General features: G+C 73.1%; 50 protein-coding genes (2 of these 50 running past the window's edge). 26 read left to right on the top strand and 24 right to left on the bottom strand.

Features of this window, described 5'->3' with window-relative positions:
- A protein-coding gene (locus FB388_RS04005) for a hypothetical protein (RefSeq protein ID WP_142097031.1) crosses the window boundary here: on the top strand, positions 1-65 show its 3' end. It extends 265 nt beyond the left edge of the window; 65 of the gene's 330 nt are visible here — the last part of the coding sequence; the start codon falls outside the window, past its left edge; it ends in the stop codon at positions 63-65.
- A 21-nt stretch (positions 66-86) separates the two neighbouring features.
- On the opposite strand, the gene FB388_RS04000 is transcribed toward FB388_RS04005, so the two are convergent.
- From FB388_RS04000 to FB388_RS03970, 7 genes are all read right to left on the bottom strand, one after another.
- Positions 87-590, bottom strand: coding sequence for a beta-class carbonic anhydrase (locus FB388_RS04000; protein WP_142097028.1), 504 nt, complete (start codon positions 588-590; stop codon positions 87-89).
- Positions 591-697: 107 nt separating this feature from the next.
- Positions 698-1,471 (bottom strand): helix-turn-helix transcriptional regulator, encoded by a 774-nt coding sequence (locus FB388_RS03995; RefSeq protein ID WP_211361754.1) that lies wholly within the window; start codon positions 1,469-1,471, stop codon positions 698-700.
- A 150-nt stretch (positions 1,472-1,621) separates the two neighbouring features.
- Complete coding sequence (locus FB388_RS03990; RefSeq protein WP_142097025.1) at positions 1,622-2,344, bottom strand: hypothetical protein; 723 nt, start codon at positions 2,342-2,344, stop codon at positions 1,622-1,624.
- A gap of 408 nt (positions 2,345-2,752) precedes the next feature.
- Entirely contained in the window at positions 2,753-4,276 is a 1,524-nt protein-coding gene (gene arfA, locus FB388_RS03985; RefSeq protein WP_142097022.1) for an arabinosylfuranosidase ArfA, read from the bottom strand.
- A 19-nt stretch (positions 4,277-4,295) separates the two neighbouring features.
- Entirely contained in the window at positions 4,296-5,213 is a 918-nt protein-coding gene (locus FB388_RS03980) for a carbohydrate ABC transporter permease (protein ID WP_142097019.1), read from the bottom strand.
- Positions 5,210-6,145 carry a carbohydrate ABC transporter permease gene (locus tag FB388_RS03975; RefSeq protein ID WP_211361753.1) on the bottom strand — a complete coding sequence of 312 codons (936 nt, stop codon included), beginning with the start codon at positions 6,143-6,145 and terminating at the stop codon, positions 5,210-5,212. The genes FB388_RS03980 and FB388_RS03975 overlap by 4 nt, the downstream gene beginning before the upstream one ends.
- Positions 6,142-7,446 (bottom strand): extracellular solute-binding protein, encoded by a 1,305-nt coding sequence (locus tag FB388_RS03970; RefSeq protein WP_142097016.1) that lies wholly within the window; start codon positions 7,444-7,446, stop codon positions 6,142-6,144. Before FB388_RS03970 ends, FB388_RS03975 begins: the two co-directional genes overlap by 4 nt.
- Before the next feature lie 90 nt (positions 7,447-7,536).
- Here FB388_RS03970 and FB388_RS03965 point away from each other — a divergent pair, with 90 nt between their 5' ends.
- Together FB388_RS03965 and FB388_RS03960 are read left to right on the top strand one after the other, a co-directional pair.
- Positions 7,537-8,544, top strand: a complete 1,008-nt coding sequence (locus tag FB388_RS03965) for a LacI family DNA-binding transcriptional regulator (RefSeq protein WP_142097013.1) — start codon at positions 7,537-7,539, stop codon at positions 8,542-8,544.
- A gap of 203 nt (positions 8,545-8,747) precedes the next feature.
- Entirely contained in the window at positions 8,748-9,164 is a 417-nt protein-coding gene (locus FB388_RS03960; protein ID WP_142097010.1) for a hypothetical protein, read from the top strand.
- A gap of 121 nt (positions 9,165-9,285) precedes the next feature.
- On the opposite strand, the gene FB388_RS03955 is transcribed toward FB388_RS03960, so the two are convergent.
- Positions 9,286-10,392, bottom strand: coding sequence for a sensor histidine kinase (locus tag FB388_RS03955; protein ID WP_142097007.1), 1,107 nt, complete (start codon positions 10,390-10,392; stop codon positions 9,286-9,288).
- Positions 10,393-10,406: 14 nt separating this feature from the next.
- Positions 10,407-11,084: a VanSc-type vancomycin resistance response regulator transcription factor VanR gene (gene vanR-Sc / locus FB388_RS03950; protein WP_142097004.1), complete on the bottom strand. Its 678-nt coding sequence runs from the start codon at positions 11,082-11,084 to the stop codon at positions 10,407-10,409.
- 89 nt (positions 11,085-11,173) lie between these two features.
- On the opposite strand from vanR-Sc, the gene FB388_RS03945 reads away from it, so the two are divergent.
- The 8 genes from FB388_RS03945 to FB388_RS03910 all read left to right on the top strand — a co-directional run bounded on the left by FB388_RS03945 (position 11,174) and on the right by FB388_RS03910 (position 20,458).
- Entirely contained in the window at positions 11,174-11,620 is a 447-nt protein-coding gene (locus FB388_RS03945) for a hypothetical protein (RefSeq protein WP_142097002.1), read from the top strand.
- Between the two features lie 287 nt (positions 11,621-11,907).
- Positions 11,908-12,546 carry a M15 family metallopeptidase gene (locus FB388_RS03940; RefSeq protein WP_246121583.1) on the top strand — a complete coding sequence of 213 codons (639 nt, stop codon included), beginning with the start codon at positions 11,908-11,910 and terminating at the stop codon, positions 12,544-12,546.
- A gap of 5 nt (positions 12,547-12,551) precedes the next feature.
- On the top strand, positions 12,552-13,256 hold the full coding sequence (locus tag FB388_RS03935) for an ABC transporter ATP-binding protein (RefSeq protein WP_142102536.1): 705 nt from the start codon (positions 12,552-12,554) through the stop codon (positions 13,254-13,256).
- Complete coding sequence (locus tag FB388_RS03930) at positions 13,256-15,676, top strand: ABC transporter permease (RefSeq protein ID WP_142096998.1); 2,421 nt, start codon at positions 13,256-13,258, stop codon at positions 15,674-15,676. The genes FB388_RS03935 and FB388_RS03930 overlap by 1 nt, the downstream gene beginning before the upstream one ends.
- An 85-nt stretch (positions 15,677-15,761) precedes the next feature.
- Positions 15,762-15,884, top strand: a complete 123-nt coding sequence (locus tag FB388_RS40810) for a hypothetical protein (protein ID WP_281290377.1) — start codon at positions 15,762-15,764, stop codon at positions 15,882-15,884.
- Positions 15,884-18,343, top strand: coding sequence for an ABC transporter permease (locus FB388_RS03920; protein ID WP_142096995.1), 2,460 nt, complete (start codon positions 15,884-15,886; stop codon positions 18,341-18,343). The genes FB388_RS40810 and FB388_RS03920 overlap by 1 nt, the downstream gene beginning before the upstream one ends.
- Positions 18,344-18,596: 253 nt before the next feature.
- Entirely contained in the window at positions 18,597-19,643 is a 1,047-nt protein-coding gene (locus FB388_RS03915) for an IS110 family RNA-guided transposase (protein ID WP_211361989.1), read from the top strand.
- 140 nt (positions 19,644-19,783) lie between these two features.
- Positions 19,784-20,458, top strand: a complete 675-nt coding sequence (locus FB388_RS03910) for a DedA family protein (RefSeq protein WP_142096990.1) — start codon at positions 19,784-19,786, stop codon at positions 20,456-20,458.
- Here the strand turns inward: FB388_RS03910 and FB388_RS03905 are convergent.
- Together FB388_RS03905 and FB388_RS03900 are read right to left on the bottom strand one after the other, a co-directional pair.
- Positions 20,433-21,173 (bottom strand): SDR family oxidoreductase, encoded by a 741-nt coding sequence (locus FB388_RS03905; RefSeq protein ID WP_142096987.1) that lies wholly within the window; start codon positions 21,171-21,173, stop codon positions 20,433-20,435. The genes FB388_RS03910 and FB388_RS03905 overlap by 26 nt on opposite strands.
- Positions 21,170-22,060, bottom strand: coding sequence for an alpha/beta fold hydrolase (locus tag FB388_RS03900; RefSeq protein WP_142096984.1), 891 nt, complete (start codon positions 22,058-22,060; stop codon positions 21,170-21,172). Before FB388_RS03900 ends, FB388_RS03905 begins: the two co-directional genes overlap by 4 nt.
- A gap of 52 nt (positions 22,061-22,112) precedes the next feature.
- Between FB388_RS03900 and FB388_RS03895 the strand changes: the two genes are divergently transcribed.
- Positions 22,113-22,883 carry an IclR family transcriptional regulator gene (locus tag FB388_RS03895; RefSeq protein WP_142096981.1) on the top strand — a complete coding sequence of 257 codons (771 nt, stop codon included), beginning with the start codon at positions 22,113-22,115 and terminating at the stop codon, positions 22,881-22,883.
- A 259-nt stretch (positions 22,884-23,142) separates the two neighbouring features.
- Here the strand turns inward: FB388_RS03895 and FB388_RS03890 are convergent, their stop codons facing one another.
- The gene (locus FB388_RS03890; protein WP_142096978.1) at positions 23,143-24,267 is read right to left on the bottom strand and encodes a M20/M25/M40 family metallo-hydrolase; all 1,125 of its coding nucleotides are present in this window, start codon (positions 24,265-24,267) and stop codon (positions 23,143-23,145) included.
- A 96-nt stretch (positions 24,268-24,363) separates the two neighbouring features.
- Between FB388_RS03890 and FB388_RS03885 the strand changes: the two genes are divergently transcribed.
- From FB388_RS03885 to FB388_RS03870, 4 genes are all read left to right on the top strand, one after another.
- Positions 24,364-25,119, top strand: a complete 756-nt coding sequence (locus FB388_RS03885) for a GNAT family N-acetyltransferase (RefSeq protein WP_142096975.1) — start codon at positions 24,364-24,366, stop codon at positions 25,117-25,119.
- On the top strand, positions 25,116-25,778 hold the full coding sequence (locus FB388_RS03880; protein ID WP_142096972.1) for a MurR/RpiR family transcriptional regulator: 663 nt from the start codon (positions 25,116-25,118) through the stop codon (positions 25,776-25,778). The genes FB388_RS03885 and FB388_RS03880 overlap by 4 nt, the downstream gene beginning before the upstream one ends.
- Positions 25,779-25,780: 2 nt before the next feature.
- Positions 25,781-26,899 (top strand): o-succinylbenzoate synthase, encoded by a 1,119-nt coding sequence (menC, locus tag FB388_RS03875; RefSeq protein ID WP_142096969.1) that lies wholly within the window; start codon positions 25,781-25,783, stop codon positions 26,897-26,899.
- Between the two features lie 69 nt (positions 26,900-26,968).
- Positions 26,969-27,748 (top strand): serine hydrolase, encoded by a 780-nt coding sequence (locus FB388_RS03870; RefSeq protein WP_142096966.1) that lies wholly within the window; start codon positions 26,969-26,971, stop codon positions 27,746-27,748.
- A 137-nt stretch (positions 27,749-27,885) separates the two neighbouring features.
- Here the strand turns inward: FB388_RS03870 and FB388_RS03865 are convergent, their stop codons facing one another.
- Positions 27,886-28,857: a hypothetical protein gene (locus FB388_RS03865; RefSeq protein WP_246121580.1), complete on the bottom strand. Its 972-nt coding sequence runs from the start codon at positions 28,855-28,857 to the stop codon at positions 27,886-27,888.
- Between the two features lie 90 nt (positions 28,858-28,947).
- Here FB388_RS03865 and FB388_RS03860 point away from each other — a divergent pair, with 90 nt between their 5' ends.
- Positions 28,948-29,424, top strand: coding sequence for a DUF2127 domain-containing protein (locus FB388_RS03860; RefSeq protein WP_142096963.1), 477 nt, complete (start codon positions 28,948-28,950; stop codon positions 29,422-29,424).
- Here FB388_RS03860 and FB388_RS03855 read toward each other — a convergent pair.
- Complete coding sequence (locus tag FB388_RS03855) at positions 29,408-30,085, bottom strand: hypothetical protein (RefSeq protein ID WP_211361752.1); 678 nt, start codon at positions 30,083-30,085, stop codon at positions 29,408-29,410. The genes FB388_RS03860 and FB388_RS03855 overlap by 17 nt on opposite strands.
- Before the next feature lie 69 nt (positions 30,086-30,154).
- On the opposite strand from FB388_RS03855, the gene FB388_RS03850 reads away from it, so the two are divergent.
- Positions 30,155-31,114, top strand: a complete 960-nt coding sequence (locus FB388_RS03850) for a GlxA family transcriptional regulator (RefSeq protein ID WP_142096960.1) — start codon at positions 30,155-30,157, stop codon at positions 31,112-31,114.
- Between the two features lie 9 nt (positions 31,115-31,123).
- On the opposite strand, the gene pgm is transcribed toward FB388_RS03850, so the two are convergent.
- Positions 31,124-32,749 carry a phosphoglucomutase (alpha-D-glucose-1,6-bisphosphate-dependent) gene (gene pgm, locus FB388_RS03845; RefSeq protein WP_142096957.1) on the bottom strand — a complete coding sequence of 542 codons (1,626 nt, stop codon included), beginning with the start codon at positions 32,747-32,749 and terminating at the stop codon, positions 31,124-31,126.
- A 327-nt stretch (positions 32,750-33,076) separates the two neighbouring features.
- Entirely contained in the window at positions 33,077-33,472 is a 396-nt protein-coding gene (locus FB388_RS03840; RefSeq protein ID WP_142096954.1) for a hypothetical protein, read from the bottom strand.
- Positions 33,473-33,760: 288 nt separating this feature from the next.
- On the opposite strand from FB388_RS03840, the gene recC reads away from it, so the two are divergent.
- Genes recC through recD form a run of 3 tightly spaced genes read left to right on the top strand, consistent with a single transcriptional unit; the run spans position 33,761 to position 42,188 of the window.
- Positions 33,761-37,036: an exodeoxyribonuclease V subunit gamma gene (recC, locus tag FB388_RS03835; protein ID WP_142096951.1), complete on the top strand. Its 3,276-nt coding sequence runs from the start codon at positions 33,761-33,763 to the stop codon at positions 37,034-37,036.
- Positions 37,033-40,368, top strand: coding sequence for a UvrD-helicase domain-containing protein (locus FB388_RS03830; protein ID WP_142096948.1), 3,336 nt, complete (start codon positions 37,033-37,035; stop codon positions 40,366-40,368). The genes recC and FB388_RS03830 overlap by 4 nt, the downstream gene beginning before the upstream one ends.
- Entirely contained in the window at positions 40,365-42,188 is a 1,824-nt protein-coding gene (gene recD, locus FB388_RS03825; RefSeq protein WP_142096945.1) for an exodeoxyribonuclease V subunit alpha, read from the top strand. Before FB388_RS03830 ends, recD begins: the two co-directional genes overlap by 4 nt.
- Before the next feature lie 15 nt (positions 42,189-42,203).
- Here the strand turns inward: recD and FB388_RS03820 are convergent, their stop codons facing one another.
- Complete coding sequence (locus tag FB388_RS03820; RefSeq protein WP_142096941.1) at positions 42,204-42,722, bottom strand: pyridoxamine 5'-phosphate oxidase family protein; 519 nt, start codon at positions 42,720-42,722, stop codon at positions 42,204-42,206.
- 111 nt (positions 42,723-42,833) lie between these two features.
- Here FB388_RS03820 and FB388_RS03815 point away from each other — a divergent pair, with 111 nt between their 5' ends.
- Positions 42,834-44,102, top strand: a complete 1,269-nt coding sequence (locus FB388_RS03815; RefSeq protein WP_142096939.1) for a glucarate dehydratase family protein — start codon at positions 42,834-42,836, stop codon at positions 44,100-44,102.
- Between the two features lie 3 nt (positions 44,103-44,105).
- Here the strand turns inward: FB388_RS03815 and FB388_RS03810 are convergent, their stop codons facing one another.
- Positions 44,106-45,071: a TauD/TfdA dioxygenase family protein gene (locus FB388_RS03810; RefSeq protein WP_142096936.1), complete on the bottom strand. Its 966-nt coding sequence runs from the start codon at positions 45,069-45,071 to the stop codon at positions 44,106-44,108.
- Positions 45,072-45,179: 108 nt separating this feature from the next.
- On the opposite strand from FB388_RS03810, the gene FB388_RS03805 reads away from it, so the two are divergent.
- On the top strand, positions 45,180-46,013 hold the full coding sequence (locus tag FB388_RS03805; protein WP_142096933.1) for a CPBP family intramembrane glutamic endopeptidase: 834 nt from the start codon (positions 45,180-45,182) through the stop codon (positions 46,011-46,013).
- Here FB388_RS03805 and FB388_RS03800 read toward each other — a convergent pair.
- Positions 45,955-47,007: a LacI family DNA-binding transcriptional regulator gene (locus tag FB388_RS03800; protein WP_142096929.1), complete on the bottom strand. Its 1,053-nt coding sequence runs from the start codon at positions 47,005-47,007 to the stop codon at positions 45,955-45,957. The genes FB388_RS03805 and FB388_RS03800 overlap by 59 nt on opposite strands.
- A gap of 106 nt (positions 47,008-47,113) precedes the next feature.
- Entirely contained in the window at positions 47,114-47,965 is an 852-nt protein-coding gene (locus tag FB388_RS03795; protein WP_246121578.1) for a helix-turn-helix transcriptional regulator, read from the bottom strand.
- A 101-nt stretch (positions 47,966-48,066) separates the two neighbouring features.
- On the opposite strand from FB388_RS03795, the gene FB388_RS03790 reads away from it, so the two are divergent.
- Positions 48,067-48,921 (top strand): oxidoreductase, encoded by an 855-nt coding sequence (locus FB388_RS03790; protein WP_142096926.1) that lies wholly within the window; start codon positions 48,067-48,069, stop codon positions 48,919-48,921.
- Here the strand turns inward: FB388_RS03790 and FB388_RS03785 are convergent.
- Complete coding sequence (locus tag FB388_RS03785; RefSeq protein ID WP_142096924.1) at positions 48,903-49,748, bottom strand: helix-turn-helix transcriptional regulator; 846 nt, start codon at positions 49,746-49,748, stop codon at positions 48,903-48,905. The two genes, FB388_RS03790 and FB388_RS03785, sit on opposite strands and share 19 nt — an antisense overlap.
- A 104-nt stretch (positions 49,749-49,852) precedes the next feature.
- Here FB388_RS03785 and FB388_RS03780 point away from each other — a divergent pair, with 104 nt between their 5' ends.
- Positions 49,853-51,334 carry an MFS transporter gene (locus FB388_RS03780; RefSeq protein ID WP_142096921.1) on the top strand — a complete coding sequence of 494 codons (1,482 nt, stop codon included), beginning with the start codon at positions 49,853-49,855 and terminating at the stop codon, positions 51,332-51,334.
- Positions 51,335-51,356: 22 nt separating this feature from the next.
- On the opposite strand, the gene FB388_RS03775 is transcribed toward FB388_RS03780, so the two are convergent.
- Both FB388_RS03775 and FB388_RS03770 read right to left on the bottom strand, forming a co-directional pair.
- On the bottom strand, positions 51,357-52,841 hold the full coding sequence (locus tag FB388_RS03775; protein ID WP_211361750.1) for a DUF5060 domain-containing protein: 1,485 nt from the start codon (positions 52,839-52,841) through the stop codon (positions 51,357-51,359).
- Positions 52,838-53,674: an NAD-dependent epimerase/dehydratase family protein gene (locus FB388_RS03770; protein WP_142096916.1), complete on the bottom strand. Its 837-nt coding sequence runs from the start codon at positions 53,672-53,674 to the stop codon at positions 52,838-52,840. The genes FB388_RS03775 and FB388_RS03770 overlap by 4 nt, the downstream gene beginning before the upstream one ends.
- Positions 53,675-53,768: 94 nt before the next feature.
- Between FB388_RS03770 and FB388_RS03765 the strand changes: the two genes are divergently transcribed.
- Positions 53,769-56,348 (top strand): alpha-L-rhamnosidase, encoded by a 2,580-nt coding sequence (locus tag FB388_RS03765; protein ID WP_142096913.1) that lies wholly within the window; start codon positions 53,769-53,771, stop codon positions 56,346-56,348.
- A gap of 16 nt (positions 56,349-56,364) precedes the next feature.
- On the opposite strand, the gene FB388_RS03760 is transcribed toward FB388_RS03765, so the two are convergent.
- A protein-coding gene (locus tag FB388_RS03760) for a serine hydrolase domain-containing protein (RefSeq protein ID WP_170225463.1) crosses the window boundary here: on the bottom strand, positions 56,365-57,201 show its 3' portion. 324 nt of this gene lie beyond the right edge of the window; 837 of the gene's 1,161 nt are visible here — the last part of the coding sequence; its start codon lies off the right edge, out of view; it ends in the stop codon at positions 56,365-56,367.

The raw sequence follows: 57,201 nt of genomic DNA, 5'->3' as shown, positions 1-57,201 counted from the left end.
TGCGGCCGGAGTTCACCGGGGAGACCGAGATCCTCGAGATCACGATCCGGTGCGAGAAGGCCTGATCGACCCGTCAGTCGACCCCGTCAGTCGACGATGACCTCTTCGAGGACCCCGGCGTGGATGTCGAGCACGAACCCGCGCACGCGGGTGTCCGGGTGCAGGAAGGGGTCGTGACGCAGCTGGGTGACGTCGCGCCGCACGCTCTGTGCAGGGTCCCGGAACGCGTGTGTGCGCCACGACGGCCGCATCCCGGTCTCCGCCGCCAGCTCCTCGCAGAACTCGTCGTCGGTGAACGTCGCGAGCCCGCAGCCGTTGTGCTGGACGAGCAGCACGTCGCGCGTCCCCAGCTTCCGCTGGCTGATCGTCAGGGAGCGGACCACATCGTCGGTGACCACTCCACCCGCGTTGCGCAGCACGTGCGTCTCGCCGATGTTCATCCCGAAGAGGGCGAACACGTCGATCCGCGAGTCCATGCAGGTCACGATGGCCGTGTGCAGCGAGGGCGGGACCGCCAGCCCTTCCGCGCTCGCCGCCGCGAGCCGCCCGCCGCCTGCCTCGTACCGCTTGATCAGTTCTTCGGCACTCACAGCGACAACTAACCACGCCGCGCCCCGGTCGGCCGGGTCGACGCGGCCGGATTGCGTGCGATCTCACGCACGCCGCTGCCGGGCGCCCACCGACGGCGCCACCGAACTCACGTCCGGGACAGGGCGGGCAGCAGACCGAGGTGCTGGGCGCGGAGCACGGCCGTGAGCCGGTCGGCCACACCGAGCTTGCCGTAGGCGTGCTCGAGGTGCTTCTGCACGGTCCGCTCAGCGATACCGAGTCGTCGGCCGATGGCCGCAGCGGTGAGGCCCTCCACGAGCAGCCCGAGCACCGCGACCTCGCGTGGCGTGAGCCGCAGGCCGGACACGACATCCACCTCGGGCGTCAGCCGGGCGTACTCCTGGACCTGCCGGTCGAGCGCCGTGAGCAGTTGCCACAGCAGCTGCCCGAGCCGGAGCTCGCCCGGCGTGAACACGTCGGAGCGGCCGAGGACGAACGCCCGGTGCCCGTCCGGGCCGAGCCGGAGCGGGAGCGCGAGCTGGTTCGGGCTACCGATCGCGCGTCCGACGGCCGACCAGTTCGCGCGGACCCGAGCGCCCGCTATCGCCTGCGGGACGTCGGCCACCTGCAGCGGCTCGCGGCGCCCGGTACGCAGGTAGTAGCGCAGCAACGGGTGTTCGCGGGGGGCGCGTTCGGCCGTCCACCGCTCCATCTCCCCGCGCAGGCCGCCGAGCTGCTCGTCGGCGGGCCAGAGCCGTACCCCTCCGACGCCGTCCGGCGCCGTCTCGTTGAAGGAACACGCCACGAGGCCGAACGATGCGCACATCTGCAGGGCGATCTGCTCGTCCGGCAGTTCGAGTAGCGGAGCGGCGAACAGCGTCGCCACGAGCTCCAGCCAGTCGTGCTCCTTCCGCGGCGCCATGAGTCCCCCTCCCGCGGATCGCTCTCGCGGACAGGAGGAGGCATGTGACCGAATAGCTACGAGGCGTTGCCAGAACCACTCGACTGGCCCTGCCTCGTGGCTCCGTGCCGCCGGCGGGACACGACCGACCGGCGGCACGGGGATCGTCGGCTACTCCGAGTAGACGAGGTAGCGGTTCGGGAGCAGGTGCCGGAACCCCGCCTGGGAGGAGGGCACGAAGAGGAACCCCGGGTCGTCGTCGACGTCGAAGAAGTTCGTCGCGAAGGCCGCGTATGGCTGGGCGAACCGGTCGACGTCCACGGTGATGTTCGCCTCGAACAACTTCGGGTTCGGACCCGGGTCGGGCGGGCGGATCCTGAACACGAAGGGGGTCAGCGAAGCCGCGGGCGTGCCGAACGTCGCCGGCTGCAGCGGGTTCACCACGTTGGTGCCCACCGTCGCTTCGGTGATGTTCAGCTCGTGCAGCGCCACGCGGAACCTGCGGCCGGCGAGCTGCACCGTGGGCGGTACCGCGAACCCGTCGATCACGCTGACGACCGGGTTGACCCACAGGAACGCGACGATGAAGGCCTCCTCACCGCCCGCGATGACCTTGCCCGGCCGGTACGGGGGCAGCCCCTCGAACTGGATCGGCGACGTGCACGCGACGTCGAACGCGACGTAGTCGTTGACGATGGGCTGGCCGAGGGCGACCGCTCCGTTCGTGGCGGCGCCGCGCGTGGCCCGGTCCGCGGTGAGGTCCATCAACCTCTGGTCGCTCCTGGCCTGCATCTTGACGACCTGGGACTCGGCCCACTGGTGGGCCTTCTCGGCGGCCGGCAGCTCCGTCGGTGTCAGTTCCCGTTCGGTGCTCGGCCTGTCGGTCACGGTCATGTCGGTTGTCCCTCCGACTCCGCGGCGCCCATGAGCGGCGCCGGCCCGCCCAGTAGAACGGCGCCCGCCCCGCCCGCCTATGGCGGAAAGTGCGTAGGAGCGGTGCGTATCAGAGCGGCAGAGCATCGCTCTGTCCTGTACGAACAGCACTCTCGTCTGATCGGCCCGAAATGGCGACGATCGCCCTGGCGAGGGCGCAAACCGTGATCTCGCGAGCGTTGCGAGAACGCGCTACGCGAGTCCCGGTGGTGAAGCTGTGAGGGCGAGCGGGGCCAGGGCGTGTGCAGCACCGAGCGATCAAGGCGGGGCGCGGTCGAGGATCGCGCCAATCCCACCGACTCGCGCGCATCGGTACGAACGGCGCTCTCGCCCGATGAAGCAGGACGAGAGTGCCGTTCGTCCGATCGCTCAGGCGCGGGCCAGCTGCACCACGGCCCACGACAGCGGCGGCAGGGTGACGGTGGCCTGCCCGTCCGCGACCTCGACGCCGTCGAGCGGGCGGAGGCCCACGCGGTCGGGGTGCTGCTCGTCGTTGTTGGTGTGGCGATCCTGCCCCTCCGCCGCGGCGAGCACCGCGGCGTGCTGCACGCGCAGCTCGCCGAAGCCGCGCACGCCGACCTCCACGGTGGCCGCCTCGGTCTGGTCGCGGTTGGCCAGGAACAGCGCGACGACGCCGTTCTCGGCGTCCCAGGTGCCGGAGGCGTCGACCAGGTCGACGTCGCCGAAGCGGGGCGTCTCGTAGCGGTCGCTGCGGACCCGGACGTCCAGGATCTCCCCCGCCGCCCGGCGCCGGACCTGCTCGAACGGGTGCGCGATCGTCTGCTTCCAGGCCGGGCCGCCCGGCTCGCTGCGCAGCAGGCCGATCACGTTCACCAGCTGCGCCTGGCAGGCCACCGTGACCCGGTCGCCGTGGCGGAGCAGCGAGTTGAGCAGGGTGCCGACGACCACGGCGTCGGTGATCGAGTACTCGTCCTCGATGACCCGCGGCGCGACCTCCCACTCGCTCTCGCCCTTGGCGATCGCCGACTCGCGGTGGCGCGTCTGGTACCAGACGTTCCACTCGTCGAAGGAGATGTCGATGTGCTTGCGGTGCTTGCCGCGGGCGCGCACGGCGTCGGCGGTGGCGACGACCGACTCGATGAACAGGTCCATGTCCCGGGCGCAGGCGAGGAAGTCGCCCGGGTGGTCGTGCTCCTGGTAGTAGGCGTGGGCGGAGATGTAGTCGACCTGGTCGTAGGTCTCCTCGAGCACCACCCGCTCCCACTCGCCGAACGTCGGCATGTGGCGGTTGGAGCTGCCGCAGGCCACGAGCTCGATGGTCGGGTCGACCAGCCGCATGGCCCGGGCCGTCTCGGCGGCCAGGCGCCCGTACTCGGCGGCGGTCTTGTGCCCGACCTGCCACGGGCCGTCCATCTCGTTGCCGAGGCACCACAGCTTGATGTCGAACGGGTCGGCGTTGCCGTGGGCGCGGCGCAGGTCGGAGTACTTCGTGCCGCCGGGGTGGTTGGCGTACTCCAGGATGTCGCAGGCCTCCTGGATGCCTCGGGTGCCGAGGTTGATCGCCATCATCGGTTCGGTGCCCGCGGCCTTCGCCCAGCGGGCGAACTCGCCGAGGCCGAACTCGTTGGTCTCGATCGACCGCCACGCCCGGTCGAGCCGCCGCGGCCGCTGCTCCTTCGGGCCGACGCCGTCCTCCCAGTAGTAGCCGGAGACGAAGTTGCCGCCCGGGTAGCGCACGACGGTGGGGCCGAGCTCCCGCACCAGGTCGAGCACGTCGGTGCGCAGTCCGTCGGCGTCGGCCTTGGGGTGGCCGGGCTCGTAGATGCCGGTGTAGACGCAGCGGCCCATGTGCTCGACGAACGAGCCGAACAGGCGCCGGGGAACCGGGGCGATCGTGAAGTCGGGGTCGATGGTCAGGCGTGCGCGGGGCAAGTGATTCCTTCCTCGGGTCCTACGTTCCGCCGAGGCCGGTGGTGGCGACCCCGCGGATGATCTGGCGCTGGAACAGCATGAACACGACGATCAGCGGCAGTCCAGCCAGGATCGCCGAGGCCATCACCTGGGCGTATCTCACCCCGAAGGCACTCTGCACCTGCACGAGCCCCACCGGGAGCGTCATCAGGCCGGGGTCGGAGGTGATGATGAACGGCCAGAGGAAGTTGTTCCACGCGTGGATGAACACGAAGATCGAGACGGCGGCGAGGATCGACCGCGACAGCGGGAGCACGATCTGCAGGAAGATCCGCAGCTGGCCGGCACCGTCCACGCGGGCGGCCTCCTCCAGCTCGTGCGGGATGCCGTCGAAGAACTTCTTGAGGATGAATACCATCGCCGGCAGCACCAGCTGGGGCAGGATGATCCCGGCGTAGGTGTCGGCGAGACCCATCGCGAGCATCTGCCGGTACAGCGGCACGATCAGGATCTGCGGCGGCACCATGATCCCGGCGATCGTCAGCGCGAACAGCACGTTGCGGCCGCGGAAGCGGGTGCGCGAGAACCCGTAGGCCGCGGCGGCGGACAGCGCGACGGTGAGCACCGTGATCACCACCGTGACCACCGTGCTGTTGACGAACCAGGTGACGAGGTTCCCGTTGGCGAGCACCGAAGCGTAGGCCTGGAGGGTGAACCCGCGGTCGGGCACGACCTCGAGGGGCACGACGGTGGTGTCGGCCTCCTGCTTGAGGGACGTGACCACTGCCCAGAAGAGCGGGGCCAGCCAGAGCACGGCCAGCACCGCGAGCGCGGTGATGATCCCCGCCCGTGCGAGCGGGGTGTAGCGCCGGATGTCCGTCGGCTCGGCGGCCCGCGACCGGGCTCGGGGCAGGACGGGGGCGGTGGCGGGATTCGCGGTGTCGGGCGCGGTGGTCACGCTTCACTCCTGCGGCTGAGCCGGGCCTGGACGAGGGCGATCAGGATGATCAGCACGAAGAACACGTAGGAGATGGCCGACGCGTACCCCAGGCGGTAGTCGGTGAACCCGGTGTCGTAGATGTACTGCAGGATCGGCGTCGCCGACCCGCCCGGCCCCCCGTTGGCCCTGAACAGGATGTAAGCCTGGTCGAACAGCTTGAGCGAGGCCAGCACCTGCAGCACGACCACCAGCCCGGTGGTGCGGTTCAGCAGCGGGAGCGTGATCCCGAACAGCCGGCGCCATCCGCCCGCGCCGTCGATCTCCGCGGCCTCGTACAGCTGCGCCGGGATGGCCTGCAGCGCGGCGAGGTAGAGCAGGAAGTTGAAGCCGATCGTCCACCAGACCGTGAGCAGGACGACCGACCACAGGCCCACGGCCGGATCGGTGAGCCACCCCACCTCGGGCAGTCCGATCCCCGTCAGCGCCGCGTTGAGCAGGCCGTAGTCGCCGGAGAACAGCCACTGCCAGATCAGCACGACCGTGGCCACCGGCAGCAGGAACGGTGCGAAGTACACGAAGCGCCAGAACCACTGCCCCCGCGCCCCGGTCTGCACGAGCAGCGCCATCACCAGCGCGATCACGACCAGCGGGATCGTGCTGCCGATCGTGAACAGGAGCGTGATGCCCAGCGTGCGCCAGACCTCGGCGTCGGCGAACAGGCGGACGTAGTTGTCGAACCCGACGAACCGCGACTCGGCCCGCACCAGGCTGGTGTCGAAGAAGCTCATGCCGAGGCCGTAGAGCAGCGGCCACAGCACGAACGCGGCGTAGACCGCCATGAACGGCAGGACGAACCAGATCCCGCCGCGCCCGCCCACGAGGCTCGGCCCTCGCCGCGGGGCGGTGGGCTGCTCGACGCGACCCGGCGCCGCGACCGTCCCGGCGCTCACAGCGGGTTCCCCAAGGTGAGCTGGTCGTCGAGCCAGCCGATCAGGTCGTCGGCCCCCTGCTCGGGCGTGAGCGACCGCCCCGTGACGCCCTGCAGGCTCTGCCCGGCCCGCGCCATCAACGTCGATCCGGATCCGGAGAAGTAGGCCTCCGGGTCGAACTCCACCACCTGCGCCGCCTCCCGATAGTTCGACACCGGTTTCTCGGCCAGGTACTCGGGGCTGTCGGCCACCGCGGACAGCGCCGGGATGTGGCCGCCGCCCGCCGCCCAGGCGAGGCTGTTGCGCAGCATCGACACCGCCATGTCGTAGGCGGCGCTGCGCGCCGCCGGATCGACCTGGGCCTGCGCCGGCAGCACGAAGCTGTGGCTGTCGGCCCGCACGTACGGGGTGTCGCCGAAGAGCGCGGGGAACTGCGTCATCGAGAACGGGATCCCGGCCGTGCGCGCCGAGGTCACCTCCCACGGGCCCACGAACAGGAACCCGGCCTGCTGGCTGGCGAACGCGGCGGGCGAGGACTGGCCGTCGAGGCTCGGTGAGCAGATGGTGCCGTCGCACAGGTCGCGCAAGAACGTCATCGCACCGACCATCGCGTCCCGGTCCACCTCGGCCGGGCCACCGTCCGGCAGCCGCATCTGCCCGCCGAGCTGGCGGTACGCCGACCAGAACGGCATCCAGATGTGCGCTTCGTGGAGCGAGCCGAGCGCGATGCCGATGGCACCGGTGACCTCGGCTGCCCGCCGCCCCGCGTCGAGCATCTGCTCCGCACCGTGGATCGGCGCCAGCGTGCCGTCCGGGGCGAGCAGCCCGGCCTTCTCGCAGATGTCGGTGTTGTAGTAGAGGACGAGCGGGTGGGTGTCGAGCGGCAGCGCCATCAGCCGGCCATCGACCAGCACCCGGTCCAGGACGGGCTGCGGGAACTCGTCCAGCGAGACGCCGCGCGCGGCGAGCTCGTCGAGGTCCCACTCGTCGAGCAGGTCACGGCCGAACGTCGACAGCCGGGACCCGTGCATCGTGGCGAGGTCGGGCGCCCGGCCGCCGGCACACGCCATCGCGAGCTTCGTGTAGTACGGCGGGCCCCACATGAGGGTCGTGTCGATGACCCGGACGTTCGGCGCCTCCGCCCGGAAGCGGTTGACGAGTTCCACCATGAGCTTGCCGTCGCTGCCTCCGAAGAAGTTCCAGTACGCCAGGTCGACGGCCTCCCCCGAGCCCCGCGCACACGAGGACAGGAGGGCGGCGCCGCCTGCGGCGGCCGTTGCGCGCAGCAGGGTGCGGCGCGAGAGGCGGTACGAGGTCGTCATCGACCACTCCCCCTTTACATCGTGGTAAAACCCTCGTCGGAAGGCGCTTGCCTGTCAAGGGGGAGGATTGGGGAGACTGCAGGTGTGGTGATGCAGCGACGACCGGTGACGATGCGGGACGTGGCGATCGCCGCCGGCGTGTCGCCGAAGACCGTGTCCAACGTCGTGAACGACTACGTGCACGTCCGGCCCGAGACCCGCGCCCTCGTACAGCGGTACGTCGAGGAGCTCGGCTACCGCCCGCAGGCGGTCGGCCGGCAGCTGCGCAGGGGACGCACCGGCGCGATCGCGCTCGCCGTCCCCCACATCGACGTGCCCTACTTCGCCGACCTGGCGGCCCTGCTCGTGCGCGCGGCCCGCGAGCGGGGGCTGACGGTCGTCGTCGAGCAGACCGACGGCGACATCGAACGCGAGCGCGAGGTGGCCGCAGGCTTCCCCGTGCGGTTCGCCGACGCGCTGATCTTCAGCCCGCTCTCGATGCCCCCGTCGGAGCTGGAGGCGCCGCGTCACGACACGCCGATGGTGCTGATCGGGGAGCACGGCGGTGGGGCCGCGGTCGACCACGTGACCATCGCCAGCGTCGAGATCGGCCGCTTGGCCACATCCCACCTCGCAGCCGCGGGCAGACGGCGCATCGCGATGATCGGGTACAAGAAGGCCCGGCCGTTGCCGGTGATGCAGCAGCGGATGCTCGGCTACACGCAGGCACTGCGCGCGGCCGGGCTGCCGGTCGACCGCGCGCTGATCCGAGACGTTCGCGAGTGGAACCGCGAACCCGGCGCGGATGCCGTCGACGCGCTGCTCGCCGAGCACCCGGACGTCGACGCCGTCTTCGCCGCGAACGACGTGCTCGCCATCGGCGCGCTCAGCGCGCTGCACCGCCACGGCCGCCGGGTGCCCGACGACGTGGCGGTCGTGGGCATCGACGACGTGCCGGAGGCCCGCTTCACGACCCCGGCGCTCACCACCGTCGCGATCGACAGGGCGTTCGTGGCGGAGTCGGCGCTGGAGATGGCCACGTCCCGGCTGGCCGACCCGGGCCTCCCACCCCGCCAGCTCACGGCCCCGCACCGGCTGGTGGTCCGGGAGAGCGCGTAATTCGCGTCGATCCGCATATTCCCCCGAAAGAGTGCGTAACCAAACGCAACGCAGTCGATTCATCAGATAGTGGTAAGGAATTTGTTCGGGCCGAGCGCGACGCATTAGGTTTCTCCGCAGTCGGTGCGGGCTCCCCGCTCATCGCCGCCGACTCTGAATTGGACCGGCTCCGGCCGAATCCGAACACTCACCAGGAGACAACTGTGCTGAAGAAGGCTGGAATCATCGTGGCCACCGCCGCGGCCGGTCTGCTCGCGGTCAGCCCCCTCGCCTTCGCGGGCGACGACCACGGCAGCAAGATCGACGGCGTCAGCTCCGTCGACCAGTCCAACGAGGGCCTGATCAACCTGGCCGGCAACAACGTCGCCGTTCCGGTCAACGTCTGCGACAACCAGGTTCCGATCAACGTCCTGGGTGTCCAGGTGCCGCTCAACGGCACGCACGTCCTGCTCGACCTGACCGGTGCGGCCGGCCTCGGCCTGCTCGGTAGCTCCGACACGGACGCCGACTCCGGCGACTCGGACGACGAGTCGGGCGACGAGTCGGACAACGACAACACGATCGACGACAGCTGCACCGCGGCCGCCGAGTCGGGTGACAGCGCCTCGATCGACGACTGATCTTCGGATCTGACTCCACAGCGGCGCCGGACCTTCGGGTCCGGCGCCGCTGTCGTGCGCGCGCCGCGAGCTTCCGCAGGTGCCGACTCCCTCCGCCGTGACGAAGCTCGGCCCCTGACCGTCATCCGCCGGTGTGCGGTGGTGCGGCCGGCAGCTTCACCGTGATGCGGAGCCCGCCGGCGGCCCGGGCAGCGAGGGTGAGGGTTCCCCCGTGCGCCTGCGTGATGCTCTTGACGATCGCCAGGCCGAGCCCGACGCCTGCGTGGTCGGTGCTGATGCGTTCGGCGCCGCGCTGGAAGGGTTCGGTGAGCGTCGAGACCAGCTCGTGCGTGAGCTTCTCGCCGGTGTTCTCGACGGTGAGCACCACGGTCCGGGTACGGACGCTGGTGGCGACCCACACATGACCGTTCGCCGGCAGGTTGTGGACGATCGCGTTGTGCACGAGGTTCGTGGCCAGCTGCAGCAGGAGCGGTTGCGATCCGATCATGGGAGTGAAGTCGCCGGAGGTCTCGATGGTGACGCCGCGCTTCTCCGCGAGGGGGAGGAGCGTCTCGGCGGCTTCTTCCGCGACGAGGGACAGGTCGACGGGTTCTCGGGTGAAGGACCGCCGGTCGGCGCGGCTGAGCAGGAGCAGTGCCTCCGTGAGGTCGATCGCCCGGGTGTTGACGGCGTGGAGCCGGTCGACGAGCTCGCCGGTGTCGTGGTCCGGATCGGTGCGGGCCACGTCGAGGAGCGCCTTCGAGATCGCCAGCGGGGTGCGCAGCTCGTGAGAGGCGTTCGCCGCGAACCTCTGCTGTTCGGCGACGTGCGCTTCGAGCTGCGCGAGCATGCTGTCGAAGGCGTCGGCGAGCTCGCGGAACTCGTCACTGCGGCCCGGTAGCCGGATCCGGTGGGAGAGCGACCCGTTCGCGGCCATGCGGGTGGCGTTCGTGACGCGGGTCAGCGGGGCGAGCATGCGGCCGGCGAGGACCCACCCTCCCGCGAGACCGAACACCAGCAGGAATGCCATCACCACGACCGCCGCCGGGCCGAAGACGGCCGGACCGAAGGAGCCTCGCTGGAAGACGAGCGGGAGGTTGGAGAGGTCGGGGAAGGAGTAGCTGGTGGGCGTTCCGCGCAGCAGGAACACCCACACCGCCGCGAGCAGCAGGGCACCTGCGAGCATGAGGAACCCGGCGTAGCTGAGGGTGAGCTTGAGGCGAACGCTCAACCCGGGCCGCCGGTCCACGGTCTCCTCCTCGCTCACGACCGGGCGCCCGCTGCCGTCTCGATGCGGTAGCCGACGCCGGCCACGGTGGCGATGATCGCGGGTTCGCCGAGGCGTTTGCGCAGTGCCGAGACGGTGATGCGCACGGCGTTGGTGAACGGGTCGGCGTTCTCGTCCCACGCGCGTTCCAGGAGCTCCTCGGCGCTGACGACACCACCCTCGGCAGCGACGAGGACCTCGAGCACGGCGAACTGCTTGCGGGTGAGCGGGACGTAGCGGCCGTCGCGGTACACCTCGCGGCGGAACGGATCCACCCGCAGGCCCGCGATCTCCCGCACGGGTGGTCTGCTGTGCGCACGCCTGCGGTCGAGTGCCCTGAGCCGGAGGACGAGCTCGCGCATGTCGAACGGCTTGGTGAGGTAGTCGTCGGCGCCGAGTCCGAACCCGGAGGCCTTGTCGTCGAGCCGGTCGGCGGCGGTGAGCATGAGGATCGGCATGCCGCTGCCGGAGGCGACGATGCGCCGCGCGATCTCGTCGCCGGAAGGCCCGGGGATGTCGCGGTCGAGGACGGCGATGTCGTAGGCGTTGATGCTCAGCAGCTCCAGAGCGGTGTCACCGTCACCGGCGACGTCGGCCGCGATCGCCTCAAGGCGCAGGCCGTCGCGGATCGCTTCTGCCAGGTACGGCTCGTCCTCGACGATCAACACGCGCACAAGCTCTCGATGCTACGAGCCCGCGCATATCGCCGGCATATCGAGAACCGGATACGTGCTGGCAACACCGCGGTGCCTTGACTGCGGGCATGACCCACAGCGCACCAGCACGAGCAGCAGCCCGGTCCCTGGCGGTCTCGGCCACCGGCACCCCCGCGGTACTGCGCGTGGCGCCGTCCGGACGGCTGGTGGCCGCCGTCGCCCTGGTCGCCCTGATCGGCACGGGCTGCTCGAACACGCCCGCCGGGACCGGCAGCGGTGGCGGCGAGAAGTCCGCCACGGCGGGCAGCTCGAGCACCGAGACCGGTGACGATCAGAGCGCCGCCGCGGGAGCCACGCCGAGTCCCGCCGAGCTGGAGGAACGCCGCGAGTCCGCCGAGTGCATGCGTGAGAACGGCGTGGAGGACTTCCCGGACCCCGACGCCAACGGGCACATCCTGTACTACGGCGACGACCCGGACATGGAGTCCGCGAGCGCGAAGTGCGACGAGCTCCAGCCCGGGGACCGCGTCCGGGAGCCGGGGAGCGGAGGATGACCCGGGCGCCGGCCGCAGCCGCCTACCCGGTCTCAGCAGCCCGTTACGACGCTGCGTTCGACGATCGCTTCCCGACGCAACCCATCCCGGTGGGCCGCCACCAGGCGGGGCGCGTCCTCGACGACCGGTACAGGCGGGCTCCCGATCCCACCGGCCGACGCGTGTCGCCTGCCTACCGGGAACCACCTCCGTCCCGGCACCACCACGCTGCGCCGGCCGGCGGCGTGTCCCACCGCGCACCAGCGCGAACAGCAGGCCGCCCCACTCGATCTACGATCCTCGTCGCCGTGGCGGTGGTCATCACCGCGATCGTCGGGGCCGTCGGTTACCAGTCGTGGGCGGCCTCGTCCTCGGCGGCCACCCGCGATGCCCGCGGGGGTTCCGTTCCCGCAACGAGTCCGGCGACAGCGGCCCGGCAGGGAGACGACACCCCGGGCAGCGACGTCCGACCCGGTGACGGCCGTGGTGCTGTGGGGAAGGCCGACGGTGTCGTCCCCGACGGCGTGACGGTCTCGGACGACGAGTTCGCGGCCGTGGCCGAGCTGGATCCGGCTCTGCTCAAGGCCGTCCGCCGGGCCGCGAAGGCTGCTGCGCGCAACGGGGTCACGTTCTACGTCAACAGCGGCTGGCGTTCCCCTGCCTACCAGAACCAACTGCTTCGCGAGGCCCTCGCCGAGTACGGCTCGGAGAAGGAGGCCGCCCGGTGGGTGGCCACCGCGGACACGTCACCCCACGTGTCGGGGGACGCGGTCGACATCGGCAAGTCCGATGCCGCGGCGTGGCTGTCCGAGCACGGCGCCGAGTACGGGCTGTGCCAGATCTACCGCAACGAACCCTGGCACTTCGAGCTGCGCCCCGACGCCGCCGACGGCGGTTGCCCGCGCATGTACGCCGACCCCACGCACGATCCGAGGATGCAGAAGTGACCAGAATGCTCGGCAACCCCCCGCCCGCCCCTCAGCCGACGCTGGCGGCCAGCGCGCGGAGCCTGACCAAGACCTACGGCCGGGGCGACACCGAGGTGCACGCCCTGCGCGGCGTCGACCTCGACCTGCCGCGCGGCAGGTTCACCGCGATCATGGGGCCGAGCGGGTCGGGCAAGTCCACCCTCATGCACTGCCTGGCCGGGCTCGACCAGGCCAGCGGTGGCACCGTCACCGTGGCCGGCACCGAGCTCGGAGCACTCGACGACGACACGCTCACGACCTTCCGCCGCAAGCACGTCGGCTTCGTGTTCCAGTCGTTCAACCTGCTGCCGATGCTCACCGCGGAGCAGAACATCCTGCTCCCGCTGGAGCTGGACGGTGCACGGATCGACGACGCGACCCGGGAGCGCGCGCGCACGCTCGCCGAGACCCTCGGCGTCGCCGACCGGCTCGGCCACCGGCCCGCCGAGCTGTCCGGCGGCCAGCAGCAGCGGGTCGCGATCGCCCGCGCCCTGGTCACCCAGCCGGACCTGCTGTTCGCCGACGAGCCCACCGGCAACCTGGACAGCACCACCTCCGCCGAGGTCCTGGAGCACCTGCGACGCTCGGTGCGCGAGCTCGGACAGACCGTCGTGATGGTCACCCACGACCGGGACGCGGCGAGCTACGCCGACGACGTGGTCACCATGCAGGACGGCCTGATCGTCTGATGCGCACCGTCTTCCTCGCCTCCCTGCGCATCCACGTCCTCCGGTACGTGGCGGCGGCGATCGCGGTGACCGTCTCGGTCGCCTTCGTCGTCGTGATCGGCGTGCTCGCCTCCGGGGCACGCGCCGGACTCATGGAGACGTCCGGGTCGCCCTACCGCGGCGCCGACTACGTGGTCGATCCCCCCGAGGACGGACCGGAGTCGGACGTGATCGCGCTCGTCGACCGCCTCGGGGACGACGCGTCCGCGCTCGGCCGGGCCTACCTGCCGGCGCACACCGAGGACGGCGCCCCACTCGGCGTGGGCGACGTGCGGGGCGAGACCACCGTGGGGCCGATCGCCGCCTCGGAGGACCTGCGCTGGCAGGAGCTCGTCTCGGGCCGCTTCCCCGCAGGCACGGGGGAGGCGGTGATGCACGTGTGGGACGCCCGGGCCCAGGAGGTCGCGGTCGGCGACCGGATCCGGGTCGGCGAGGGGCCCACCGCCGTCGACCTCCAAGTGATCGGGCTCGTGGAGTCGCCCTCCACCTGGACCCAGGCCTCCGTCTACGTCACCTGGCCGCAGTACCTGCAGTGGCGCGACGACCCCACCTTCCGCGTGCAGGTGGCGGTGCGCGGGGAGGTGGGGCCGCTCCCGGACGACCTGACGGTGCAGCCGGTCGACGAGTACATCGGGGAGAGCCTCGCGGCGCTCAACAACGGTGTGGACTTCATGGCGCTGCTGGGTCTGTTGTTCGCCGGGGTCGCGCTGTTCGTCTCGGCGCTGGTCGTCGCGAACACGTTCTCGATCCTGTTCGCGCAGCGCCTGCGTGACTTCGCGCTGCTGCGCTGCGTCGGCGCGACCCGGCGGCAGGTGCTGGGTTCGGTACGCCGGGAAGCGGCCGCCGTCGGGGTGCTCGCGTCGCTGACCGGGACGCTGGTGGGCGTCGGACTCGGCTACGGCCTGCTCCCCCTGATCAACATCCTCGCCCCCACCACCCCGTTGGCCGCCCCCGCACTGCCGGTGGCATGGCTGCTGGGTGGGCTCACCGTCGGCCTGCTGGTCACCGTGCTCGCGTCCTGGCTGCCGACCCGCCGAGTGGTCGCGGTGAGCCCGCTCGCGGCGCTGCGCCAGCAGACGGCGGTCGACGTGCACACCGCCACCGGCCGGGTACGGCCGGCGCTCGCCGCACTGCTGCTGGTCACCGGGCCGGCGCTGCTCGGGACGGCGATGGTCCGGGACAGCACGCCGCTCATGGTGGCCGGCGGAGCATCCGTGTTCGCCGGCGTGCTCCTGGTCGGGCCGGTGCTCGTCCCCCGCATGATCCGGATCGCCGGGGCGCTGCTCGGCTCCGTCGGACGTCTTGCGACCCGCAACGCCGTGCGCAACCCCCGCCGGACCGCCACCACCACCGCCGCCCTGCTGGTCGGCGTCACCCTGACGACAGCCGTGCTCACCGGGACGGCCACGTGGCGTGCGGCGCTGGACGAGGTCCGCGACCGGCATCACGCCATCGACGCCACGCTCGCCTCGCTCGGCGAGCCCGTCTCCACCGACCTCCTCGACCGGGTACGGCGCACCCCCGGTGTCGAGCAGGCCGTCGCCGTGGACGGGGCCGTGGCCCAGGTCTCCGGGTTCGACGCACCGCTCCCGGTCGTCACGGCGTCGGCCGCGCCGCAGGTGGCTCGCGACGGCGGGACCTTCGCCCAGGTGGAGCCCGGGACGATCCGGCTCGACCTGGACGTCTTCACGAACCCGACCATCCGGCCCGGTGAGCAGGTCACGGTTCGCGTCGGCGACCGCGAAGCGGAGCTGCGGGTCGTCTCCCTCTCCGGCTGGGGCCGGGCCGGCATGCTCGCACCGGAGGACCTGGCACAGCTCACCGACGCCCCCGAACCGCACGTCATCTGGGTCCGCGCCTCCGCAGGGGCCGATGCGCTCACGCTCGTCGACGACCTGGACGGGCTGGCCGATGCCGCCGGCGTGCAGCTCGAGGACCGGCTGCAGGCCCAGGCGGTCGCCAACCGGGAGCGGGACATCCTCGCCTGGTCGGCGCTCGGCCTCCTCGGCATCTCCGTGGCGATCGCCCTGGTCGGGATCGCGAACACCCTGGGGCTGTCGGTCCTCGAACGCGCCCGTGAGCACGCGCTGCTGCGTGCGCTCGGGCTGACCCGCAGGCAGCTGCACCGGATGGTGGCGACCGAGGCGGTACTGCTGTCGATGACAGCCACCCTGCTCGGCACCGTGATCGGCGTCGGGTTCGCATGGGCCGGCTACGAGACGTTCGTGAAGCGCGCCCTCACCGGGGCCACCATGGTCGTCCCCTGGCCGTCTCTGGGCGCCGTCGTCCTCACCGCCGCGCCGGCCGGACTGCTCGCCTCCGTCCTGCCGGCACGCCGGGCCGCCCGGGTGAGCCCCGCCGCAGGGCTGTCCCTCGACTGACGGCGGCGTTCGCCGGTGCCTTGGATGCGCCCCCACCAGGCCCTTCGTCGTACGCCGACCCAACGCACGATCCGAGGAAGCAGAAGTGACCAGAATGCTCGACGACGCGATCCGGGAACGCGCGCACACGCTCGCCGGCGTCACCCACGAGCGGGACGCGGCCTGCGCCGACGGCGTGGTCACCCAGCAGGACGGGCGGATCGCCTGATGCGCACCGTCTTCCTCGCGTCCCTGCGCACCCACACCCGCCGCTACGTCGCAGCGGCGATCGCGGTGACCGTCTCGGTCGCCTTCGTCGTCGTGATCGGCGTGCTCACCTCCGGGGCACGTGCGGGGTTCATGGAGAACTCCGGGGCGCCGTACCGCGGCGCCGACCACGTGGTCGACGCCCCCGAGGAGGGACCCGACCCGGGCCCGCCGTGCTGCCCCGACACCCTGGACCTGTCGGACGCGATCGCGCTCATCGACCGGCTCGGCGACAACGCATCCGGGCTGGGCCGGGTCGACCTGCCGGCGCACCGGGAAGGCGGCGCCCCGCTCGGCTCGGGCGAGTTCCGGGGCGAGACGACCGTCGGGCCGATCGCCGCCTCGGAGGACCTGCGCTGGCAGAAGCTCTTCTCGGGCCGCTTCCCGGAACGCACCGGCGAGGCGGTGATGCACGTGTGGAACGCCCAGGCCCAGGAGGTCTCGGTCGGCGACCGCATCCGCGTCGGCGAGGGCCCCACCGCCACCGACCTGGAAGTGGTCGGCCTCGTCGAGTCCCCCACCACCTGGACCCAGGCCTCGATGTACGTCACCTGGCCCCAGTACCTGCAGTGGCGCGACAGCCCCACCTGGCACGTGGGCAGCGTGGCGGTGCGCGGAGAGGTGGGTCCGGTCCCGGAAGGCATGAGGGTGTGGTCGGCGGACGAGTACGTCAGGAACGGCCTGGCCGGGCTCAACAACGACACGGACATGATCACGCTGATGCTGCTGCTGTTCGCCGGCGTCGCGCTGGTGGTCTCGGTCCTGGTCGTCGCCAACACGTTCTCCATCCTGTTGGCGCAGCGGCTGCGCGACTTCGCCCTGCTGCGCTGCGTCGGCGCGACCCGACGGCAGGTACTGGGTTCGGTACGCCGGGAAGCGGCCGCCGTCGGGGTGCTCGCGTCAATTACCGGAACACTGGTCGGCGGCGGGCTCGGTTACGGCCTGCTCCCCCTGATCAACACCCTCGCCCTCACCACCCCGCTGGGCGTGCCCGCACCGCCTGTCCCCTGGCTGCTGGGCGGGTTCGCCGTCGGCCTGCTCGTCACCGTGCTCGCGTCCTGGCTGCCGACCCGGCAGGTGGTACGGGTGAGCCCGCTCGCCGCGCTGCGCCCGCAGGCGTCGGTCGACGCGCGCACCGCCACCGGCCGGGCGCGGCTGGGGCTCGCCGCGCTGCTGCTGGTCACCGGGCCGGTCCTGCTCGGGACGGCGATGGTCGGGGACAGCACCCCGTTCATGGTGGCCGGCGGAGCATCGGTGTTCAGCGGTGTGCTGCTGGTCGGCCCGGTGCTCGTCCCCCGCCTGGTCCGGGTCACCGGCGCGCTGCTCGGCCCGCGGGGAATACTCGCGACCGAGAACGCCGTGCGCAACCCGCGCCGGACCGCCACCACCACCGCCGCGCTGCTGGTCGGGGTCACCCTGACGACAGCCGTGCTCACCGGGATGGCCACGTGGCGCGCGGGGATGGACGAGGTCAACCGCAGGCACAACCCCATCGACGCCGCACTCACCTCGCTCGAGAAGCCGGTCGGCACCGACCTGCTCGACCAGGTACGTCGCACTCCCGGTGTCGAGCAGGCCATCGCCGTGGAGGGTGCCGTGGCCCGGATCTCCGGGTTCGACGCGCCGCTCCCGGTCGTCACCACGTCGGACGCGGCGGAGGTGGCCCGCGACGGCGGGAGCTTCGCCCAGGTGGAGCCGGGGACGATCCGGATCGACCTGGGCTCCTTCGTGGACCCGAGCATCCGGCCCGGTGACCAGGTCACGGTGCGCGTCGGCGACCGCGAAGCCCAGCTGCGGGTCATCTCCCTCTCCGGCTGGGGAAAGGCAGGCGTGGTCGCGCCGGAGACCCTGGCACGGCTCACCGACGCTCCCGAACCGCACCTCATCTGGCTCCGGGCCTCCGACGGCGCCGACCCGCTGAAGCTCGTCGACGACCTGGACGGGCTGGCCGATGCGGCCGGATTGCAGCTCGAGGACCGGCTGCAGGCCCAGGCGGCGGCGAACCGGGAGCGGGACCTCCTCGCCGGGTCGGCGCTCGGCCTGCTCGGCGTCTCCGTCGCGATCGCCGTGATCGGGATCGCGAACACCCTGGGGTTGTCCGTGCTCGAACGCGCCCGCGAGCACGCGATGCTGCGCGCGCTCGGCCTCACCCGCGGGCAGCTGCGGCGGATGCTGGCGATCGAGGCCCTGCTGCTCTCGGTGGTGGCCACCGTGCTCGGCACCGTGATCGGCGTCGGGTTCGCCTGGGTCGGCTACGAGACCTTCGTGAAGCGGGCCCTGACCCACGCCACCATGCAGATCCCCTGGGAGTCGCTCGGCGCCGTCGTCGTCATCGCCGCCTCGGCCGGACTGCTCGCTTCCGTCGTCCCGGCACGCCGGGCCGCCCGTGTCACTCCCGCCCAAGGGCTGTCCCTCGACTGACTGTGAGGATGGTGAAGCTGGCTCAGTGACAGTGGGCTGGTGATGACAGCAGCAGGTGTGGCTCTTCGCCTGACTGGCGTGATGCCCTTGATCCGACTTGTCCGCCTGTTGCTGTCGGCACCGGCCCGGCCGGAGTAGCTGGCTTGATCAGGAGCATGACCGCCAGTAGCCGCTGGCGTGTCCCGTCACAGTCCTGCCGACTCCGATCCGGACCGGACCTCACGTCCCTCCAGGTCAGGAGAACGCGTTGTCCATGCTCGCAGAACTGGTCGAGCTCGTCATCGGGGTCGACACCCACACCGACACCCACACCGCGGCCGTGGTCGCGACCGATACCCGCGCCGTGCTGGCCACCGCCACGGTGAGCGCCGACGAAGACGGATACGCCGAACTCGTCGCGCTGGCCGAGGCCCACGGCGGGCTGCGCGGCTGGGCGATCGAGGGCACCGGCGGCTACGGCGCCGGCCTGGCCCGACACCTCGACCAGCTCGGTGAGCTGGTCGTCGAACTTGACCGGCCGGTCCGCCCCGCCCGCCGAGCCGGGGCAAAGTCTGACCCGATCGACGCCGAACGCGCCGCCCGCGACGCGCTCGCCCGCACACGACTGGCACAGCCCAAGACCGGACCCGAACGGGCCGGCCTGCAGATCCTGCTCACCGCACGCCGGGCCGCGGTCGCCGCGGCCAGCACCGCCCAACGCCAGCTGCGCGCACTGGTGATCACCGCCCCGGAACCGGTCCGGGCCCGGTTCCGCGGCCAGACCACCCGCGACATGCTCACCACCGCCGCGCGGCTGCGACCGGCCACGGCCAGCGCCGACGTGCACACCTTCACCGCCCTGTCCACACTGCGGGCACTCGCCCGCCGGGTCCGCGCCCTGGAAACCGAGGCCAACGAGCACGAACGGGCGATCCGAGCAATCGTGCGCGCGTGGCGACCGGATCTACTCACGCTGTCCGGGGTCGGCCCGATCAACGCCGCGACCGTGCTGACCGCCTGGTCGCATTCCCGGCGGTGCCGCAACGATGCCGCGTTCGCGATGCTCGCCGGCGCCGCCCCGATCCCAGCCTCCTCGGGTAAAACGGTGCGCTATCGGCTCAACCGCTCCGGCAACCGCCAACTCAACCGGGCCCTGCACAACATCGCGCTGTCCCGGCTGCGCTACGACCCCGACACCCGCGCCTACGCCGACCGTCGCCGAGCCCAGGGCAAGACCGACCGCGACATCAAGCGGTGCCTCAAGCGCTACATCGCCCGCCAGCTCTACCGGCAGCTCGAATCAGGCGCCGCAACGGCTTGACGAACCATAGGAGCGTCGCTCTCCCGTCGTTCGGCACGGTCCTCCCGTGCGATCTGCCCGGGTCGACCGTGACGGATCGCGGTACCCGCCCGCGCGGGCGCCGCCGAACATGGTCTCGACGGCGAGCGATCGGAGCGATCATGGCGAGCACCCGCTGGGTCCCCTGGGCCGGGAAGCCCCGGCGCGAGGATCTGATCTGCTGGTACGCGATCGCCGGAATGGCCGTCTTCTACACGGCGATGTGGCCCCTGCGGCCGATCCTCATCGGCTCGAACCCGGTGCTGCTCGAGCTCCTCACGGGCTCGAAGGAGTCGATCATCGCGGCGGGCGCGTTCGCGGCGGTCGGTTCGGTTCCGCTCGTGGTCGTGGTGGTCGCGGCGGTCCTCGGGATGATGAAGTTCGACGCGGTCCTCTGGTGGGCGGGCACGCTCTGGGGCGCGGGCATCGTCGGGAAGTTCGCGCGGAGGAGCAAGTGGGCGATGCGCTTCGCCGGCAGGGCGGGCTCGCTCGGGCCATGGGTGATGTGGCCGATGGTCGCGATGGCGCCGTGGACGCCGGTCCCGTCGTCGCTGGTCTACGCGGCGGCCGGGTGGACCGGGATGCGGCTGCGCACGTTCCTCGTGCTCGACGGCATCGGGTCGCTGGTCCGCGCGAGCATCTACACGGGCGCGGGGTACGCGATCGGGCAGCCGGCCGTCGACCTCGCCGAGACCATCTCCGCGAACGGGATCTGGGTGTCGCTCGGCGTCGTGGTCGTGATGGTGGTGTGGCAGTGGGTCCGGCGGCAGGTCACCGCCCGCCCGATACCGCGGTGATCGCCCCGGTCACGTACGACGCGGCGGGCGACAGCAGCCAGAGGATCGCCTCGGCCACCTCGGCCGGCGTCCCCGGACGACCCATCGGGACGCCGGGGGCGAGATCCCGCGCCCGGGTGGGCCGGCCCGCGGCGGCGTGCAGGTCCGTCTCGATCAGGCCGGCCGCGACACCGTTCACGCGGATGCCCTCGCCCGCCACCTCGGCGGCCAGGCCGGTGGTCAGGCTGTCGAGGGCACCCTTGGACGCCGCGTAGTGCACCCACTCGCCCGGACCCCCCAGCCGGGCGGCGCGGGACGAGACGTTGACGATCGACCCGCCGGCGCCGCCCCGGAGCGTCGACATCCGGCGGACCGCCTCCCGCGCGCACAGGAACGCGCCGACGACGTTGACGGCGAAGACCCGCTCGACGACCCGCGCGGAGACCTCGTCGACGCGGGAGAACCCTCCCGTGACGCCTGCGTTGTTGACGAGCGCGCGCACGGGACCGAGCTCCTGCTCCGCGGTTGCGAACAGCCGGATCACGTCGGCCTCGGCGGAGACGTCGGACTGCACCGCGACGGCCCTGCCACCGCCGTCCCGGATCTCCGCGACGACGCGCTCCGCGGCGACCGCGTCCCTCGCGTAGTTCACGGCGACCTCGAAGCCGCGGGAGGCAGCCATCCGGGCGGTGGCGGCTCCGATACCCCTCCCCCCACCCGTGACGATCAGGGTCATCCCTCCGCGCTCCGGATCGTGCGGAGGATCTCTGCGGCGACCTGTTCCGGGACCTCCCGCTGGGGGAAGTGGCCCACGCCCGCGAGCTCCACCCGGCGGTAGGCGGCGGTGACGCGGCCGGCCCACCGGGCGGCGGTCTCGGGCCGGGTGCAGTGGTCCTCGAGACCCTGGACGTGGGTGGTCGGCACCGTGATGTCCGGCATGGCGTCCACGATCTCCTGCGCCGCCCGGTGCTCCTCCGACACCGCGGCGTTGCCCCACCGGTAGCGGTAGTAGTGCAGCACCGTGTCCACGAACTGGTCGTTCCGCACCGCCTCGGCGACGGCCGCGAAGTCGCGATCGGCGAAGCGCCAGGCCGGTGACCACGTCCGCCAGAGGTGGCGGCAGAGATCGACGCGGCGGTCCCGCAGCAGCGTCCGCCCGTGCTCGGTCTGGAAGAGCCACTGGTACCAGAACGACGTGACCTGGTCGAGCGAGAGATCGGTGACCGGGGTCGCCTCGTTGTAGCCCGTTCCCAGGGTGACCAGTGATCGGACCCGGTGCGGGCTGAGGCCGGCCAGCGCGTAGGCGGCGCGGCAGCCCCAGTCGCTGCCCACCAGGTGGAAGCTCTCGAGGCCCAGGTGGTCGGCGAGCACGGCGACGTCGCCGGCCAGCGCCGCGGTCTCGGCCGACACGGGCTGCCCCGCCGCCACCCGGGTCGGCCCGTGCCCGCGGATGTGCGGCCGGATGATCAGGAGATCCGCGAGCGGGAGGCGTTCGAGGACCCGGTCCCAGGTCGCCGTGGTGTCGGGGAACCCGTGCAGGAGCAGCAGGGGGACTCCGCGCGGGGACCCGTCGAGCTCGTACCCGATGGTGATCGTCGGGAAGGCGGCCGTCTCGGTTCCCACCCGACGGAAGGTAGGGCCCGCTAGCGGGACCGGGGAGCCATAGGCTCACTGAGTGAGCCGGTCCGACGGGTCGATGCTGAGCAGGATCGTCACGATCCTCGACGTGGTCGCGGCGGGCGGGCCGGTCGTGTCGCGCACCGAGATCGCGGACCGGACGGGGCTGCCGAAGGCCACGGCGAACCGGATCGTCGCCGACCTCGTCGGGGCCCGGCTGCTGCAGCCGGTCGAGGGCGGGGTCGGCCTGGGCATCCGCCTGTTCGAGCTGGGCGTGCGCGCCGAGCAGCGCGGACTCGGGCTGCGCGACGCGGCGCTGCCCTTCATGGAGGACCTCTACGAGATCACCCACGAGACCGTGCAGCTCGCCGTCCTCGACGGCATCGACGTGGTCTACCTGCAGAAGATCTCCGGGCGGCGCAGCCTGCGGCTGGACACCCGCGTCGGCGGGCGGCGCCCCCTGACCTGCACGGGCTCCGGGAAGCTCCTGCTCGCCTCCGCCCCACCGGACCTGCTCGACCGCGTCCGCGCGGAGCGCGGGTTCGTCCGCCGCACACCGCACTCGATCACCGACCCCGCTGCCATGCGGCGCGCGCTCGCCACGATCCGGGAGCAGCGCTACGCCGTGGACGACGAGGAGTTCGCGCTCGGCACCCGCTCGATCGCCGCGCCCGTCGTGCACGGCGGCGAGGTGGTCGCCGCCCTGAGCCTGTCCGGGCGGGCGGACCGCATCACCGTGCCCGCCGCCGCCCCCGCCGTCCGCGCCGCGGCCGCCGCGATCAGCCGGGAGCTGACGCGCCTGCGCCCGACCGGTGCGCGGCCGCGGTGACTGGAGCGATCACCCCACGTGCGGGTCGATCGGGCCGGGCCCCGGGGGCGTCGGCACCGGCGGCGCGGGATCCGGCCCCGGGCCCGGTACGGGGTCGGGGGGCGGGATCGGAGGCGCAGGCTCGGGTCCGGGTGGCGGCGTCGGCGGCACGGGCGGCTCGGTGGCGACGGATGGGGTCGTCGTCGGGAAGCTGGGCGTTTCCATGTCCCGGGCGTACCCGTCCCGGCCGAGGAGCAGACGCATGATCGCGGAGCGCGACTCACAGCGTGCTGAGCACGCCCGCGAGCAAGGCCGCGCGCGCCGCCAGTGACTCCTTCTCGATCCGCTCGTCCGGGGCGTGGGCGCCGCCGCCGAGCGGGCCGAAGCCGTCGAGGGTGGGGATGCCGGCGGCGCCTGCGGTGTTGGTGTCCGCCCCGCCCGCCGCCGGGCGGCCGGTGACCTCCTGCCCGACGGTGGCGCCGGCCGCCGCCACCCGGGCGAGCAGGTCATCGGCCGGGTCGGACCAGGCCGGCCGGCTGGTGAGCGTCCGCACCGCGACCTCGGCGCCCGCCCGCACCGGGCTGAGCCGCCCGAGCGCGGCGAGCACGCGCTCCTGGGTGGCGACGTCGGTGAACCGGAGGCCGATGTCGGCCGCCGCGCTGTCCGGCACGACGTTGGTGCGGCCTCCCCCGCCGACGGTCCCGACGTTGCACAGCACGGTCGGCTCGGCCGCCATGATCTCGCGGACCGCGAACAGCTGGTCCATCAGCTCGTCGACGGCCGACACCCCCGACGCCGGGTCGAGCGCGGCGTGCGCAGCCCGCCCCGTGATCTCGATCCGCACCCGCGTGCTGCCGAGGCGCGCGGTCTTCAGCGCGCCACCGGGGTGCGGCGACTCCAGGCCGAGCGCGGCGACCGCGCCCTCCATGTGCGCCTCGACGAGCGGACGGGCGGTGGGGCTGCCGACCTCCTCGTCGGCCACGACGACGAGGCGCACCGGCCGCGACGGGGCGGCACCACACCGCCGCAGGACCTCGAAGGCCAGCTCGGCGACGACCAGCCCGCCCTTCATGTCGTAGACGCCGGGGCCGCGCAGCACGCCGTCCTCCTCGGTGACCGGCATGGACTCGAGCGTGCCGCTCGGCCAGACCGTGTCGTGGTGGCCGAGCAGCAGCACGTGCGCGGCGTCGGCAGCACCATCCCACCGCGCGACGAGGTGGTCGCCGGTCTCCTGCGCAACGCGCTCCGTCTGCGCGCCCAGCTCCCGGTAGCGCTCCTCGAGGACGTCCGCCAAGGCGTTCAGCGCCTGCGCGTCGCCGGTGGGTGACTCGTGCCGTGCGTACGCGATCAGCCGCGCCACGGCGTCGTCGGCGAGAGCGGCTGCGGCAGCGGAGAAGTTGGGCATGGATACGAACTATATCTTTGCGATCTTGTGTTGACATCCCCCTTGTGCGCCGGTAGGACCTTCACACATACGTTGCGTATCACCGTTGGGAGCAACATGCCCGGGATCACCACCCGGCCCCTCGCCACCACCGCCGAGCGGCTCGCAGCCGTCCGGCTCTACCGCGTGGTGTTCGGCCTGGCAGGCGACGACCCCGCCTTCACGCCGAAGCTCCTGGCCGCGCTGCAGCACACCGGCGGATCGGCGGTCGGCGCGTTCGACGAGGACGACCGCCTGATCGGCTTCACCTACGGGTTCGTGGGCCTCGACGCCGGCACGCCCTACCACTACTCGCAGACCGCGGCGGTCGACCCGGCCGCGCAGGGCCGGGGGGTCGGCCGGCAGCTCAAGCGGGCGCAGGCCGAGGTCGCGGTGCGCACGGGCGTGCGGACGATGCGCTGGGCGTACGACCCGCTGCAGGCCCGCAACGCCCACTTCAACCTCGACGTGCTCGGCGCGGTCGGCCGCTGGTTCCACCGCGACCTCTACGACATGGAGGACCACCACGGCCGCACCGACCGGGTGGTCGTCGAGTGGACCCTCGGCGCGCAGACCCCTGCGCCGGTCCCCCCGCTGCCGCGTGCCGTCCCGGACTGGGGCGAGTGCTGCCCGGACGGCGACGTCACGTGGCTCGCGGTGCCGGCAGGCGGCGACGAGCTGCGGCGCACCGGCCGGGCAGGTGAGGTGCGCGACCGCGTCGCCGACGAGCTCGCCCGGCTCCTCGGTGCCGGTCAGGCGCTGCTGTCGTGCCGGCGCGTGGACGAGCACACCGCCCTCTACTGCATCGGGCCGTACTGCGTGGGGGCGCGGTGACCGCCGAGAACCGGCAGCCCGAGAACAGGCAGCTCAGCACGCCCGACGAGCGGTACGGCGCCCGCCTGCAACGCCGCTCCACCGCCACCGCGCTGCTGCAGCAGGTGGTCGCCCAGGAGACGGCGAACCTGTCCGCCACCCTGGAGCGCCTGCAGGCCGACGGTTCGCTCGAGCAGGCCGCCCGCCGGATCGTCGCCGCCAAGCGGCGGTTCGTCACCGGCGGCTCCAAGTCGTGGTCCTACGCCTCGCTGCTGGCCACCGACCTGTCGGCGAGCATGGCCAACGTCGTCCTCATCGACGGCACGGTCGTGCGCGCGGTCGACGTGCTCTCCGACGTGCGCCCGGGTGACGTGCTCGTCGCGTTCTCGCTGCGCCGCTACGCGCGCTCGACGATCGCCATCGCCGAGGAGTTCGCCGCAGCGGGAGGAGCGGTCGTCGGCGTCACCGACGACGCGGACAGCGCCGTGGCGCGGGTCGCCGGCGCAGCGGTCGTGGTGAGCACCGACAGCGCGTCCTACGCCGACTCCCCCACCGCCGTCGCGGCCGTCGTGCACATCCTCGCCACCCTCGCCGCCGCCAGCGCGAAGGGCGCGAGGCGGCGGCTCGCCCGCCGGGACGCGCTCACCGCGCGGCTGGGCGTCTACGCAGAAGGAGACTGACCATGCGCGTCGACCGGGTCGAGCTGCTGCAGGTGCGGCTGCCGCTGATCCGCGAGTTCGAGACCAGCTCGCACCGCAAGTCGTACCTGGAGCACGTGCTCGTCCGCGTCGAGGACGCGGGCGGCGCGGTGGGCTGGGGCGAGATCGCGTCGCCGTCCGGGCCGTTCTTCTGCGGCGAGACCGTGGAGACCTGCTGGTCGATCGCCACCGCGCACCTCGTGCCGCGGCTCCTCGGCGCCGAGTGGGAGCACCCCACGCAGGTCCCCCGGCTGTGGGCCCGGGTGCGGGGCAACGAGTTCGCGAAGGCCGGGCTCGACATGGCGTGCTGGGCGCTGTGGTCGCAGGCGACCCGCGTTCCACTGGCCGAGGCGCTCGGCGGGGAGCGGCGCAGCGTCGTCGTGGGCGTGAGCCTCGGGATCGAACCGACGGTGGACGCGCTGCTCGAGCAGGTGGCGCGGCAGGTGGAGGCCGGTTACGCCCGGGTCAAGCTGAAGATCGCGCCGGGGTGGGACGTCGAGGCGGTCGCCGCCGTGCGCGCGGCGTACCCCGACCTGCAGCTGCACGTCGACGCGAACGGCGCCTACACCGAGGACGATGACCACCTCACCGCGCTGCGCGCCCTCGACGGCGAACGACTGCTCATGATCGAGCAGCCCTTCGCGCCGCGCGACCTCATGGCGGCCGCCCGGCTGCAGGCCGTGATCGACACCCCGGTCTGCCTCGACGAGTCGGTCGTGGACGGGCACGACCTGGAGACCGCGCTCGCCGTCGGGGCGTGCCGGGTGCTGAACATCAAGGTCTCCCGGATGGGCGGCCTGACCGCCGCCGTCGCCGCCCACGACCTCGCCCGCGAGCACGGCATCCCCGTCTGGTGCGGCGGCATGTACGAGTTCGGCGTCGGCCGCGCCGCCAACGTCGCCATCTCCAGCCTCCCCGGGTTCGTCCTGCCGTCGGACGTCTCCGGCTCCGACAAGTACTACACGCGCGACGTGCTGACGCAGGCGATCCGCGCCGACCGCGGCACCGTCCGCGTGCCGTGGGACACCCCCGGCCTCGGGCACGACGTCGACGAGGAGTTCGTGCGGGCGACCGCCACCCGCACCCACGAGGAGAATCGATGACATCGTGGAGGCGCCCCGCTCCCGTGGAGAGACCGTGACGTCATCCCCCGTCTTCGCCTGGATCGACCTGTGACGGCCGCGGACGTGCTCGCCGGGCTCCCCGACGGGGCATCGGCGCAGGTCGCGGGCGAGGTGTTCGGCACACCGCAGTACGGAGGCGCACCGCTGCGGGCGGTCGCCGCGCGCCGGGGCGCCGCCCGGCTGCGCTGCGCGTCCGTGCTGAAGCCGCTGATCGTGTGGGTGGCGGGCGGCGGGCGCGCCGACGACGGCGAGCACGCCATCCGCCACTCCGACAACGCCGCCACCAACCGCATGTGGCACGCGGGCCCGCCGCCCCGGATCCTCGACCGGCTGGCGGTCGCCACCGGGGTGCGCTGGCGGCAGGCAGGGGCCGACCCGGGGTCGTTCGGCGGGGTCGAGGTGAGCGCCACCGAGCTCGTCGCTGCGTACGGTGCACTGGCGCGCGCGTCAGCGGGCGATCCGGTCGCCGCGCGAGCCGTGGGGTGGATGCGCGCCGTGGCACCCGAGCAGGCGTTCGGCATCCCGGACGCGGTGGCCGACACCCTCGGGGTGCCTGCGGCGTCCGTCGCGGTGAAGGCGGGCTGGATCGGCTACGCCGACGAGACGGTGCTGCGCACCCATGCCGTCGCACTCGCGGAACGGGACGGGGAGACGGTGGTCGTCGCCGCCCTGACCGCGCTCCCCTACCCCGCCGACCGCGACCGCTACCAGCAGGAACTTCGCGCCGGCCGCCCCGTCGTCGACGTGCACGAGGCGCTCGCCGGCCCACTCCTGCGCGACCTGCTGGCGGCGACCTGCCGCGACCTGGCCCGCCTCGGCGCCCGGTAACCCGACTCGCGCACACTCACGCCCCGACTCGCGTGCACCGAGACCGCGACTCGCGGAACAACGGAGCCCCAGATTCCGCGAGTCGCGGTTTGGGTGCGCGCGAGTCGCGGTCTGGGTGCGCGCGAGTCGCGGTTCGGTCAGCGGACGGCCGGACGCTCGCGCTCCCGGTCGAGGCGGCTCGTCGCGAGCACGGCTACCGCAGCGGCCGCGACGAGCACCACCAGCACCGCGAACGCCGCGAGCGTCAGTCCGTCCAGGCTGGTCACGGGCTGGCCCCGCAGGGCCTGCCACAGCGTGAGGAGGGTGAGCGCCGCGTACCCCCCGGACGCGACAACCACCAGCCGACTCCGGACCTCCTCGGCCCGCAGCACCGCCACCCGGCCGGCCAGCAACGCCAGCAGCACGGCCACGAGCGGCAGCGCCTGCAGCGCGTGGAGACCCACGAAGTGGGCGATCCGCAGGTCGCCCGCGGTGGTGCTCCACCCGGTGACGGGCATGATCGGGCCGCCGTCGGTGACGCCGACGCTGTGCCCGCCGATGATCCCGGCGAACGTGCCGTCGCTGAACGACGCGCGTTGCGCGGCGGTCGGCCGGGTCATCAGGAACGCCACGGCCGCCCCGAACAGTGAGATGACGGCGCCCGCGCGGACGGCCCAGGTGAGCGGCGGGCCGCCCACCTTCCGGCGCAGCAGGTATCCGGCCACCACGAGGTTGGCGAGCCAGAGCACGACGATCGAGGTGGCCATCGTGGCCCATAGGGCGGCGTCGAGCGCGGTGGCGACGTTGAAGTGGCTCTGGCGGCCGCGCACCACCTGACCGACGATGATCACGTACTCGATGGCGAGCATCGCCGCGATGATCGTGGTGGACCAGCGCACCAGCCGGGTGCGGGGCAGGTAGGCGTACAGCCAGGCCCAGGTCAGCGCGTAGATCACGATCGACACGGCGAACTTGAACGGCTTCAGCCAGATCGGCGCCCCGACCAGCTCACGACCGTCCAGCAGCAGCGCGGCCAGCGAGATCACGACGAACGGCGCGGTCACGGCTGCGACGAGCAGCAGCGGGCGGTGCCATTCCCGGGTGTCCGGCCACCGGCTCCTGTCGAGCACGGCTGAAGCATCGGGGCAACGGCGGCCCGGGGGTAGGAACTCGTCCGTATCGCTGGGGTTCCTGTCCCGCGCGCTGGTAGAAGTCGTCCCATGGCTGACGCCAGTGCCCGCCGCACCGAGCGGTTGTTCAAGGCCGCATTGCTGGTGAAGGGGCTGGACGGCGCCGCAGAGCTGGTCGCCGCGGTGGCGCTGCTGCTCGTGCCCGCCGCCACGGTGCAGCGGCTGGTCGCCGAGGTCGTCAGCCGCGACCTGCTCGGCCCGCCCGACGGTTTCCTCACCCGCCACCTCGTGGCGGGCACCGCGGAGTTCGCGTCCGGCGACCGCACCTTCGTGCTGGTCTACCTCGGCCTGCACGGCGTCGTGAAGCTCGCGCTGGTGTGGGCGCTGCTGCGGAAGTGGCGCCGGGCATACCCCGTCGCGGCCGCCGTGCTCGCGGTGTTCGTCGGCTACGAGCTGATCCGCGCGCTGCACACCGGCTCGGTGGTGCTGCCGTTCCTCGCCGCGCTGGACATCGTGATCATCGTGCTGATCCTGCGCGAGTACCGGCTGCTCAGCTCAGGGCGTTGATCGCGCGGGCGACGACGAGCACGACCACCACGAGTGAGACGCCCGCCTGCACGGCCATCGTCAGCTTCGCCCACCGCGACAGCGGCAGCACGTCGGTGGGGCTGAACGCCGTGGCGTTGGTGAACGAGAGGTACGCGTAGTCGACGTAGCGCGGCTCCCAGTCCCGGCCGGCGATCTCCGGGATCTGCATCTGCGGGAACAGGAAGTCGGGCCGGTCGTGAGCGGCAACAGCACGGGCTGCGGGCCCGCCGCGGTCGAGCTCCCAGTACACGAGCCCGAACACGATCACGTTGTTCAACCAGATCGCACCGCCCGCGCCGAGCAGCTCGCCAGGGGTCGCCGGCTGTCCCGTGAGCAGTTCGTCGACGAGCAGAACGACCGACCACCCGTTGGCCAGCGCGACGAGCCCCGTCAGGCCGAGGCTCCCGGTGCGCAGGATCGTCGACTCGCGGTCCACCCGGAACGGGTTGACCACCATCAGCCCGACGAGCACCGCCAGCTCGAGCGCCGGCAGGACGAACCGGGCGTCGGGCACCATCCGCGCGGGCACGAGCAGCTGCAGGCCGATCGCGACGGCCACGGCCAGCGCGGCGGGCCAGCGGTGCTCGCCGGGCGTCGGCCGTGCCCATGCCGGGACGAGTTCCGGTCCGATCCGGTTCACCGTGCGCAGTCTGCCGGACGGACCGCATCGGGTGTCCGATCTGTTGGGGCGCCCGTACGGTGTGTCGACATGGGGGGACGTCTGGTCGTGGTCGTCGGGTTCGACGGCATCGAGCTCGTCGACGTCGCGAGCGTGACGACGGCCTTCGACTACGCCAACCGGATGGGCGCCGACCCGGTCTACCAGGTGGTGTTCGCGACGCCCACCGGCGGGCCGGTGCGGTGCGACTCCGGGCTCTCGCTGGCCGGGCAGCGTTCCATCGACACGGTCCACGGCCCGATCGACACGGTCGTCGTCTCGGGAGGGCACGGCCACGAGGCCGCCGCCGCCGACCCGCGGTTCATCGGCCAGGTCCAGCGGCTCGCCGGGGCGTCGCGGCGGGTCGCGTCGGCGTGCACCGGGGCCACCGTGCTGGCCGCCGCCGGGCTGCTCGACAACCGGAGAGCCACCACCCACTGGCACGAGGCCGCTCAGCTGGCCAGCCGCTTCCCGCGGGTGCAGGTCGACCCGACGCCGATCTTCGTGCGGGACGGCTCCGTGTCGACGTCGGGCGGGATCACGGCGTCCCTCGACCTCACGCTCTCGTTCATCGAGGAGGACCACGGGGCCGAGATCGCCCGGCGGGTGGCCCTCGCCATGGTCACCTACCTGCAGCGTCCCGGCAGCCAGGCTCAGATCAGCCTCTTCACCAGGATCCCGCACTCCGACCACGCCCTGGTCCGGCGGGTGATCGACCACGTGATCAGCAACCTGGACGGCGACCTCGGCGTCGGCCGGCTCGCCGCGCTCGCGGGCGTGAGCGAGCGGCACCTGAGCCGGCTCTTCGTCGAGCACATCGGCCGCACGCCGGCGCGGCTGGTGCGCGACGCCCGGCTCGAGGCGGCCTCCCAGCTGCTCGCAGGCACCCGCGAGCCGGTGGCCACGATCGCGCGGCGGTGCGGCTTCGGCTCGGCCGAGTCGCTGCGGCAGGCGTTCGTCGCCTGGGTGGGTGTCTCCCCCTCGCAGTTCCGGGGGAACGCCCGGGCCTAGTGCCCCGCACTAGCCCAACGCCGCCGCCACGACCTCCTGGGCCTCCTCCTGGATCCGGGCCAGGTGCTCCGGGCCGTGGAAGCTCTCGGCGTAGACCTTGTAGACGTCCTCGGTGCCGGATGGGCGGGCCGCGAACCAGCCGCCCTCCGTGACGACCTTGAGCCCGCCCAGCGGGGCGCCGTTGCCCGGGGCAGTGGTGAGGCGGTCGGTGATCTTCTCGCCGGCCAGCTCGGTGGCGCGCACGTCGTCGGCGGAGAGCTTGCCGAGCTTCGCCTTGTCGTCCGGGCTGCAGCCCACGTCGGTGCGGGCGTAGGCCGGCTCGCCGAACCGCTCGGTGAGCTCCCGGTAGCGCTCGCTCGGCGTGCTGCCGGTCACCGCGGTGATCTCGGAGGCGAGCAGCGCGAGGATGATCCCGTCCTTGTCGGTGGTCCACACACCGCCGTCGGTGCGCAGGAACGAAGCGCCCGCGCTCTCCTCGCCACCGAAGCCGATGGAGCCGTCCAGCAGGCCGGGCACGAACCACTTGAACCCGACGGGCGTCTCCACGAGCTTGCGACCCAGGTCGGCGGTGACCCGGTCGATCATGGACGAGCTGACGGCCGTCTTGCCCACGCCCGCGTCCGGGGACCAGCCCGCCCGGTGGGCGTACAGGTAGCCGATCGCGACGGCGAGGAAGTGGTTGGGGTTCATCAGCCCGTCGGCGGTGACGATCCCGTGGCGGTCGGAGTCGGCGTCGTTCCCGGTGGCGATGCGGAACTCCCCGCGCCGCCCCACCATCGACGCCATCGCGTACGGCGACGAGCAGTCCATCCGGATCTTGCCGTCCCAGTCGAGCGTCATGAACCCGAACTGCGGGTCGACGGCCGGGTTGACGACGGTGAGGTCGAGGTCGTGCCGCTCCGCGATCGCGCCCCAGTACGCCACGCTGGCCCCGCCCATCGGGTCGGCGCCGATGTGCACTGCGGCGGACCGGATCGCGTCCAGGTCCACCACCGACGGCAGGTCGGCGACGTACGCGCCGAGGAAGTCGTAGCGGGCGAGCCCGGCCCGGTCGAGCGAGGTGCGCCGCACCCCCTCGAGACCCGCGCGCAGCAGCTCGTTCGCGCGGTCGGCGATCCAGGAGGTGGCATCGGTGTCGGCCGGGCCGCCGTTGGGCGGGTTGTACTTGAACCCGCCGTCCGCCGGCGGGTTGTGCGACGGCGTGACGACCACGCCGTCGGCGAGCCCGGATGTCCGGCCGCGGTTGTACGTGAGGATCGCGTGCGAGACGGCCGGCGTGGGGGTGAACGCGTCATCGGAGTCGGCGAGCACGTGCACGTCGTTGGCCTGGAGCACCTCGATCGCGGTGACCCACGCCGGCTCGGACAGCGCGTGCGTGTCGCGTCCGATGAAGAGCGGCCCGTCGGTGCCCTGCGCGGCCCGGTACTCGCAGATCGCCTGGCTGGTGGCGGCGATGTGGGCGTCGTTGAACGTGGTGCGCAGCGAGGAACCCCGGTGACCGGACGTCCCGAACGCCACGCGCTGCGCCGGATCGTCCGGGTCCGGGACGCGGTCCTCGTAGGCCGCGAGCAGGGCCTCGACGTCGATGAGGTCCTCGGGCTGCGCGGGCGTTCCGGCGCGGGGATGGTTCGGCATGTCGCACTCCCGGTTCGCGGCGGGGTCTCCGCGCTCACGATGCCACCGCGGGGGGCGAACGGCACTTTGCCGGCTCGAGTCGGTTGGGTCGGCTCGATCCTCGACCCCCTCACCAGGGCGATCCACCTCATCCCGGACCGATCATGCGGCGTTGACCGCCGCGAGATCACGCTTCGCGCCCTCGACAGGGCGATCGTCGCCATCGCGGACCGATCACCGGGTGCTGATCCGGCCGATCCCAGCACGAACGGCACCTTCGTTCAGACCTGTCCGGCCAGGGTGCCGTTCGGACTGCGGAACCACCTGAGCAGACCGTTTGGACGAGCGTCAGGCGGAGATCGGGATGCGCTGCTGGGGGATGCGCAGGTGCAGGGGCAGGTGGCCGGTGCGCGGGGTCGAGTCGGTCGTCAGGTGGAAGTGGCCGCCACGGGAGCGCGAGCAGATGTAGGAGCGCAACGGGCGGGCGCCCAGCGCCTCCAGCTCGCGGGCAGCGGCCTCGGCGTCCTCGCGGGTCGAGTAGATCACCTTGCCGTCCGAGCCGGGGCCCTGGCGCGGAAGCACCCGGCCCTCGATCTCGGCGCGGCTGGGCCGGCAGAAGATCGGACGCCCCGCCTTGGTCAGGCGAGCATGACGGCACAGCACCTCGGCGCGGGCCTCGTCACGCACGCCTCGCTGCTCCGGAACCACCGGCCCGGTCGTCGCGTCGCTCCTGTCGGCGTTCACGTGATCCTCCTCCGCGTCCTGTACCCGGTGATCGCGTAGGTCCCAGCTTTCCGTTAGCCGGGCGAAAGCGGGATGACACCATCGTGTTGTTTCTCGGGCGCGATCACCCTGTGTAGTGATCGGCCGAGGTGGATGATCACCGAGGGTGCAGCGACCTCCACATCTCCCGCCGCGGACGGGCGCGCCGAGCACAAGACGGGTGACTTGTGGACAACTGACCCGCCCGCGTCGGGGACTGTCACCGCCCGCCCCTAGCGTGTGCGCAGAACGTGAACGAGGGGGGCAGTCATGTGGCACCTGCACCGGGCCGAACGGGCCGACACGCTGGCCCGCGCGCTCGGCGAGCTGCTGGCCGAGCCGCCGGCCGACCCGTTCGCGGCCGAGGTCGTCGCGGTGCCGGCCAGGGGTGTGGAGCGGTGGCTCGCCCAGCGGCTGGCCCACCGGCTGGGGGCGGCAGTCGGCGCGGGTGACGGGGTGTGCGCCGGCGTGGCCTTCCCCTCCCCGGCCGCGGTGGTGGCCGAGGTGGTCGCGGCGGCCACCGGCGTGCACCCCGCCGACGACCCCTGGCAGCCGGAGCGGGTGGTGTGGCCGCTGCTGGAGGTGATCGACGCGAGCGTCGAGGAGGAATGGTGCGCCCCGTTGGGGGCCCACGTTGGAGACGCGGAGCGGGGTCGCCGGTACGCCGTCGCGCGCCACCTCACCGACCTCTTCGCCTCCTACGCCGGCCACCGGCCCGCCATGCTCATCGCGTGGCTGTCCGGCGAGCAGGCCCCGGAGGGTCGCGCCGCCGATCTCGCCTGGCAGCCGGAGCTGTGGCGGCGGCTGCGCGAGCGCATCGGCGCCCCCTCCCCCGCCGAGCGGCTCGAGGCGGCGTGCGCGGCGTTGCGCGCCCACCCGGAGGTCGTCACGCTGCCGGCACGGGTGTCGATCTTCGGCCCCACCCGCCTGCCCGCCGAGCACCTCGCGGTGCTCGCGGCGCTCGCCGAGCACCGCGACGTGCACCTGTGGCTGCCCCACCCGTCGCCCGCGCTGTGGTCCGCGGTCGTGGCGCCGCGCGAGATCCCGCTCCGCCGCGCCGATCCCACCGCAGGCACACCCCGCCACCCGCTGCTGGGCTCCCTCGGCCGCGACGCCCGTGAGCTGCAGCTCCGGCTCCCCGCCGAGTGCGTCGACACCCACCACCCGGCGTCCGACGACCCGCCCGCCACGCTCCTGCAGCGGCTGCAGGCCGACCTGCGCGACGACCGCGTGCCCGACGGCGGGTTCGTGCTGCAGCCCGACGACCGCAGCGTGCAGGTGCACTCCTGCCACGGGCCGGACCGGCAGGTCGAGGTGCTGCGGGAGATCGTGCTCGGGCTGCTGGAGTCCGACCCCACCCTCGAGCCGCGCGACGTCCTGGTGATGTGCCCGGACGTCGAGACGTTCGCGCCGCTGGTCTCGGCCTGTTTCGGGCTGGCCGACGGGTCCGACGCCCACCCCGGGCAGCGCCTGCAGGTCCGCCTCGCCGACCGCGCGCTGCGCCAGATCAACCCGCTGCTCGACACCGTGGCGCAGCTGCTGGAGCTCGCCGGTTCCCGCGCCACCGCGTCGCAGCTGCTCGACCTGTTCGCCAGTGCGCCGGTGCGCAGGCGCTTCGACCTCGACGAGGCCGACCTCGAACGGCTGCGCGAGCTCGTGGTGCGTTCCGGCGTGCGGTGGGGGCTCGACGGGGCGCACCGGGCGCCGTTCCAGCTCGACGGGTTCCCGCAGAACACCTGGTCGGCAGGCCTCGACCGGTTGCTGCTGGGCGTGGCCATGTCGGGCGCCGAGCACGAGTGGCTCGGCACCGCGCTGCCCCTCGACGAGGTCGAGTCCGGCGACGTCGCGCGGGTCGGGAGGCTCGCGGAGTTCGTCGAGCGGGTCGCGGCCGTCCTCGCGGGCCTGGCCGGGCAGCAGACCCTCGAGCGGTGGGTCGCGGTGCTGCAGGACGGTCTCGACGCGCTCACCCTCGTCACCGGGGCCGACGAGTGGCAGGGCACGCAGGCGCGCGCCGAGCTGGCCGCTGCCGTCCGGGCGGCCGGGCCGCACGCCGCCACGGTCGCGCTCGGGCTCGCCGACGTCCGCGGCCTGCTGGCCGAGCGGCTGCGCGGGCGCCCCACCCGGGCCAACTTCCGCACCGGGACGCTCACCGTGGCCACGCTGGTGCCGATGCGGTCGGTGCCGCACCGCGTGATCTGCCTGCTCGGGCTCGACGACGGGGCCTTCCCGCGCGCCGGCGTGCCCGACGGCGACGACCTGCTGGCCCGCGACCCGCACGTCGGCGAACGCGACCCGCGCAGCGAGGACCGCCAGCTGTTCCTCGACGCCATCTGCGCCGCCACCGAACACCTCGTCGTCGTGCACTCGGGCGCCGACGAGCGCACCGGCTCCCGCCGCCCGCCGGCCGTGCCGCTCGGTGAGCTGCTCGACACCGTCGCCGCCACCGCGGGCCACGACGCGCTCCGCCAGGTGGCGCTGCGCCACCCGCTGCAGCCGTTCGACCCGCGCAACTTCGCAGGCCCCGAGCCCTTCAGCTTCGACCGGGCGGAGCTCGCAGGGGCGGTGGCCGCCAGAAACGCAAAGGCACCGCCCGCCCCGTTCCTCACCGATCCGCTGCCCCCACCGGAGGACGACGAGGTGGTCGCGCTCGACGACCTGGTGTCGTTCGTCGAGCACCCGGTGAAGGAGTTCATGCGCCAGCGGGTCGGGCTCTCGCTGTTCACCGCGGAGGAGCAGGACACCGACTCGCTGCCGGTCGACCTCGACGGGCTGGCGACGTGGTCGATCGGCGACCGGCTGCTGCGCGACCGGCTCGCCGGACGGCCCCTCGACCGCTGCCGGCAGGCCGAGTGGCGCCGCGGGGAGCTGCCACCGGGTGCGCTCGGCGAGCAGGTGCTCATCCGGGTGCTCGACGACGTCGAACCGATCGTCTCCGCCGCCCAGCCGTATCTCGTGGGTGAGGCGGGCGACCGCGACGTCGACGTCACCCTGCCGGACGGCACCCGCGTCGTCGGCACGATCGGCGGGCTGCACGGGAACGTCCTCCTGCGCGCGGAGTTCTCCCGGCTCGCCGCCAAGCAGCGGGTACGGGCCTGGGTGCGGCTGCTCGCCCTCACCGCGGCCACCCGTGAGCCGTGGCGCGCGGTCACGATCGGACGCGGGCAGAAGTTCGGGCTCTCGATGGCCACCGCGGGCCCGCTCGACCCCGACAGCGCCGTCGCCGAGCTCGCCGAGCTCGTGGCGCTGCGACGTGCGGGCCTGCGCGAGCCGCTGCCGCTCCCCACCGTCGCCGGCCACACCTACGCCACCGTCCGCCGCGGCGGCGCCGACCCGTCCGGGGCGCTCGACGAGGCGCTGCGCAAGTGGACCGCAGGCGCAGGCGCCGAGCGCGCCGACACCGCGCACGTCCGTGCATGGGGTCCCGACGCCGGGCCCGAGGTGCTCACCGTGCCCGGCCCGCCGGGTGGGGAGCCCACGCGGTTCGGCACGCTCGCGCTGCAGGTCTGGTCCCCGCTGCTCTCGGCAGAAGACGTGGTGCGGCTATGACGGTGATCCAGTTCCCCACCCAGGTGCTCGCGCCCGCCGCGTTCGACGTCTGTGGCGACCTGCCGTCGGGCACCACCGTCCTGGAGGCGAGCGCCGGTACCGGCAAGACCTTCACGATCGCGGCGCTCGCCGCCCGCTACGTCGCCGAGGGCCACGCAGCGCTGCCCGAGCTCATGCTCGTCACGTTCGGCCGGGAGGCCACCCAGGAGCTGCGCGAACGCGTCCGGGACCGCCTGGTCACCGCCGAGCGCGGCCTGGCCGACCCCGCCGCGGCCCGCGCCGGGAGCGACTCGGTGCTCGCGATGCTCGCCGACGCACCCGACGCGGAGGTCGCGGCCCGGCGTGGCCGGCTCGCCCGCGCGGTCACCCAGTTCGACGCGGCCACGATCGCCACCACCCACCAGTTCTGCCAGCAGATGCTGGCCGGGCTGGGCGTGGCGGGCGACGGCGATCGCGACGCGGTGTTCGTGGAGTCGATCGAAGACGTCCTCACTGAGGTCGTCGACGACTTCTACGTCCGCAAGTACGGGGCACGGGGCGCCGGCACGCCCGATTTCAGCCGCACCGAGGCCCTCGCCCTCGCCCGCCGGGCCGTGTACGACGGGCAGGCGCGCCTCGAACCACGCGGCGCCGAGCCGGGCACCGCCGCCCACGTGCGCCACCGGTTCGCCACCGCCGTGCGGGCGGAGGTGGCGCGGCGCAAGCGGGCGCGGCGCATCTACACCTACGACGACATGCTCACCCGTCTCGCCGACGCGCTGGCCGACCCGGCGCGGGGCGCGGCCGCGCGGTTGCGGGCCCGCTACCGGGTGGTGCTGGTCGACGAGTTCCAGGACACCGACCCGGTGCAGTGGCAGATCCTGCGCAAGGCCTTCCACGGCACCACCACGCTGGTGCTGATCGGCGACCCGAAGCAGGCGATCTACGCGTTCCGCGGCGCAGACGTCGTGAGCTACCTCGACGCCACCGAGGCCGCCCACCACCACGCCACGCTGGCCCGCAACTGGCGCAGCGACTCCGTGCTGCTGGAAGCGCTCGACACGGTGTTCGCAGGCGCGGCGCTCGGCGACCCGCGGATCACCGTGCACCCCGTCGAGTCCGCCCATCCCGGCAGCCGGCTGCGCGGCGCACCGGTCGACACGCCGTTCCGGCTGCGGGTCGCCTCGCGCGCCGGGCTCCCGAAGGCGCCGCGCCGCGACCTCGCCGTCGTCGGGCCGGCCCGCGAGCTCGTCACGCGCGACGCGGCGGCCGACATCGCGGCGCTGCTGGCGAGCGGCGCCACGGTCGCGGGCGCCCCGGTGGCACCGGGCGACATCGCGGTGCTGGTACGCACCAACGACCAGGGCGCGATGATCCGCCAGGCCCTCGCCGCCGCGGGGGTGCCTGCCGTGCTGTCCGGCACCGCGAGCGTGTTCGGCACCCCGGTGGCCCGCGAGTGGCTCACGCTGCTGGAGGCCCTCGAGCAGCCGCGGGCCGCCCGGGTGCGGGCCGCCGCGCTCACCCCGTTCCTCGGCCGCACGGTCGCCGAGCTCTGCGGGCCCGACGCGGAGGCCCTGCTCGACGAGATCGGCGCCACGCTGCGGGCGTGGGCCGTGGTGCTGCACGAGCGGGGCGTCGCGGCGCTGCTGGAGGCTGTCACCACCGGCACGGGGCTGCCGGGCCGACTCCTCGGCGTCGCAGAGGGCGAGCGGCTGCTCACCGACCTGCGCCACATCGCCCAGACGCTGCACGCGGCAGCCGTGTCCGAGCACCTCGGCCCGGCCGCGCTGGTGGAGTGGCTGCGCCACCGCATCACCGACGCCGCCCAGGACGTGGTGGTCGAGCGCAGCAGGCGGCTGGAGTCCGACGCCGACGCCGTGCAGATCATCACCATCCACCGCAGCAAGGGGCTCGAGTTCCCGATCGTCTACGTGCCGTTCGCGTGGGACCGCAACGTCCGCGACCCGGACGTCCCGCTGCTGCACGACGAGTCGGGCACCCGGGTGCTCGACGTCGGCGGCGAGTCCGGCGACGGGTGGAAGGAGCGGGTCGCCCGGCACCGCGCGGAGGAGGCCGGGGAGGACCTGCGGCTGCTCTACGTCGCGCTCACCCGCGCGCGCTCCCAGGTGGTCACCTGGTGGGTGCCGGCCACCACCACGGCCACGTCCCCGCTGCACCGGCTGCTGATCGGCAGGCCCCCCGCGGGCCGCGACCCGGCCGAGGTCTACCGCGTGCCCGCCGACAACGCGGCGCTGCACGCGCTGCGTGAGCTCGCCGGGAGCCGCATCTCGGTGGAGGAGATCGGGTTCTCGCGGGCCGCGCTCACGTTCTCCGCCGCGCAGCCGGTCGGGGGTGAACTGCGCGCTGCGGAATTCTCCCGGCGGCTCGACATCGCGTGGCGCCGCACGTCCTACACCGCGCTCACGGCCACGGCCGGTCATGGGCCGGGAGTCGGCAGCGAGCCCGAGGCACCGGGGATCGACGACGAGGCGGCGGTTGAGCTGGCGGCGGGCATCGAGGTCGCCGGCGTGCCGTCGCCGATGGCCGATCTGCCGCTCGGGGCCGGCTTCGGCACCCTGGTGCACGGGATCTTCGAGGCGGCCGACCTCACCGCAGCCGACCTTCCCGGCGAGCTCACGGCCCACGCCCGTGAGCAGCTGGTGCACCACCCGGTGCCGGGCGTGGAGGCCGAGCAGCTGGGTTCGGCGCTGCTGCCGGCCGTGCAGACGCCGCTCGGTCCGCTCGCAGGCGGGCTGCGCCTCGGCGACATCGCGCCGCGCGACCGGCTCGCCGAGCTCGACTTCGAGCTCCCCCTCGCAGGCGGCGACACCCCCGGCCCGCCCGTGGCCCTCGGCGCCATCGTGCCGCTGCTGCGCAGGCACCTGCCCGCCGACGACCCGCTGCAGTCCTACCCCGACGCGCTCGCCGGGCTCGACGAGCAGCCACTGCGCGGCTACCTCACCGGCAGCATCGACGCCGTGCTGCGGTTGCCCGGCTCGCGGTTCGCGGTGGTGGACTACAAGACCAACTGGCTCGGGCCGATGGGGCCCGACGGACGCGAGCCGCTCACGTCCGCCCACTACACACCGCCGCGGCTCGCCGAGGCGATGATCGCCGCCCACTACCCGTTGCAGGCGCTGCTCTACAGCGTCGCGCTGCACCGGTACCTGCGCTGGCGGCTGCCCGGCTACGCGCCGGAGCGCCACCTCGGCGGGGTGCTGTACCTGTTCGTGCGGGGCATGTGCGGCCCCGACACCCCGGCCGTCGACGGCGTGCCGTGCGGCGTGTTCAGCTGGGCGCCGCCCGCCCCGCTCGTGGTCGAACTCTCGCAGCTGCTGGACGGTGGGGCATGACGGTCGACCTCGGCGATGTCCGACTGGCCCGCGCGGCCGAGGGCCTGCTCGGCGTCTTCAACACCGCGGGCGTGCTCGATCCCGCCGACGTGCACGTGGCCGCGCGCATCGGGCGGCTCGGCGGCGAGACCGACGAGGAGGTCCTGCTCGCGGTGGCGCTCGCCGTGCGCGCGGTGCGCCTCGGCTCGGTGTGCGTCGACCTCGCGGCGGTGAGCCACACCGTTCTCGGCGAGGGTGAGGAGATCGTGGACGTCTCCGCCTTGCCATGGCCCGACCCGACGCGCTGGCTCGCGGCGTGCGCGGCCAGCGTCGTCGTGGCCGACGGGCCGCACGAGCCCGGCGGGCGCCCGCTTCGGCTCGTCGACGGGCTGCTGTACCTCGCGCGCTACTGGGGCGAGGAGGAGCTGGTGCGGCGCTCGCTCACGGAGCGGGCCGCGGCCGCCCCGCCGGACGTCGACCTCGCGCGGCTGCGGGCCGGGCTGGAGCGGTACTTCTCCGCGCCGGGCTCGGAACGGCAGCGGCTGGCGGCAGCGGTGAGCGTGCTGCGGCGGGTCACGGTGCTGGCGGGCGGCCCGGGCACCGGCAAGACCACCACGGTCGCACGGCTGCTCGCCCTGCTGCACGACCAGCCGGGCCCGCCGCCGCGGGTCGCGCTCGCCGCCCCCACCGGCAAGGCGGCCGCCCGGCTGCAGGAGGCGGTCGCGGCCGAGCTGCCCGCCGAGCTGCGCTCCCGCACCCCCGACGCCGCCACGTTGCACCGGCTGCTCGGGTGGCGGCCGGGCAGGCGCTTCCGCTACGGCCGCAGCCAGCGGCTGCCGTTCGACGTGGTGGTGGTGGACGAGACGTCGATGGTGTCGCTCACCCTGATGGCCCGGCTCCTGGAGGCCGTGCGCCCGGAAGCGCGGATCGTGCTGGTCGGCGACCCCGACCAGCTGGCCTCGGTCGAGGCGGGAGCGGTACTCGGCGACCTGGCCAGGGCGCCGGGACAGCCGGAGGCGAGCCTCGACACCGCCCTCGAAGCGGCCGGTGTTCCCGGTGGTCTGGTCGGCGGCTCGGTGATCAACGGCGTGGTCACCCTGCGGCACGTGTGGCGCTTCGGCGGCGCCATCGCGGAGTTCTCCCGCGCCGTGCAGGCGGGCGACGCCGACACCGCCGTGTCCCTGCTCCGGGGCGGCCATCCCGACCTCGAGTTCGTCGAGTCCGACGACGCCTCCGGAATGCGCGGGGACGTCGTCGCCGCCGGCCGCGAGCTCACCGAGGCGGCGCTGCGCGGCGACGTCGCCACCGCGCTGGCCGCGCTGGAACGCCACCGGGTGCTGTGCGCCCACCGCAGGGGCCCGTACGGGGTCACGCGGTGGAGCGCCGAGATCGAGCGGTGGCTGCGTGCCGCCCTGCCCCACGCCCCGACCGGGCCCTGGTACCCCGGCCGGCCGGTGCTCGTCACCGCCAACGACTACGACGTGGGCCTGTTCAACGGCGACACCGGCGTCGCCGTCGCCGTGCCGGAGGGCCTGCGGGTCGCGTTCGCACGCGGTGGGGTGCCCACCCTGCACCCGCCTGCCCGGCTGTCGGAGGTGGCCACCGTGCACGCGATGACCGTGCACCGCGGCCAGGGGAGCCAGTTCCGCCGGGTCACGGTGGTGCTGCCGCCCGCCGAGTCCCCGCTGCTCACCCGCGAGCTGCTGTACACGGCGGTCACCCGTGCCGCCGAGTTCGTCCGGGTCGTCGGCACGGAGGAGGCGGTGCGCACCGCGGTCGGCCGCCCGGTCAGCCGGGCGAGCGGCCTGCGCCACCGGCTGGCATCCACGCAGGTCACGTGACCGCAGCGCTCGAGGTCAGGCCGGGAACCGGTAGCGGGTCTGGGTGAAGGGCGCCTTCCCGAACGCCAGCACCTTCGTCGGGCGGAGACGGAAGACGAGCCCGTCCCGGCCGACCCCGTCGCGGAATGCTCCGTCGCCGATCTCGAAGTGCCAGTCGAGCTTCGCCCGCCACAGTTCCGCCAGCCGGAGTAGGCGCGTCCGGTCGGTCACCCGTTCTGCTCTGCCTTCGACGACGACGTCGAGCCCGGACCGGAGCTGGTTCGTGCCCGTGGTCAGGACGCAGCGGGAGTCACGCGCCAGGTTCTTCGCCTTCTGCTCGTGCCGGCCGACGCAGATGTGGAGCGCCCCCTCGAGCCAGATCGCCGGAAGCGGTGTGACGTGCGGTCGCCCGTCGCTGCGGACCGTCGACAGCCAGAACATCTCCGCCGCCGACAGCTCTGCCTCGACGTCGCTCCACGGCGGGGCAGCGACGTCCGGCTCGCTGAACGCCTCGTTCAGCTCGGGTACGGGACTGGGATGCCTCGAAGTGGTCATGTCCCTTCGACAATCGGGACACCGGCCGATCGACCTTCCGCAGGGGTCTGGATCAATTATTCAGATCACGTGCTCGCCCGGCTGCTCGCCAACGGTTGGCAGGATCTCGGCATGAGCCCTGCCACCGCCCGGATCAGCCGGGTCACCGTCACCCCGGTCGCGTTCGCCGACCCGCCGCTGCTCAACTCGGTCGGCGTGCACGAGCCGTCCGCGTTGCGGGCGATCGTGCGGGTCGCCACCGACGAGGGCCTGGTCGGCTGGGGCGAGACCTCCGCCGACGACGTCCACCTGGAGCGGCTGGGCGCCGTGGCGGCCGAGCTGCCGGGCCACGACGCGTTCGAGACCGAACGCCTGCGGCAGGTGGTCGCGGGCGTCCTCGGGTCCGGCACGGACGGGGGCGACGGCGTCGCGGGCATGATCACCGGTGCCAGCGCGGTGGACCGGGTCTTCTCGCCGTTCGAGGTGGCGTGCCTCGATGTACAGGGCCGGGCGATCGGGCGGCCGGTCGTCGACCTGCTCGGCGGCCGCGTGCGCGACGCCGTGCCGTACAGCGCGTACCTGTTCTACAAGTGGGCCGCTCACCCCGGCGCCGACGCCGACGAGTGGGGCGAGGCGCTCACGCCAGACCAGCTCGTCGCCCAGGCCCGCCGGATGATCGACGGCTGGGGCTTCCCAGCGATCAAGCTCAAGGGCGGCGTGCTCCCGCCCGACGACGAGATCGAGGCCACCCGCGCGCTCGCCGCAGCCTTCCCCGGCGTGCCGCTGCGCCTCGACCCGAACGCCGCGTGGACCCCCGAGACCGGCATCCGCGTGGCGAAGGCCCTGGACGGGCTCGTCGAGTACCTGGAGGACCCGTCACCCGGGATCGACGGCATGGCGCGGGTCGCGGCCGAGGCGCCGATGCCGCTCGCCACCAACATGGCCGTGGTGGCGTTCGACCAGCTGCCGCCCTCCGTCGCGGCCGGCGCCGTGCAGGTCGTGCTCAGCGACCACCACATCTGGGGCGGACTGCGCCGCTCGCAGCTCCTGGCCGGCACCTGCGACACGTTCGGCATCGGCCTCTCGATGCATTCGAACTCCCACCTGGGCATCTCGCTCGCCGCGATGACCCACCTGGCCGCCGCCACCCCGAACCTCACATACGCCTGCGACACGCACTGGCCGTGGAAGACCGAGGACGTCGTGCGGCCGGGCGTGCTGGATTTCGTCGACGGCGGGGTGGCGGTGCCGACCGGGCCGGGGTTGGGGGTCGAGGTCGACGAGGACGCGGTCGCCGCCCTGCACGAGCAGTACCTGCGGTGCGGCCTGCGCCGCCGCGACGACACCGGCTACATGCGCCGCTTCCAGCCGGACTTCGAGCGCAAGCTCGCCTTCTGGTGATGATCACCAGCGCCCGGCTTCGCTGCCGGTGATCGGCTCGGACGGCCTGCCATCGGCGCCGACGGGCACGTCACCGGCCAGCATCACCCGGTGCATCGTCCTCGGGAGACCGAGGTGTGCGTGGTCGCTGGGGGCCAGGTGGATCGTGGCCCGGTTGTCCCAGAAGGCCACGCTGCCCGGCTCCCAGCGGAAGCGGACCGTGTAGTCGGGCCGGACGGCCTGCTCCAGCAGCATGTCCAGGACGGCTCGGCTCTCGGCGCGGGAGAGGTCGACGATCTGCTCGACGTAGTAGCCGTTGACGAACAGCACCCGCTCCCCCGTCTCCGGGTGGACGCGCACCAGCGGGTGCACCGAGGCGACCTGGTGGTCCAGCAGGTGGCGGACGTAGGCGTCATCGCCCGGCCGGGGCTGGTAGCCGACGCCGAGCCGGTGTTCGGCCCTGAGGCCGGCCACGAACTCCCGCATCGGCGCGGACAGTCCCGCGTAGGCCGCGGCCAGGTTGGACCAGGTGGTGTCACCGCCGTAGGGCGGCACGGCCTCGGCGCGCAGGATGGTCGCGGCGGGCGGGTCGACGCGGGCGCCGTGGTCGCAGTGCCAGCCGCGCAGCAGGCTGTGCCGGCGGCGCTGCAGCCACTCGTCGTGCTCCATGCCGAACCGGCCGCCCAGCTCCAACCGGTCGGCGGTGGTCTCCACCTCCGGGAAGTCCGTCGGGGACGCGCTCCCGCGCCTGGCGAGCACAACGGGCTGCCCGAACCGCCGGGCGAACGCGACGTGCCCGGCGTGGTCCAGCTGCTGCCCGCGGAAGAAGACGACCTTCCACCGCAGCACCGCCGCCCTGATCGCCGCGACCTGGGCGTCGTCCAGGTCGCCCGCCAGATCGACGCCCGCGATCTCGGCCCCGATGTACCCGGCGACCGGTCTCACCTCGATCCCGGCCGCCCGGTCCAGCGTGCCCCGCTCCGTCACCATGGCCCTCCGATGGTCGTCCGTACGTCCGCAGTACCGGCTCGACGCAGATCGTGACAGGGGAGCTCGGGCGACGACTAACCATTCCCGTCGCCCCACCGAGCTACTCACATGACGCTGTCCGGCTCGTCGACGCGCTCGTCCGCCCTCCGCGAGGCCGGAGTCTTCCTCGCGATCTGCTACGCGCTCGCGCTGGCGATCGCGATCGCGCTTCCGCGCGCCGGGATCGCCCCGCTGATCAGCATCCTCGTGCCGGTCGTCGCGGTCACCATCACCGTGCTCGTGATGCTCCCCCGCGGCCGGCGGCGAGCGGCGTGGGCGGAGGTGGGGTTCGGGCGTCCGCCTTGGCGGCCGATGGTCGTCGGCGTGGTCGGGTCGATGGCCATCCTCGCCCTGAGCTACGCGATCGCCGCCGCAGTCGGAGTCGTCCGCTTCGTGGCCCCGGACGGCGGCATCGGAGGCTGGTTGCTCGAGCTGGTGCTCACGCTCGTGGTGTTCGGGGTGGTCCTCCTCGGCGAGGAGATCGGGTGGCGCGGGTTCCTGCTGCTCCGGTTCGCCGCCGTCATGTCCGGCCGCCGCGCCGTACTGGCCGCGGGCGCCTGCCAGGCGGCCTTCCACATACCGCTGCTGACGCTCACCACGACGTACCAGGCGGAGGGGAGCCGGTGGATCATCGTGCCGATGGTGATGGTGACGCTGACCCTCGCCGGAGTCTGGTACGGCTGGCTGCGGCTGTGGTCGGGCTCCATCTGGCCCGTGAGCTACGCCCACAGTGCCTTCAACAGCGCGCTGCAAGGCGGTCCCCGCGTCGTGGTCGCGACCTCGCCCGCCGCGATGGCCTACACGACGACGGAGACGGGCATCGTGACGCTGCTGATCGTCCTCGTCACGGCGGTGTACCTGCTGACGCGGCGAGCCGCGGACTTCCGGACGGCTGACCGCTGACCGTGCTGGCCCGGACCACCAGCTCCGGGTCGAAGACGAGGTGCCGTTCCTCGACGGTGCCCGCGATCTCCTCCAGGAGCAGGTCGACGGCCGCGAAGCCGAACGCCTCGTGCGGCAGCCGCACGGAGCTGAGCGGGATGAGCGAGGTCTCGGCGAACTCGATGTCGTCGTAGCCGATCAGCGCGACGTCCTCCGGAGCCCGGACCCCGCCCGCCACCAGCACGTGCATGATGCCGAGCGCGAGCAGGTCGTTCACCGCGAAGATCGCGTCGGGCCGGGTGGTCGCCGGGCGGGCGAGCAGGGTCCTGCCGACCTCGGTTCCGCCGCGGATCGTCCGGTCCCGCGCATCGATCACCTCGAGGGTGGCTTGCGGGTCGGCGTGCACCGCGTCGCTCGCCCCCGTCAGCCGGTCGGCGACCTGCCGCACGCCGAACGGCCCGCCGACGAACGCCAGCCTGCGTCGCCCCAGCTGGATCAGGTGCGCGGCCGCGAGGCGCCCGCCCATCACGTCGTCGATCGACAGAGATGGCTGCTCCGGCGACTGCGCGGCCTGCCCGACGAGCACCGACGGCGTGCCGCGCGACCGGATCCGGGCGAGGCGATCCTCGATCGGCCCGTGCGAGGCCACCAGCATGCCGCTCACCTGCTGCTGCTCGAACAGCTCGAGGTAGGCGTCCTCGCGTTCCCGGCTGCGGCGCGAGTTGGCGATGTAGACGGCGAGGCCCCGCTCCGACGCCCGCTGCTCCACGCCCTCTGCGATCGCCGCGAAGTACGGGTTGCTCACGTCCGGCGCGATGTAGGCGACGGTCGTGCTCGTGCCGAGGCGCAGCCGGCGGCCTGCGTCGTTCCGGACGAAGCCCAGGGCGTCGATGGCTGAACGGATGCGCTCCGCCTTCTCGTCGGACACCTTGTCGGGGTGGTTGAGGTAGTGCGACACGGTGCCGACCGCCACCCCGGCCCGGAGCGCGACGTCGCGGATCGTCACGCGGCCCATTCTGATCTCCTCGTGCCGTCGTATCGTTTCAACCTAGCGAATGCGGGCCCCTGTGAGCCGCAATCGTCGTTCGAAACGTTTCAAGCGCAGGCGAGCGTGCCGCCGCCTACCCGACGAGCGTCTGGGTGCCGAGCACCGTGACGAGCGCCAGGCGCTCGGCGTCCTCGGTGCCGGGTTCGGCGGTGTAGATCATCACGCGCAGGTCGCAGCCGGCGACGGTCAGGATGTCGCAGTCCAGCGTCACGGGGCCGACGTGGGGGTGGTCGATGGTCTTGTGCGACGCCTCGTGGGACCCGACGGCACCGGTGTCCCACAGCTCGGCGAACCGGGCGCTGTCGGCGCGCAGCTCCGCGACCAGCCGCCGCAGCGCCTGGTCGGCCGGATACCGGGCGGCGGCGGCGCGCAGGTCGGCGACGAACGCCGTCGCGAACGGCCCCTCGGCCTCGGGGGTGTGCCGGACCCGCCTGCTCAGGCCGAAGAAGTACCGCCACACGCCGTTGCGCTCGTTGCCGCGCCAGGCCGCCGGGTCGCCCATCAGCGCCGCGTACGCCGGGTTGGCCGCCAGCAGGTTCCAGGACGCGTCGTAGACCGCCACCGGTGTACCGGCCATCCGGTCCAGCATCCGCTGGACGCTCGGGGTGATGTGCGTCGGCACGGTCTGCGGTCCCGGCGGGACGAGCCCGGCCAGCCGGAACAGGTGGGCGCGCTCGGTGCCGGACAGGCGCAGGGCCCTGGCCAGTGCGTCGACGACCTGCGCCGACGGGTTGGAGGCGCGGCCCTGCTCGAGCCGGGTGACGTAGTCGACGGAGATCCCGGCCAGCTGGGCCAGCTCCTCCCGGCGCAACCCGGCCGCGCGGCGGTACCGGCCGCCGGGGAGCCCGGCGGCGGCCGGGGAGGCCCGGTCGCGCCAGCGCCGCACCGCCTGCCCGAACTCCGACGTCGCCCCGTCACCAGCCACGCCCCCAGTCTGCGCCACGACCGGCGGACCGTCCTGGTACCGCTGTTCCCACGAAGACGGGACGCCTGGCTGATCGCCCCGCCCGGCCGAACCCTGGGGTCATGACAACCGACGACGACACCCCCGTCTGGCTCATCACGGGCTGCTCGACCGGCCTGGGCCGGGAGCTCGCCCGTGCCGTCCTCGAACGCGGCTGGAAGGCGGTCGTCACCGCCCGCCGGCCGGAGCAGGTGGCCGACGTCGTCGCAGGCCACGAGGACCGGGCGCTCGCCCTCGAGCTCGACGTCACCGACGCCGGCCGGATCGCGGAGGTCGTCGAGCAGGCCGAGGCCACGTTCGGCCGGATCGACGTCCTGGTCAACAACGCCGGGTACGGCTACCTCGCCGCGATCGAGGAGGGCCAGGACCAGGAGGTCCGCGCCCTGTTCGACACCAACGTCTTCGGGCTGGTCGACCTCACCCGCGCCGTGCTGCCGGGCATGCGCGGGCGGCGCAGCGGCCACATCGTGAACGTCTCGTCCCTCGGAGGGCTGGTCGCGTTCGGGGCCACCGGCTACTACCACGCCACCAAGTTCGCGGTGGAGGGTCTCTCCGAGTCCCTCGCGGCCGAGGTCGCCCCGTTGGGCATCGGGGTCACGATCGTCGAACCCGCCGCGTTCCGCACCAACTGGTCGGGCCCCTCCATGCAGCAGTCCCCGGTACACATCGACGACTACGCCGACACCGCGGGCGCCCGCCGCGCGACGACCCTGGCCACCTACGGGCACCAGCCGGGGGACCCGGCCCGCGCCGCCGACGCGATCATCACGGCGGTCGGGGCGGCGCAGCCACCGCTGCGGCTGCTGCTCGGCAGGGCCGCCTACGACATCGCATCGGCCAGGCTGGACTCCCTGCGGGCCGGCTTCGACGAGTGGCGGGACCTCACCCGCGGCGTCGACTACCCGGAACGGCTCTGATACGCCAGTAGCCGCAGGGCGTCGGCGGAGCTCGCATCGTTCGGGGTGTAGATCTCGAGCCGGTGGTCGGGGCTGTCGGGCTGGAGCCACACCTGGTACGCGACGCTCACGGCGCCGATCGTGGGGTGTTGCAGGTCCATCGTCCCGACGGTGCAGTCGGCGACGTCCCCGGCCGCCCACATCGTCGCGAACTCGTCGCTGCCCATCGTGAGCTCCCCGATCAGTTCGGCCAGCCGCGCGTCCGTGGGGTACCGGCCGGCCGTGAGCCGGAGGAACGCGACGTGGGCGTTCGCGACCTCGTCCCAGTTGCGGTGCATGTCGCGGGTGAGCGGGTCGAGGAAGAACATCCGCGGGATCGACGGCCGGTGTGCCGGGTCGGCCGGCGCGTCGAAGGCGACGTGCTCGGCCTTGAGCGCGTGACCGGCGCGGTTCCAGGCGAGCACGTCGCCCCGCCTGCCCAGCACGATCGCAGGCGTCGTGTCACCGAGGGACTCCAGCAGCGCGAGGACCCGCGGGTGGGGTTCCTCGCGGGGCGGTTCGGAGAGCCCCCTGCCGGCGGGTTGCCGAGCGAGGTTGTGCAGGTGGACGGTCTCGATCTCGTCGAGCTGCAGAACCCGCGCGAGAGCGTCGAGGACCTGCTCGGAGGCGGTCTCGGCCTGGCCCTGCTCCAGCCGCGTGTAGTACCCCGCGCTCATGCCCGCGAGCTGGGCGAGCTCCTCACGTCGCAGGCCGGGGACCCGGCGGGCGGTCCCGTACGTGGGAAGGCCGATCCGAGCCGGCGTGACGCGGTCACGACGGCTCTTGAGGAACGCTCCCAGGCTCTCCACGACATCGAGGCTAAGCCGCCGAAGCACGCCGATGGGTGCACCTGCTGGGTCTACCCACAGCACGGGGATGGCTGTCGCGCGCAGCCGGCCGGACCGTCGCCCACATGACTCACGACTCCCCCGGCCTGCGGTCCTGGCTCGGGCTCTCGGTGATCCTCGGGCCCGTGCTGCTGGTGTCCATGGACGGCTCGATCCTGTTCCTGGCGATGCCCCGGATCAGCCAGGCCCTCACCCCCACGGCCGACCAGGCCTTGTGGATCCTCGACATCTACGGCTTCGCCGTCGGCTCCCTGCTGATCGCGTTCGGCAACATCGGCGACCGGTACGGCCGGCTGAAGCTGCTCATGATCGGCGCGGCAGTCTTCGGCATCGGCTCGACGGGAGCGGCGTTCGCGCCGAGCCCGGAGCTCCTCGTCGCAGCGCGGGCGCTGATGGGGGTGGCCGGCGCGACGCTCCTGCCGTCGGCGCTGGCCGTGCTGAGCGAGCTGTTCCCCGACCCGCGACGACGGGCGCAGGCGATCGGCATCTTCGCCGCGGCGTTCGCGGCCGGGTTCGCCATCGGCCCGATCCTCGGCGGCGTCCTGCTGGAGCGGCTGTGGTGGGGTTCGGTCTTCCTGATCAACCTTCCCGTGATCGCCGTGTTCCTCGTCCTCGCACCGGTCCTGCTCCGCGAGGTGCGCGCGACCCGCCCCGGGCGCGTCGACGCGGCCGGCGTCGTGCTCTCCACGGCCGGCCTGCTGCTCACGATCTACGGCCTCAAGCACGCCGCCGCAGAAGGCCTGTCGGTGACCGCGGTCGCCGTGGGCATCGCGGGCCTCGTGCTGCTGGTCTGGTTCGCGCGCCGGCAGCGGCACCTCGCGCACCCGCTGATGGAGTTCTCGCTCTTCCGCGACCGCGTGTTCACGGTGGCGGTCATCACCGGACTGCTGCCGTTGGCCGCGTGGTCGGCGACCGCGTACCTGTCGGGGATCTACCTGCAGTCCGTGCTCGGCTTGCCGGTCCTGGACGCCGCGCTCCTCGCGATCCCCGGCGCCGCGGTGCTCACCACCAGCTGCATCGTCACGCCGGTCGTGGTCGACCGCATCGGCAAGCGGACCGCGCTCATCGTCTGCCACGCCTCGATCGCGGCCGGTCTCCTGTTCCTGCTCCCCGTCTCGGTGACGGGCGGGATCGGCTGGTACGTCGCGTCCACGGCCGTCGCGGGAGTCGGCTACGGCATCTCCTTCGCGGTCGTCGCCGACACCGCCGTCGGCGCGGTCCCCATCGAACGGGCCGGCTCGGCGGGCGCGATCGCGGAGACCAGCAACGAGATCGGCAACGCCCTCGGCATCGCGCTCCTCGGCTCCCTCGCCGCACTGGTCTTCCGGCTGCAGGGACCCGACGTCGCGGCCACCCTCGACGAGACGCTCCAGCTCCCCGGCCTCGCATCCGCGACGGTCGAGGAAGCGAAGACGGCCTTCGTCACCGGCCTGCACGTGGCCGCCGCAGCGGCCGCCCTGCTGCACGTCGCACTCGGGGCACTCGCGCTCCGCTGGCTGTCCGGGTCGCCGACAGCGCCGCCGGTGCCCTCGATGATGGAGCGCTGACGGGGCGGTCGGTCGACGTCGATCAGCCGTCGATCCTCCGGATCCGCAGCGCCAGCGCCTCGCCGGCCGGGAGCGCGACGGGCTCCCCGTCGGCCCAGGCGTCGTTGCGCTCCACGGAGGTGAGCGTGAACTCGCGGCCGACCGGCTCCACCGTCGTGTTCCAGGTGTCGATCACGTCGACGGCGAACCGGTCGCCCACCTGCAGCCGCTCGCCCACCACGCCCTGGGGCAGGCGGAACGTCCAGGTCGGCGGGGCGTCGAGGCCCAGGTACTGCAGGTAGACCTGCCGCGGGATCCCGGCGGTGTTGGTGGGGTCGTCCCACTTGTCGATCGGGTCGAGGCCGGCGCCGTCGACCTCCTCCAGGATCCGGCGCAGGAACGCCAGCCGGGGCGGGCTCTCGCCCCGGAACCGGCCGCCGGCCACGATCGAGAGCGTGCCGCCGTCGACGAGGTAGCTCTCGCCGTGGCTCGCGTAGGTGCCGCTCACGGTGGCGATCCAGAAGCGGTGCACCAGCTCGCGGGCCGACAGGTTGCCCCACCGCTCGGCGGTGTCACCCTCGTACTTGATCTCGTCGAGCACGATCGGCCTGCGGTAGGTGTCGCGGTAGAGCAGGGCCCGGCCGAAGTCGGCCACGGCCGACCCGTTCTGCAGCGACACGTGCGTGACCCACGGCTTGTTGTGGTCGTACAGGCGGATCCAGTTGTGGATCGAGCGCAGCCGCGTGTGCGGATCGGCGTCCCGGAGCGTGCGGAACACACCGTCCCAGCGCTCGTCGGGGCGGTCGAGGATGTCGTACTCGTTCGCGAGCGACCACCACACGTTCCGGTACGCCGAGAGGCGAGCGACGAGATGCCGCAGGTAGACCTCGTCCTGTTCGGCGGTGAGGCCGTCGAGGCCGAACCGTCCGCCGTCGTAGGGGTGGAAGAGGATCACGTCGGCCTGCACACCGACGTCGAGCAGGTCGCGCACGGCGCGGTCGATCCGCCGGAAGAACGCCGCGTCGATCCGCGAGACGTCCCACCGGTCGCCGTCCCTCGCGAACGGGAACGCGTCCGGCACGTGCCCGACGTGGTTGCCGCCCTGCGGGAACACGAGGAAGCGCAGCTTGGTGAAGCCTGCCGCGGCCACCGACTCCAGCGTCTCGCGGTAGTGGTCCTCCGGCTGGTGCGCCCAGTTGTAGACGGTGGTGCCGACCGGCCGGTACGGCGTGCCGTCGGCGTAGGCGAAGTGGAAGGTGCCGGCGACGCCGACCGGCCCGTGGTTCCTCGGCGAGGGCGGTCCGACCTCGAAGGTTCCGGTCCGGCCGTCGAGCTCGGCGTCTCCGGACGTCGTCGAGTACGACCACTCCCCCTCGGCGTCGGGCGAGAACCGGACGACGTGCGTGCCGTCGCCGTCGTAGAAGCCGGGGACGCGCACCGCGCGGTCGCCGTGCGTGAAACGGGCCTCGACGGCGGCGGCCTCCGAGCCGGGGAAGCGTGCCTCGAACACGCCCCACCGCTCGATCAACGGTCTCTCCACAGGTGCCGGGGCACGTATCCCAGCCGCGTCGCTGCCTTGTCGATCGACAGGAGGGTCTCGAACTCCCCGAGCTCCTTGCGCAGCGGCACGCCCGGGAACCACGCCGCCGCGAGCTGCGCGGACGGGATGGTCAGGCCGGTGTCCGATGCGGCGATGGCGTAGGCCTCGAAGCCGGGAGGGGCCTTCTCCACCGCGAGCGAGACCGCGAGCGCGGCGTCGCGCGCGTCGACGTAGGAGCCGAGCAGCTCGCGGCGGTAGTCCAGCTCGCCCGCTCGCTCGAACGACCCGTACTCGTTCTCACCGACGACGTTCGTGAAGCGCAACGCGGTGACCGAGAGCTGCGGGTCCCAGCGCACGAGCTGGCCGACCATCGTCTCTTCCATGACCTTCACCAGGCCGTAGGTGTTGTTCGCGGCCGTGTAGCCCTCGTCGAGCGGGAGGTAGGGCGGCGGCTCCTCGAACGGGAACCCCATCGCGATGATGCTGGAGGCGTAGACGATCTTCTTGATCCCGGCCCGGTGGGCGCCGAACAGCACGTTGAACGAGACCGCCATGTTGTGGTGGAACGTGGTGGCGTCCGGGACGAGCCCGTTGACGGGGATCGCGGCGAGGTGGACGAGCGCGTCGACGCCGTCGTGGCGGGCGGTCACGCCGAGGAGCGCGTCGAGGGCCTGGCCGTAGTCGCGCAGGTCGACGCGGGTGAAGCCGGGGCCGCGCGGTCCGTCGAGGTCGAAGCCGACCACCTCGTGGCCGTCGGCGAGGAGCCGCGCGGTGGTGGCGCGCCCGATCTTGCCGTTGCTCCCCGTGATCGCGATGCGCATGCACCGATCCTCGACGGCGCCTTGAAACGTGTCAACAAGGGGATCTTGGACGGCTAGTATCCGTTGAATCGTCTCAACCCGCGCGAGGTGCCCCTTGGCGTTCACGCCGTCCCGTCCCGCCGTCGAGCACCACCGGGAACCCTTCGGAATTGGGGAGCCGCGTCCCCGGCTCTCGTGGACTACCCCCGCACCGGACGGGTGGCACCAAGCAGGATACGAGATCGAGATCGTCCGGCGATCCATCGCCCGCACGCACGTGGTGCTCTCGGCCGAGCAGATCCTGGTGCCGTGGCCGGAGGAACCGCTCGCCTCCCGGGAGCGCGCCACCGTCCGGGTCCGGGTGCAGGGCACCGACCGGTCCTGGTCGATGTGGAGCCCGGAGACGGAGATCGAGACGGGGCTGCTCGAGCCGTCCGGCTGGGTGGCCCGCCCGGTCGGCGGCGCGTGGCCGGAGGACCTCGACTCCGACGACCGGCGCCCCGCGCTCGTGCGCCGCGCCTTCGACGTCACCGGCGGCATCGTGAGCGCGCGCGTCTACGCCAGCGCGCACGGCCTCTACGAGCTGGAGATCAACGGCACCCGCGTCGGCGACGACGTCCTCTCACCGGGCTGGACCGTCTATCCGAAGCGGCTGCGCTACTACACCTACGACGTCACGGGCCTGCTCCGCGCCGGGGAGAACGTGATCGGCGGCTGGCTCGGCGACGGCTGGTACCGCGGGCGGCTCGGCTGGCGTGGCGGGTTCCGCAACCTGTTCGGCTCCGACCTCTCCCTCATCGCCCAGCTGGAGATCCGGTACGCCGACGGCCGCACGCAGACAGTCGCCACCGATGCCGACTGGCTCGCCGCGACCGGTCCGATCGTCCGCACGGGCAACTACGACGGCGAGGACTACGACGCCCGCGACGAGCGACCCGGCTGGTCGAGCCCCGGTCTCGACCCCGCGGGCTGGACGCCCGTCGCCGTCCGCGACCGCGACCCGGCCACCCTCGTCGCCCCGACCGGCCCGCCCGTGCGGTGCACGGAGGAGATCGCACCCGTCGCCGTGCTGACCACGCCGAGCGGTAAGCGGGTGCTCGACTTCGGGCAGAACCTGGTCGGACGACTCCGGATCCGGGTGCACGGCGAACGCGGCGCGAAGGTGGTGATCCGCACCGCCGAGGTGCTGCAGGACGGCGAGCTGTACCAGCGACCGCTGCGCGACGCGCGGTCCACCGACACCTACGTCCTCGCCGGGCGACCCGGTGGCGAGGAGTGGGAGCCGCGGTTCACCTTCCACGGCTTCCGGTACGCCGAGGTCGAGGGGCCTGCCGACCTCGACGCGATCGCGCGCGTCCTCCATTCCGACCTGGAGCGCACCGGCTGGTTCACCTGCTCCGACCCCCTGCTGGAGCGGCTGCACGAGAACGTCGTGTGGAGCATGCGCGGGAACTTCGTCGACATCCCCACCGACTGCCCGCAGCGTGACGAGCGGGTCGGTTGGACCGGCGACCTGCAGGTCTTCGCGCCGACGGCCGCGTTCCTCTTCGACGTGACCGGGATGCTCTCCTCGTGGCTGCAGGACGTCGCGGCCGAGCAGCTGCCCGACGGCACCGTGCCGTGGTACGTGCCGGTGATCCCGGCCCACGAGGTGTGGACGCCGATCCGGCCGGGCGCCGCGTGGGGCGACGTCGCCACGCTGACGCCGTGGGTGCTCTACGAGCGCACCGGCGACTCCGGGCTGCTGGAGGCCCAGTACGGCTCCGCCAGGGCCTGGGTCGACCTCGTCGACCGGCTGGCGGGCGAGGACCACCTCTGGGACAGCGGCTTCCAGCTCGGCGACTGGCTCGACCCGTCGGCGCCCCCGGACGACCCGGCCGCCGGGCAGACCGACAAGTACCTCGTCGCCACCGCCTACTTCGCGGCGTCGAGCCGCGCGGTGGCGCGGATGGCCACCGTGCTCGGCCGGGAGGAGGACGCCGCCCACTACGAGAAGCTCGCGGACGCCGTCGGAGAGGCGTTCTGCGCGGCGTACGTGCTGCCGGATGGGCGGATGGTCAGCGACTCCCAGACCGCCTACTCCCTGGCCATCGGCTTCGACCTGCTGCCCTCCGAGGACGCCCGCGCCGCCGCGGGGGCCCGCCTGGCCGAGCTGGTGGCCGCGGCCGGGAACCGGATCGCGACCGGCTTCGTCGGCACCCCGCTCGTCACCGACGCCTTGAGCTCCACCGGCGAGCTGGCCACCGCCTACGACCTGCTGCTCGGACGGGAGTGCCCGTCGTGGCTCTACCCGGTGACGCAGGGCGCCACCACGATCTGGGAGCGCTGGGACAGCCTCCTGCCCGACGGCCGCGTCAACCCGGGCTCGATGACCTCGTTCAACCACTACGCCCTCGGCGCGGTGGCCGACTGGCTGCACCGGGTGGTCGCGGGCCTCGCGCCCCTCGCCCCCGGCTACTGCGAGGTGCGCTTCGCGCCGCGGCCGGGCGGCGGCCTCACCCGCGCCGCGGCCCGGCACCGGTCGCCGTACGGGATGGTGGGCATCAGCTGGGAGCTGGTCGACGGCACGCTCACCGTCGACACGGAGCTGCCGACCGGCACCACCGGCGTGCTGGACCTCGACGGCGAGCCACCGCACGCACTGGGCCCCGGCAAGCACCGCCACACGGTCACGATCGCCGCCGGGACGTCGTGATCCCTCCTCGGAGGGGTCATTCGCGCTGCCGGCCCCCGCACAGAGCGTCGTCGACGAGCCGGTCGGCGGCCTGCTGCTGGTGGATGGCGCTCTCGGCCGAGCCGGCCAGCGCGCTGGACATGGAGACGATGACGCTGCGGGCGCCGTCGGGTGTCACGCCGCCCTCGGTGATGTAGCCGGTCACGCCGCCGCTGTGGCCCCAGTAGACGCCGCCGCACGACAGCGGCCGCGCGCGCAGGCCCAACCCGTAGCGGCCACCCGGCCAGACCTGCTCCACCTCCTCGTTCACCGGGACGGTCTGCTGGGCCTGCGCCAGCTGCGCAGAGCCGAGGAGGGTGCCGTCGAGGAGGGAGCGGTAGAACCGGTTGAGGTCGGCCGTGGTGGAGACCATGCCGTGGGCGGCGTTCGCCTCGACGAGCTCCGTGACGTCCCACAGCGGGCCCTCCGGCGCGAACCGCTGGTAGCCCCGTGCGTGCGGCTCGGGGAGGCGGGGATCCGCACCCGGCCAGACCGTCTGCTCCAGCTCCAGTGGCTGCAGGATCCGCGCATCGGCCTCCTCGTACCAGGGGTGCCCGGTGAGGCGCTCGACGATCATGCCGAGCAGGAGGTAGCCGGTGTTGCTGTACGCCCACGCCGTTCCCGGCGCGAAGTCGGGCGGGTGCCTCATGGCCCGGGCGACCAGCTCCTCCGGCGGGAAGGGGTGGAAGCGGCGCTCGAGATACGGCTGGGGCGTGTCGTGGCCGGGGTCGTCGTCGTGGATGCCGCTGGTGTGCTGCAGGAGGTGGCGGACCGTGATGGCGTTGCCGTCGTTGCCGTTGCCGGTAACCACGCCGGGAAGGTGCCGCTCGACGGC

The organism is Pseudonocardia cypriaca, assembly GCF_006717045.1.
Classification (GTDB): domain Bacteria; phylum Actinomycetota; class Actinomycetes; order Mycobacteriales; family Pseudonocardiaceae; genus Pseudonocardia; species Pseudonocardia cypriaca.
The sequence above is the reverse complement of the archived record's forward strand: the minus strand, read 5'-3'. Positions and strand labels throughout refer to the sequence as shown.

Excerpts from the sequence above, each read along its gene's own strand:
- FB388_RS03995 (WP_211361754.1), bottom strand. The coding sequence starts at position 1,471 with ATGGCGCCGCGGAAGGAGCACGACTGGCTGGAGCTCGTGGCGACGCTG.
- FB388_RS03990 (WP_142097025.1), bottom strand. The coding sequence starts at position 2,344 with ATGACCGTGACCGACAGGCCGAGCACCGAACGGGAACTGACACCGACG.
- FB388_RS03970 (WP_142097016.1), bottom strand. The coding sequence starts at position 7,446 with ATGACGACCTCGTACCGCCTCTCGCGCCGCACCCTGCTGCGCGCAACG.
- FB388_RS03965 (WP_142097013.1), top strand. The coding sequence starts at position 7,537 with ATGCAGCGACGACCGGTGACGATGCGGGACGTGGCGATCGCCGCCGGC.
- FB388_RS03945 (WP_142097002.1), top strand. The coding sequence starts at position 11,174 with ATGACCCACAGCGCACCAGCACGAGCAGCAGCCCGGTCCCTGGCGGTC.
- FB388_RS03935 (WP_142102536.1), top strand. The coding sequence starts at position 12,552 with ATGCTCGGCAACCCCCCGCCCGCCCCTCAGCCGACGCTGGCGGCCAGC.
- FB388_RS03930 (WP_142096998.1), top strand. The coding sequence starts at position 13,256 with ATGCGCACCGTCTTCCTCGCCTCCCTGCGCATCCACGTCCTCCGGTAC.
- FB388_RS03920 (WP_142096995.1), top strand. The coding sequence starts at position 15,884 with ATGCGCACCGTCTTCCTCGCGTCCCTGCGCACCCACACCCGCCGCTAC.
- FB388_RS03915 (WP_211361989.1), top strand. The coding sequence starts at position 18,597 with ATGCTCGCAGAACTGGTCGAGCTCGTCATCGGGGTCGACACCCACACC.
- FB388_RS03910 (WP_142096990.1), top strand. The coding sequence starts at position 19,784 with ATGGCGAGCACCCGCTGGGTCCCCTGGGCCGGGAAGCCCCGGCGCGAG.
- FB388_RS03905 (WP_142096987.1), bottom strand. The coding sequence starts at position 21,173 with ATGACCCTGATCGTCACGGGTGGGGGGAGGGGTATCGGAGCCGCCACC.
- FB388_RS03890 (WP_142096978.1), bottom strand. The coding sequence starts at position 24,267 with ATGCCCAACTTCTCCGCTGCCGCAGCCGCTCTCGCCGACGACGCCGTG.
- FB388_RS03885 (WP_142096975.1), top strand. The coding sequence starts at position 24,364 with ATGCCCGGGATCACCACCCGGCCCCTCGCCACCACCGCCGAGCGGCTC.
- menC (WP_142096969.1), top strand. The coding sequence starts at position 25,781 with ATGCGCGTCGACCGGGTCGAGCTGCTGCAGGTGCGGCTGCCGCTGATC.
- FB388_RS03860 (WP_142096963.1), top strand. The coding sequence starts at position 28,948 with ATGGCTGACGCCAGTGCCCGCCGCACCGAGCGGTTGTTCAAGGCCGCA.
- FB388_RS03850 (WP_142096960.1), top strand. The coding sequence starts at position 30,155 with ATGGGGGGACGTCTGGTCGTGGTCGTCGGGTTCGACGGCATCGAGCTC.
- pgm (WP_142096957.1), bottom strand. The coding sequence starts at position 32,749 with ATGCCGAACCATCCCCGCGCCGGAACGCCCGCGCAGCCCGAGGACCTC.
- recC (WP_142096951.1), top strand. The coding sequence starts at position 33,761 with ATGTGGCACCTGCACCGGGCCGAACGGGCCGACACGCTGGCCCGCGCG.
- FB388_RS03830 (WP_142096948.1), top strand. The coding sequence starts at position 37,033 with ATGACGGTGATCCAGTTCCCCACCCAGGTGCTCGCGCCCGCCGCGTTC.
- recD (WP_142096945.1), top strand. The coding sequence starts at position 40,365 with ATGACGGTCGACCTCGGCGATGTCCGACTGGCCCGCGCGGCCGAGGGC.
- FB388_RS03820 (WP_142096941.1), bottom strand. The coding sequence starts at position 42,722 with ATGACCACTTCGAGGCATCCCAGTCCCGTACCCGAGCTGAACGAGGCG.
- FB388_RS03815 (WP_142096939.1), top strand. The coding sequence starts at position 42,834 with ATGAGCCCTGCCACCGCCCGGATCAGCCGGGTCACCGTCACCCCGGTC.
- FB388_RS03810 (WP_142096936.1), bottom strand. The coding sequence starts at position 45,071 with ATGGTGACGGAGCGGGGCACGCTGGACCGGGCGGCCGGGATCGAGGTG.
- FB388_RS03805 (WP_142096933.1), top strand. The coding sequence starts at position 45,180 with ATGACGCTGTCCGGCTCGTCGACGCGCTCGTCCGCCCTCCGCGAGGCC.
- FB388_RS03800 (WP_142096929.1), bottom strand. The coding sequence starts at position 47,007 with ATGGGCCGCGTGACGATCCGCGACGTCGCGCTCCGGGCCGGGGTGGCG.
- FB388_RS03790 (WP_142096926.1), top strand. The coding sequence starts at position 48,067 with ATGACAACCGACGACGACACCCCCGTCTGGCTCATCACGGGCTGCTCG.
- FB388_RS03780 (WP_142096921.1), top strand. The coding sequence starts at position 49,853 with ATGACTCACGACTCCCCCGGCCTGCGGTCCTGGCTCGGGCTCTCGGTG.
- FB388_RS03770 (WP_142096916.1), bottom strand. The coding sequence starts at position 53,674 with ATGCGCATCGCGATCACGGGGAGCAACGGCAAGATCGGGCGCGCCACC.